The organism is Parabacteroides sp. TM07-1AC (assembly GCF_003480915.1).
Lineage (GTDB): Bacteria > Bacteroidota > Bacteroidia > Bacteroidales > Tannerellaceae > Parabacteroides > Parabacteroides chongii.
Genome location: NZ_QUKD01000009.1, coordinates 115,343 through 166,887, shown reverse-complemented (window position 1 = coordinate 166,887; position 51,545 = coordinate 115,343). Strand labels below are relative to the sequence as shown.

The 51,545-nt window shown below is 43.0% G+C and carries 36 protein-coding genes and 7 tRNA genes (1 of these 43 cut by a window edge); 23 read left to right on the top strand and 20 right to left on the bottom strand.

The window, feature by feature from the left end; genetic code table 11:
• Positions 1–558: 558 nt before the first annotated feature.
• Both DXD68_RS17570 and DXD68_RS17565 read left to right on the top strand, forming a co-directional pair.
• The gene (locus DXD68_RS17570; RefSeq protein ID WP_122362818.1) at positions 559–3,765 is read left to right on the top strand and encodes a SusC/RagA family TonB-linked outer membrane protein; all 3,207 of its coding nucleotides are present in this window, start codon (positions 559–561) and stop codon (positions 3,763–3,765) included.
• A 34-nt stretch (positions 3,766–3,799) separates the two neighbouring features.
• Positions 3,800–5,515, top strand: coding sequence for a RagB/SusD family nutrient uptake outer membrane protein (locus tag DXD68_RS17565; protein ID WP_122362817.1), 1,716 nt, complete (start codon positions 3,800–3,802; stop codon positions 5,513–5,515).
• A 97-nt stretch (positions 5,516–5,612) separates the two neighbouring features.
• Here DXD68_RS17565 and DXD68_RS17560 read toward each other — a convergent pair whose 3' ends face one another.
• The 4 genes from DXD68_RS17560 to DXD68_RS17545 all read right to left on the bottom strand — a co-directional run bounded on the left by DXD68_RS17560 (position 5,613) and on the right by DXD68_RS17545 (position 16,178).
• Positions 5,613–7,364, bottom strand: a complete 1,752-nt coding sequence (locus DXD68_RS17560) for a RagB/SusD family nutrient uptake outer membrane protein (protein ID WP_122362816.1) — start codon at positions 7,362–7,364, stop codon at positions 5,613–5,615.
• Positions 7,365–7,384: 20 nt separating this feature from the next.
• Entirely contained in the window at positions 7,385–10,705 is a 3,321-nt protein-coding gene (locus DXD68_RS17555; RefSeq protein ID WP_122362815.1) for a SusC/RagA family TonB-linked outer membrane protein, read from the bottom strand.
• Positions 10,706–11,401: 696 nt separating this feature from the next.
• Positions 11,402–13,438 carry a glycoside hydrolase family 2 protein gene (locus DXD68_RS17550; protein WP_122362921.1) on the bottom strand — a complete coding sequence of 679 codons (2,037 nt, stop codon included), beginning with the start codon at positions 13,436–13,438 and terminating at the stop codon, positions 11,402–11,404.
• A 199-nt stretch (positions 13,439–13,637) separates the two neighbouring features.
• The gene (locus tag DXD68_RS17545) at positions 13,638–16,178 is read right to left on the bottom strand and encodes a TonB-dependent receptor domain-containing protein (RefSeq protein ID WP_122362814.1); all 2,541 of its coding nucleotides are present in this window, start codon (positions 16,176–16,178) and stop codon (positions 13,638–13,640) included.
• Positions 16,179–16,379: 201 nt separating this feature from the next.
• Between DXD68_RS17545 and DXD68_RS17540 the strand changes: the two genes are divergently transcribed.
• The 3 genes from DXD68_RS17540 to DXD68_RS17530 all read left to right on the top strand — a co-directional run bounded on the left by DXD68_RS17540 (position 16,380) and on the right by DXD68_RS17530 (position 19,325).
• Positions 16,380–17,012, top strand: coding sequence for a SagB/ThcOx family dehydrogenase (locus tag DXD68_RS17540; RefSeq protein ID WP_122362813.1), 633 nt, complete (start codon positions 16,380–16,382; stop codon positions 17,010–17,012).
• Between the two features lie 84 nt (positions 17,013–17,096).
• The gene (locus DXD68_RS17535) at positions 17,097–18,188 is read left to right on the top strand and encodes a metallophosphoesterase (protein ID WP_122362812.1); all 1,092 of its coding nucleotides are present in this window, start codon (positions 17,097–17,099) and stop codon (positions 18,186–18,188) included.
• A 12-nt stretch (positions 18,189–18,200) separates the two neighbouring features.
• Positions 18,201–19,325, top strand: a complete 1,125-nt coding sequence (locus DXD68_RS17530) for a metallophosphoesterase (protein WP_122362811.1) — start codon at positions 18,201–18,203, stop codon at positions 19,323–19,325.
• A gap of 72 nt (positions 19,326–19,397) precedes the next feature.
• Here the strand turns inward: DXD68_RS17530 and DXD68_RS17525 are convergent, their stop codons facing one another.
• Both DXD68_RS17525 and DXD68_RS17520 read right to left on the bottom strand, forming a co-directional pair.
• Positions 19,398–21,152, bottom strand: coding sequence for a S41 family peptidase (locus DXD68_RS17525; RefSeq protein ID WP_122362810.1), 1,755 nt, complete (start codon positions 21,150–21,152; stop codon positions 19,398–19,400).
• Positions 21,153–21,199: 47 nt separating this feature from the next.
• Positions 21,200–22,177 carry an adenosine kinase gene (locus tag DXD68_RS17520; RefSeq protein ID WP_122362809.1) on the bottom strand — a complete coding sequence of 326 codons (978 nt, stop codon included), beginning with the start codon at positions 22,175–22,177 and terminating at the stop codon, positions 21,200–21,202.
• A gap of 106 nt (positions 22,178–22,283) precedes the next feature.
• Between DXD68_RS17520 and DXD68_RS17515 the strand changes: the two genes are divergently transcribed.
• From DXD68_RS17515 to DXD68_RS17485, 7 genes are all read left to right on the top strand, one after another.
• Positions 22,284–22,357: transfer RNA gene (locus DXD68_RS17515), tRNA-Asn, on the top strand.
• Positions 22,358–22,390: 33 nt separating this feature from the next.
• Positions 22,391–22,464, top strand: a tRNA-Asn gene (locus DXD68_RS17510).
• A gap of 33 nt (positions 22,465–22,497) precedes the next feature.
• Positions 22,498–22,571, top strand: a tRNA-Asn gene (locus DXD68_RS17505).
• A 33-nt stretch (positions 22,572–22,604) separates the two neighbouring features.
• Positions 22,605–22,678: transfer RNA gene (locus tag DXD68_RS17500), tRNA-Asn, on the top strand.
• Positions 22,679–22,711: 33 nt separating this feature from the next.
• Positions 22,712–22,785, top strand: a tRNA-Asn gene (locus DXD68_RS17495).
• A gap of 33 nt (positions 22,786–22,818) precedes the next feature.
• Positions 22,819–22,892 (top strand) — tRNA-Asn (locus DXD68_RS17490).
• A gap of 38 nt (positions 22,893–22,930) precedes the next feature.
• Positions 22,931–23,004, top strand: a tRNA-Asn gene (locus DXD68_RS17485).
• Between the two features lie 252 nt (positions 23,005–23,256).
• On the opposite strand, the gene DXD68_RS17480 is transcribed toward DXD68_RS17485, so the two are convergent.
• The 6 genes from DXD68_RS17480 to DXD68_RS24325 form a co-directional block, all read right to left on the bottom strand.
• Positions 23,257–25,896 carry a glycoside hydrolase family 78 protein gene (locus tag DXD68_RS17480; RefSeq protein ID WP_122362808.1) on the bottom strand — a complete coding sequence of 880 codons (2,640 nt, stop codon included), beginning with the start codon at positions 25,894–25,896 and terminating at the stop codon, positions 23,257–23,259.
• Positions 25,897–26,024: 128 nt separating this feature from the next.
• Positions 26,025–26,804, bottom strand: a complete 780-nt coding sequence (locus tag DXD68_RS17475) for a LytR/AlgR family response regulator transcription factor (RefSeq protein ID WP_122362807.1) — start codon at positions 26,802–26,804, stop codon at positions 26,025–26,027.
• Positions 26,797–27,834, bottom strand: a complete 1,038-nt coding sequence (locus DXD68_RS17470) for a sensor histidine kinase (RefSeq protein WP_122362806.1) — start codon at positions 27,832–27,834, stop codon at positions 26,797–26,799. The genes DXD68_RS17475 and DXD68_RS17470 overlap by 8 nt, the downstream gene beginning before the upstream one ends.
• Before the next feature lie 112 nt (positions 27,835–27,946).
• Positions 27,947–28,579, bottom strand: a complete 633-nt coding sequence (locus DXD68_RS17465; protein WP_122362805.1) for an outer membrane beta-barrel protein — start codon at positions 28,577–28,579, stop codon at positions 27,947–27,949.
• Positions 28,580–28,594: 15 nt separating this feature from the next.
• Positions 28,595–29,227 carry a DUF4136 domain-containing protein gene (locus DXD68_RS17460; RefSeq protein WP_122362804.1) on the bottom strand — a complete coding sequence of 211 codons (633 nt, stop codon included), beginning with the start codon at positions 29,225–29,227 and terminating at the stop codon, positions 28,595–28,597.
• A 69-nt stretch (positions 29,228–29,296) separates the two neighbouring features.
• On the bottom strand, positions 29,297–29,458 hold the full coding sequence (locus tag DXD68_RS24325) for a hypothetical protein (protein ID WP_199715731.1): 162 nt from the start codon (positions 29,456–29,458) through the stop codon (positions 29,297–29,299).
• Positions 29,459–29,713: 255 nt separating this feature from the next.
• On the opposite strand from DXD68_RS24325, the gene DXD68_RS17455 reads away from it, so the two are divergent.
• The 8 genes from DXD68_RS17455 (at position 29,714) to DXD68_RS17420 (ending at position 37,866) form a co-directional block, all read left to right on the top strand.
• Entirely contained in the window at positions 29,714–29,914 is a 201-nt protein-coding gene (locus tag DXD68_RS17455; RefSeq protein ID WP_122362803.1) for a hypothetical protein, read from the top strand.
• Positions 29,915–29,944: 30 nt separating this feature from the next.
• Complete coding sequence (locus DXD68_RS17450) at positions 29,945–32,314, top strand: TonB-dependent receptor (RefSeq protein ID WP_122362802.1); 2,370 nt, start codon at positions 29,945–29,947, stop codon at positions 32,312–32,314.
• Between the two features lie 63 nt (positions 32,315–32,377).
• Entirely contained in the window at positions 32,378–33,460 is a 1,083-nt protein-coding gene (locus DXD68_RS17445; RefSeq protein ID WP_122362801.1) for a sensor histidine kinase, read from the top strand.
• Complete coding sequence (locus DXD68_RS17440; RefSeq protein WP_122362800.1) at positions 33,450–34,514, top strand: sensor histidine kinase; 1,065 nt, start codon at positions 33,450–33,452, stop codon at positions 34,512–34,514. Before DXD68_RS17445 ends, DXD68_RS17440 begins: the two co-directional genes overlap by 11 nt.
• Positions 34,511–35,224 carry a LytR/AlgR family response regulator transcription factor gene (locus DXD68_RS17435; RefSeq protein ID WP_122362799.1) on the top strand — a complete coding sequence of 238 codons (714 nt, stop codon included), beginning with the start codon at positions 34,511–34,513 and terminating at the stop codon, positions 35,222–35,224. The genes DXD68_RS17440 and DXD68_RS17435 overlap by 4 nt, the downstream gene beginning before the upstream one ends.
• Before the next feature lie 99 nt (positions 35,225–35,323).
• A complete protein-coding gene (locus DXD68_RS17430) occupies positions 35,324–35,869 on the top strand; it encodes an ORF6N domain-containing protein (protein ID WP_122362798.1) in 546 nt (181 codons plus the stop codon).
• Positions 35,870–35,886: 17 nt separating this feature from the next.
• The gene (gene trmB, locus DXD68_RS17425; protein ID WP_122362797.1) at positions 35,887–36,645 is read left to right on the top strand and encodes a tRNA (guanosine(46)-N7)-methyltransferase TrmB; all 759 of its coding nucleotides are present in this window, start codon (positions 35,887–35,889) and stop codon (positions 36,643–36,645) included.
• 111 nt (positions 36,646–36,756) lie between these two features.
• Positions 36,757–37,866 (top strand): Mrp/NBP35 family ATP-binding protein, encoded by a 1,110-nt coding sequence (locus tag DXD68_RS17420; protein WP_122362796.1) that lies wholly within the window; start codon positions 36,757–36,759, stop codon positions 37,864–37,866.
• 160 nt (positions 37,867–38,026) lie between these two features.
• Here DXD68_RS17420 and DXD68_RS17415 read toward each other — a convergent pair whose 3' ends face one another.
• From DXD68_RS17415 to secDF, 4 genes are all read right to left on the bottom strand, one after another.
• Positions 38,027–39,334, bottom strand: coding sequence for an outer membrane beta-barrel protein (locus DXD68_RS17415; protein WP_122362795.1), 1,308 nt, complete (start codon positions 39,332–39,334; stop codon positions 38,027–38,029).
• Positions 39,331–39,882 (bottom strand): RNA polymerase sigma factor, encoded by a 552-nt coding sequence (locus DXD68_RS17410; protein WP_122362794.1) that lies wholly within the window; start codon positions 39,880–39,882, stop codon positions 39,331–39,333. The genes DXD68_RS17415 and DXD68_RS17410 overlap by 4 nt, the downstream gene beginning before the upstream one ends.
• Positions 39,883–40,148: 266 nt before the next feature.
• A complete protein-coding gene (gene hutI, locus DXD68_RS17405) occupies positions 40,149–41,399 on the bottom strand; it encodes an imidazolonepropionase (protein WP_122362793.1) in 1,251 nt (416 codons plus the stop codon).
• 241 nt (positions 41,400–41,640) lie between these two features.
• Positions 41,641–44,667, bottom strand: coding sequence for a protein translocase subunit SecDF (gene secDF, locus DXD68_RS17400; protein WP_122362792.1), 3,027 nt, complete (start codon positions 44,665–44,667; stop codon positions 41,641–41,643).
• Positions 44,668–44,837: 170 nt separating this feature from the next.
• Between secDF and DXD68_RS17395 the strand changes: the two genes are divergently transcribed.
• Positions 44,838–45,863 carry a DUF4468 domain-containing protein gene (locus DXD68_RS17395; protein WP_122362791.1) on the top strand — a complete coding sequence of 342 codons (1,026 nt, stop codon included), beginning with the start codon at positions 44,838–44,840 and terminating at the stop codon, positions 45,861–45,863.
• An 11-nt stretch (positions 45,864–45,874) separates the two neighbouring features.
• On the top strand, positions 45,875–46,417 hold the full coding sequence (locus DXD68_RS17390; RefSeq protein ID WP_199715729.1) for a DUF4468 domain-containing protein: 543 nt from the start codon (positions 45,875–45,877) through the stop codon (positions 46,415–46,417).
• A gap of 18 nt (positions 46,418–46,435) precedes the next feature.
• Here DXD68_RS17390 and DXD68_RS17385 read toward each other — a convergent pair whose 3' ends face one another.
• The 3 genes from DXD68_RS17385 to DXD68_RS17375 are packed head-to-tail and all read right to left on the bottom strand — an operon-like array spanning position 46,436 to position 49,117.
• A complete protein-coding gene (locus DXD68_RS17385; RefSeq protein ID WP_122362789.1) occupies positions 46,436–47,551 on the bottom strand; it encodes an endonuclease/exonuclease/phosphatase family protein in 1,116 nt (371 codons plus the stop codon).
• Positions 47,548–48,426 (bottom strand): rhomboid family intramembrane serine protease, encoded by an 879-nt coding sequence (locus DXD68_RS17380; protein WP_122362788.1) that lies wholly within the window; start codon positions 48,424–48,426, stop codon positions 47,548–47,550. Before DXD68_RS17380 ends, DXD68_RS17385 begins: the two co-directional genes overlap by 4 nt.
• Entirely contained in the window at positions 48,407–49,117 is a 711-nt protein-coding gene (locus DXD68_RS17375) for a rhomboid family intramembrane serine protease (RefSeq protein ID WP_122362920.1), read from the bottom strand. The genes DXD68_RS17380 and DXD68_RS17375 overlap by 20 nt, the downstream gene beginning before the upstream one ends.
• 183 nt (positions 49,118–49,300) lie before the next feature.
• On the opposite strand from DXD68_RS17375, the gene DXD68_RS17370 reads away from it, so the two are divergent.
• Complete coding sequence (locus DXD68_RS17370; RefSeq protein WP_122362787.1) at positions 49,301–49,573, top strand: HU family DNA-binding protein; 273 nt, start codon at positions 49,301–49,303, stop codon at positions 49,571–49,573.
• Between the two features lie 335 nt (positions 49,574–49,908).
• Here the strand turns inward: DXD68_RS17370 and DXD68_RS17365 are convergent, their stop codons facing one another.
• On the bottom strand, positions 49,909–51,545 hold the 3' portion of the coding sequence (locus DXD68_RS17365) for a fimbrial protein (protein ID WP_122362786.1). 1,516 nt of this gene lie beyond the right edge of the window; 1,637 of the gene's 3,153 nt are visible here — the last part of the coding sequence; the start codon falls outside the window, past its right edge; the stop codon is at positions 49,909–49,911.

The following is a 51,545-nucleotide window of genomic DNA, read 5'->3' as shown; positions in this document are numbered from 1 at the left end:
TCCATATGTCTACTTGATATCAAGTAGAAGCATAGTTCGTATAGAACTAATGCCAAAACACTGCAAATATAAATGTTAATTATTTCAATATATGTACAATTTTATCCATTCATGGTGCACTAATTGTCCAATTATTATTCGTTAAAAACACATACACTTAATTTACACTGAGTTGTAGTTCCATAGCAAAACAAGGTTTTGACAATTTTAAACACATCATTCATTATCTATTCCATATCATAAGAAGCATTTATCAATGCCACAGCAGCAATAGGAAGGATCTTTATCCCTCAAAAATAGGTTTTCATAAGTATTATCTTTCAGTTTATCCTACTGTTAAGTTACTCATTTATTCAATATTATCTCCCATGGTTTTTAAAACGTCAAGCACACTTTAAAATTCAAGTTTTCTCTGTTCGCCAACCAGCATAAACCATAGTTCTATACGAACTATGCTTCTACTTGATATCAAGTAGACATATGGAATATAGAAAACGAAAAATGACAATTACAAATGAGAAAACTATTATCTAATTATTAACTAAATCTGGTGTTATTATGACTAAAGATTTTACTCACTTTCACGTATCGAAGGCGCTGTTTTTGGGAACAACCATGTTCCTTACATCCGTAAGCGAGATGTCGGCGAATCCTTCTGTTGAATTATTGAGGCCCACAGGACCTAGTACAGCAGTAACATCGCCACAACAGGCGAAACAAACCATCAAAGGAGTGGTACAGGATGCATTCGGCCCGATTGCCGGAGCAAATGTTATCGAAAAGGGAACTACAAATGGTACAATTACCGACATGGATGGTAATTTCACACTGGATGTAGCCCCCAACTCTATTCTGGTTATCACATTTATCGGATATAAAGAACAACAGCTTCCGGTAAATAACCAAAAAACCTTTAATATCAAGCTTACAGAAGACTCACAAGCATTGGATGAAGTGGTTGTGGTTGGTTACGGTACACAGAAGAAAGTAAACATGTCCGGTTCCGTGACATCTGTAAATGTCAGTGAAATGGCAGAAAGCCGTCCGTTGACCAATATCTCTACAGCATTAGCGGGTACAGCACCCGGTGTTCAGATTACATCCAGCAACAACCTTCCGTCCAATAACGGCGATGCGGATATTAAGGTACGTGGCCAGGGTACATTAAACAACTCTTCGCCGCTGGTTATCATTGACGGGGTGGAAGGAACGCTAAACAGTGTAAGCCCACAGGATGTAGAAACAGTCAGCGTATTGAAAGATGCCGCCTCTTCTGCCATCTACGGTTCACGTGCTGCCAACGGTGTTATTCTGATCACGACTAAACAAGGTAAATCCGGCAAAATGAAACTGGATTATACTGGTTACGTATCATTCCAGACATTGGACCAGCCATATGAAGTCGTTTCCGATTATGCCAATTACATGGAATATCTGAATGAAGGGATGGCAAACAGCAACAAGCCCAAACCATTCTCCGATAACGTGATCAACCTCTGGCGTGAAAAGTCCAAAGACCCGAACGGCCTGAACGAATACGGGATGCCGAATTATCTAGCATATCCGAACAACAGTATTTTCGATGTGTATGAAACTGGAGTTTCCCACCAACACAATATCTCCGCATCCGGAGGTTCGGAAAAGATTACTTATTACACCTCTTTCAACTATCTGAACAACCCGGGTATCCTGGAAAACTGTGGTTTCGAACGTTTCAGTCTGCGTGCCAATGTCGACTCACAGGTAAAAGACTGGTTGAAGATCGGGGTAAACCTGAGCGGATACACCTCTAACACAACACCGGTCAGCGATAATATAGATGATATCTATACCTATGGACTGACAGGTGGTAACCCGGGAATCGCTTATCTGGATGATCAGAACCGACTGGGTATCAATGCCAATGCGGAAGATGACCCTCAGAATGCAACGAACAACCCGTATAACCGTCTGAGAAACGTTTCCGGTAATATCCAGGTTAACACGTTAAAAACCCGTCTGTATGCTGTCCTGACACCGTTGAAAGGTTTGACTATTCAGGGGTCATATACGTATGACTACTATGATAAGTTCAAAGAAAGCAAACCGAATTTCGTTCCGATGTACAACTTCCAAACCAACACTCTGTATACCGACGGTGTAGGCCAAACCAGTATCTCGAATTATAACGAAAAGACATTCAGGAATTTTATGGACGCGACAGTTCGTTACGAACGTAACTTCTTCGACAACCGCCTGAGCACAAACCTGATGGTCGGTGGTAGCCAGGAACAATACAAACGGCAGTTCTTCAGCGGCACCCGCAAAGACCTGATCGACCCGTCACTGAACGTAATCGGAGGTGCTATCGGCGAATCATCCACAACAGGAAATGTTACCGAGTGGGCCATGCGTTCATTCTTCGGTCGCCTCAACCTGGGTTGGGATGACAAATATCTGTTGGAAGTCAACCTGCGTGCAGACGGTTCTTCACGTTTCCTGGCTGACAACCGCTGGGGTTACTTCCCCTCTTTCTCCGCTGCATGGCGCATTTCGGAAGAAGGTTTCATGGAGAATACCAAGAACTGGCTGGACAACCTGAAGGTTCGTGCATCTTACGGTTCATTGGGTAATAATACATTAGGAGATAACCGCGATAATGACGGTAATTATACTTCACAATCTCTGTACGCGCAAACAAACTATGTATTGGGACGTGCCGTAGCCATGGGGCTTTCACAGACGGCGATCGCAAATGCCGCACTGACATGGGAAACGACTTATATTACCAACGTCGGTCTTGATTACAATGTATTAGGTAACCGCTTGTCAGGATCTGTCGAATTTTTTAACAAAAGAACAGAAGGCATCCTGACCGACCTTCCGGCACCGAAAGTACATGGTAATGCCACTATCCCCAAGCAGAACTCCGCACAGATCACCAACAGAGGTCTCGAATTCTCTACAAACTGGAGTGATAAGGCGGGAAAGGATTTCTCTTATAACGTCGGTTTCAACTTCACTTACATCAAGAACAACGTAGATAAATTCAAAGGAGACGACTATACGATCAAGGATGCAAGAATCTTGCAGGAAGGTCTTCCTATCTGGTCACTATATGTACGCGAAGCAGACCGTATCATCCAGACAGACGAAGACCTGGCAATCGTACAGGCTATGTTGGATAACCCCGCCGTAGAAGGCAAAGTGGTATTCCCTTACGGAACTCCCCAAAAAGGTGATATCCTCTACAAGGACCTCAACGGTGACGGACTGGTAAATGACGATGACCGTACTGTCATCGGCAACGGACAGAACCCGACATTCACTTACGGTGTGAACCTCGGTTTCAACTGGAAAGGTATCGACTTCTCCGCATTGATACAAGGACAGGCCGGTATCAAAGACGTATATCTGAGTGCCTTGTATAAAACAACCGTACGCCAGGGATATCAGTTGAATGCAGATGTTATCGACGGACGCTGGTATGAAGGACGTACAGACGCCAGCTATCCCCGTTTGCTGGATTACAGCGATACCAGAAACGAACAGTATTCCGATTTCTGGGTAACCGACAAGTCTTACCTGAAGATCCGTAACATCACATTGGGATATACGCTGCCGACAGCCTGGTCGAAAGTAGCTTATATGGATAGAGTCCGGTTCTACGGCAGTTTGGAAAACTTCTTTACATTCACGAAATGGAAAGGATACGACCCTGAAGTAAATGGTATCAAATATCCTACCATGCGCCAGGTGGTCGTTGGAGTCAATGTTACATTCTAATCATGATTGTTGAACTTATAAACGGAATTACAAAATGAAAAAATATATTATACCTTTTTTAGCAGCACTTCTGGCATTGACAAGCTGCTATGACCTGGACAGGGCACCTTACGACCAGTTAAGCTCTTCGACCTTCTGGCAGACAGAAGATCAGTGTAAGTCAGGTTTGATGGGTGTGTATGCGTCCCTGAAAAACACCGACCTCTATGGTAAAATGTTTATGATCGACGTAAACTCGGATGTAGCAGTCGGCTACGACCAGTATGAAGCTCTACAACTGGGAACTTGTACACCGCGTACCAGTTTCCTCAACGGTAAATGGCAGAACGGATACAACGGCATCCAGCGTGCCAACCTCGCCATCCGCAGTATCGGTGAAGCACCTATCGACGAAACAGCAAAGAACCAGATGCTCGGTGAAGCCCATTTCCTCCGTGCCCTCATCTATTTCCATCTGATGGATTACTTCGGAGGTCTTCCTCTCTATGACGAAACGACCAATCTGGAACAGGATTTCAACGACCTGATGAATCCGAGAAGTTCTGCCGAAGAAACACGTGCTTTCATCATTGCAGACCTGGAAAAAGCGCAGAACTCAGGACTTCCGGATACATGGGATGCAGCCAATTACGGCCGTGTAACGACTTCTGCCGTAGAAGGATTATTGGGTAAGGTATATCTGTACAGTAAAAATTATGACAAAGCGATCGAACATCTGGAAAAATCGACCAGCGGTCATGAACTGTACGAAAACTTCGCCGACTTGTTCAACCTGACAGGACACACCAGTTCGGAAATGATCTTCTCGATCATCAATCTGGGTGGTACAGGTAATGATTACGGTATGCCGCTATGCTTCTACGCCGGCACACGTAACTCATTCGGCAGTTGCTGGAATAACACCCTTCCTTCTGTCGACCTGGTCGACATGTATGAATACAAAGACGGACGTCCTTTCAACTGGGATGAATTGTTCCCGGGATATACAACCGACAATCAGGTACGTGAACGTGTATTCAGATGCACAGTGAACGATGCCGGCGACGAAATCCTCGATCAACCGGCAGAATCCGCAAAGATCCTGGAAATGTACGAACAACGTGACCCGCGTATGTCAGCTACAGTGATCGCTCCTTACAGCACTTATTTGGGATGGAACCGTAACGAAGAGCGCCTGATGACATTCATCTTTGCAAAAAACACCAAAGGAGATGTAGTAGCAGTGAACGAGAACAATGGTTTCATGCGTAATAATAAGGGAGGTTGGGAAACCTATTTCTGGAGAAAATTCGTACCGGAAGGAGACTGGAACGGTGCTATCACGAACCGCGAACATACACCTGTAAACTTCCCGATCATCCGCCTGGCTGATGTTTACCTGATGCTGGCAGAATGTTACAATGAAACCGGCAACCAGACTAAGGCGGTAGAATACATCAACAAAGTACGTGCCCGTGCGGGTATCGCATTATTGAACAGTGGTCCTTCTTATTTGGCAGCTAATTCGAAAGATGAAGTCTTCCAACGTATCTTCCGTGAAAGAGCCTATGAACTGGCTGGTGAAGGTGTTCGAGACAGCGACCTGCGCCGTTGGAAACTGTCACACACATTACTGAATCGCGAAGAATACGGTATCACCGGCAAGCGCCTGCTGACACGTGTATTCCGTGAAAACCGCGATTACTTGTGGCCTATCCCGGCAGAAGAAATAGAAATGAATGATCAGCTTGAACAGAATCCTAACTGGTAATTATTTATTTTCTGAATTATTTTGATCACCAGGTCAGGTATAAGCAGAGGGTATGCTTTTAGAAGCATACCCTCTTTTGGTTAGTCAAATACACGAACTAATCTATCCAACCATCATTCTGAGTCAGATTTTCATTCATCTGAATTTCAGTTCTCGGGATAGCCCAGTTATATAAATGATCGCCTCCCCATGAATAAGAACTTTGTACTTCTCCCCAAACCTGTTTCAGGCCGGCACCGTCGAATAATTTGCTTTTATGCCAGGTCTTCCAGCGCATTTCATCAAAGAAATTCACACCTTCACCGGCAAACTCCCAACGACGTTCATTGCGGATACGTTCACGCAAATTATCCTGACCTGTCACCTGGGTATATTGATTGCTGTTCAACAAAGCAGCACCGGCACGTTCACGAACCTTATTGATCGCATCTACCGCTTCGCTCGTTTTATTCTGCTCGTTCAGACATTCAGCCAGAGACAGAAGCACATCGGCATACCGAATAATTGGAATATCGATCGGAGAATACTCGCGATTCGGTATTTCGGAAGAACCTTCCGCCACAAACTTACGGAACAGATAGTAGAAACGGTTGTTCGTATCGGTTCTCACATCATACGGTTCAGCATTGTCATATCCTCTGTACGGCCAACGCAAAGTATATACATAATCCGTATTACTGGAAGATCCGATATATTCTGCATACGGCGTCACTATAGTCGCTGCCAAACGCGGATCACGATTTCCATAAATGGCTTTTATACGTGCTTCATTTCCTGAAGGCAAATATTTGGACATATCAGCACCGTTAGCTGTTAAGGTATTTATTTCCGTTTCAGTCAAGCCGTCACGCAGGAAATAGACAGAGCGGGCAGCCGGAGACATTTCGTTATATCCGGGTAAATAATCATTCCAGTTAAACGGTTTCCCGTCTGCACATTCATACGTGTCGACAAAATCCGTGCTTGCCAGGTATGTATTCCAGCAAGAACCATAAGAGACACGAGAACCATAACGGAACGAGAAATTATTACCATAACCGCTCAAACCAATGCACTGCAAGGAGAAAATCATCTCATCGGACTGTTCGTTCGCTTCCTTAAACAGTTGCTTATATTCTCCCTTGAACAAGCCGTAACCCAACTCTCCGACTTTACGGAAATCGGCTTCTGCGCTTGCCCAGTTTTTCATCCACATATACGCTTTTCCACGCAATGCATACGCCGCACCTTTAGTCGCACGTCCGTAATCACCTGAACCGGAAACATATTTATCCGGGAAATCGGCTGTATTGATCGCATCTGTCAGGTCTGTGATAACCTGATTCCACACGGCTTCTTCCGTATCACGCCCTTTGGTGTAGCCTTCCAGTTCCGTCGGTTCCAGATACAAAGGAACTCCTTTATACATCATATTCAGCTTATAATAGAAATAGGCACGCATGAACTTCGATTCAGCCATCAATCGATTATACTTGGACTCGGCCAACGGAGCCTTCGACAAATTGGCTATCGCATCGTTCGTACGGCTGATTCCTTCATAATGAATTTTCCAATAATCGGAAAACTGGGAATTGCTCGTTGTGGCATTACCTCTCAATAGAGCATAATTTCCGTCACGATAATCTGCAGAAACACCATAGCTGTCGAATTTATGCAAATCACCGGCAACATTGTCGGAACGTAAAACATTATAAATACCGTTTACGCCCATATCTGCCAGATTCTCTGTTGCCCACATATTACCGGAAGAGATAGAATCATACGGATTCAGATCCATCAAATCTCCCTGACATCCTGTCAACAGAACAACGGCAGCTCCTGTTAAATATATATTTTTCAAAAGTTTCATATTCTTTCTCGTTTTAATCTTTAAAATGTAACATTAACCCCGAATGCGAATTGTCTTAAAGAAGTATATTCCGGATATGCCCCCAATTCAGGATCTTGTCCCGGGTACTTTGTGATATTGAACACATTTTCAACAGAGACATACAAACGAAGATTATCCATGTATGCTTTCTTACTTATAGCAGCCGGCAATGTATAACCAACCGTCAGATTCTTCAATTTCAAGTAATTACCATTGAAAATATAAAGACTTGTCGCTTCCGTATTCTGATAGCCGCTTTCTCCATTCACCAGACGACCGTATTTTGCATTGATATTGGTACGCGGGTCAGAAGGATTTTCCGGATCATAGAAATAATGATCTTTGGCAATCTCTGTCGGTAAAGCCAGACCTACACGCGTTGTCGGTGAATTGTAACCAGTCGTAGCTCCCCAATAAAGGTTGAAACCGGCTGCACCAGCCCAGTTCATAGATATATCGATACCTTTCCACGCTGCCGACATTTGCAATCCGAAGTTATATTTCGGGTCTTTGGATATGTTCATAAACTCACGGTCGTCCGTACCGCCATAAATTCCATCACCGTTTGCATCTGCATACACATAGTCGCCATACCAAAGACGATCTTTTTTTACCGTCTGATTCGGCATAAAGGTATAGCCTGCATCGATCATCGCCTTCAACCACTCCATATCGGTTTCAGTACGGATCATACCGTCAACCGGTCCACCGCCGATTCCATCAGCAGCATAACCTTTTCCGGAGCCTTGATATGGATTACGAGTATAAAACTCACCCTTAATATGGTCTTCCACTACCGGATCGATTGCCGAAGAGCTGGATGCCACATCTCCGATATTGCTTACCCATTTACCATTTTCATCGTATCCTGCCTTCAACTTACCTTTGTAGTAGGTTACTTTATTCGGGGTGTAAGAGAAATTACCGTTTACAGAGTAACTTACTTCCCCGATTCTATCCTGCCATCCTAAGGTCAACTCGATACCTTTTTTCTTCATCTCGGCAATATTCTGGCGGGGAGCCGTCTTATTACCGACAGTGATATTGATAGAAGGTCTATACAAGATATCTTTCGTTTTGTAGTTGAAGACATCCATCGTGAAAGAAAGACGGTTATTCAAGGCATTCAAGTCAACACCGACATTCGTCATCGTTGTTGTTTCCCAGGATAACATGGAATTGGCAATAGAGGTAGATGCCAGCCCGGATGCCAGAAGGCCACCGAACGGATAACGGGCAGAGCTATAAGTAGACTGATACTCATAGTTACCTACATCAGTGCCACCGTCATTACCTACAGAGCCGTATGAAGCACGGACCTTCAGGTTATCCAGCCAGTTCTTTGTATTTACCATAAAAGCCTCTTCCGAGATACGCCAGGCTGCGGAGAAAGAAGGGAAAGTACCCCAACGATAGTCCGGATGATAACGGGAGTTTCCATCCCGTCGCAAGTTTGCTTCAAACAAATATCTGGATTTGTAGGCATAATTAATACGGCCAAAGAAAGAACGTCTGGACTTGTCGTAAGCACCACCGCCAATACTTTGCATTTCCGTTGCAGACCCCGGAGTGTGAACACTCGAATCGATCAAACCTTTTTTCTGGGCACTACGGGTATCCTGCTTGTAATAATATTCTTCATACCCCAGCATGATTCCAAAATCATGATCTTCCTTAATGGTTTTATTATAACGCAAAAGGTTCTGAATCGTGTAACTGTAGTCTGCCCGGTTATAAAAATAGGTCGACATATCAGCCGGAGTAGTAGCCGGAGACATAACGGTTCCATCACTGAATTTTACCTTCTCAAACGGATTGGTCCAATTGGCATTGTCTTCCCAGTAACGCTTGTAGTTCAAGTTAAAATCCCATGAAAGTCCTTCAATCGGAGATATACGGGAGAAAAGAGTCGTATTAAAGTTCGTCTTTTGCTTGTGTCCGTCCTGAGAAACCAGATAAGAGGCAATATTATTGGCTGTTGCACTCTCTTCCGGTGCTTCCGGATAACCGTATTGTCCGTTCCATTCTGGATAAACACCCGGAGTTGTCTGACGCAGGAAGTTATTGGCATTATCGAAATGGCCGACCTCCTTGTCCTCCTGAGTCGCGAAAGTACGCGTTCCGACAGTTAGCCATTTAGCGATATCCGCTTCTATATTGGCACGCAAAGAATATTTCCGGATACCTGTATTTTTTACCAATCCAGGATTATCTAGATAACCGGCAGTCATCAATACGCGCAGCTTTTCCGTTCCGCCGGAAACAGAAACGTTATGGTCATTAATGATACCATGTTCAAACAAAACTTTCTGCCAGTCCGTATTCGGATAAGCAATGTAATTCGGTACGCCATTCTCATTCAGCCCGTTCGGATCTGCCGATTTTTCGCGCCAGAGATCGATAGTGCTTTGTGCAAAATGCTTCGGCTGACCGATATTTTCAAACGATTCATTGATCCAGCCCATATAGTCAGCATAATTACTAACCTGATCGATCAGATTCGTCGGCTGGGCATAAGAAATACGTCCCGAATAAGAAACAGACAACTTTCCGGCTTTTCCTTTTTTGGTCGTAATCAAAATAACACCATTGGCTGCACGTGAACCATAAATAGAAGAAGATGCGGCATCTTTCAACACAGAAATACTCTCGATATCCTGCGGGTTTACCAGGTCCATGGAACCTTCCATTCCGTCAATCAATACCAGAGGGTCAGCGTTATTCAACGTACCGACACCACGGATACGAATAGTGGACCCGTCACTACCAGGATTACCGGAGCTCTGCATAACCTGTACACCTGCACTCAAACCAGCCAGTGCATTGGAAACATTCGTAATAGGTCTGGACAAAGCTTGTTCTTCAAAATTAACGGAAGAGACAGAACCGGTCAGGTTCACTTTCTTTTGTGTACCGTAACCTACTACTACTACTTCATCCAAGGCTTGTGTGTCTTCCTTCAGCTTAATAGTAAATGACGTTTGGTTTCCAACGGAGACCTGTTGCTCCGTATAACCGATGAAAGTAACGACCAAAACAGCATTAGGAGAAACATCCAGGTTAAAACTACCGTTCATATCGGTAATCGTTCCGTTTGTTGTACCTTTTTCAATAACATTGGCACCCGCGATAGGTCCCATGGCATCTTCTACTGTTCCGCTTACTTTTTTCTTTGCCTGCTGAGGTGAAGCGGCAAGTGCATCGGAAACAGGAATCTCGATTCCCTGATTGGCAGAGGCCATGCCTACGGATACCAGGAACATCGTAGCACCTATGAACATCTGCCTTGATAAATAAAAACGATTAAAATCCTTCGTCATAATAACACCAGATTTAGTTAATAAATAAATGTGTTTGCGCACACCAAATAATCCGAACTTGCTGTGCTAATAATATTAGTTTTGTCCGTTTCACATCAGAAAGGAAATAGTTCTGTATGAACTATGTACATTTATTTATTAACTAATTATTGTTTTTTCATCCGACAGAATGTTACAGAAAACCACGGAGGGCTTATAAAAGAAGAGATTATCTATTTGTCTTTCAATAGCAGAACGAATAAAAATGAGAGATCCTACCCAAACTGCCTTATGTAAATATTAATAGAAAAATGGTAAACCAAATGACTCTATTTACGGGATGAGCTATTCTGTTTCTACCCGCCTGGAAATTCGTAAGTAGGTGACAAATTGATGACAAGGAAAGTACATCCTTGATAACCAAATTATTATACTTGTGTTAATTTTTTAAGAATGGACAATAGATGCACCTATATTAGACAAAAATGCATGTTAATATATCATACAATACGTTATTTTTGCATCGTTCAGTTTCTTGCATTTTTAGGAACGTAGTCCATACAGAACTATATTCAGAATAAAAAAAAGGATAAGGTATTAGTCACTAACACCCTATCCTTTAAAGACTTTCCTATTAAAACTATTCCCAATAACCTTTATTCAGTTATCATTCTTTTTGCAAGAACTACAATTCAGTAGAAAAAACCATCTATTATATTACTTACAAGTCCAGTTTACACTATCAGATATATTGTTCTTCTTTTGTACAGCACGAGCCTCAACCGTATTTTCTCCATCCGTCAGATTTACACCTTTCCATACAAATGTAGCATACTTATCCGGTGTCTGTTTTCCTTGGCTTTTACCATTCACAAACAACTCAACCTCAGGTAGATTAGAAAATACCATCACATCAGTCACTTGCGTGGCGCGGTCGCGATGGCGACGGTTAGCGATGTAAACAAATTTATCGTCTTTGTTCCAGTTTGCTTTATAATAATAGAAAGCATCCTTCTTTACCTTACGGTCGAATGTAACCAACCCTTTATCGTTAATACCCGGACGATCCCCTTCCGTACGATGGGCAGCCCCAAAATCGAACAGGTTCCAGATGAAAGAACCCCAAACAAACGGACGTTCGGCAATAGCCTCCCAGTTACCCATATGATAGAATGTCTGGAAATTCTCCGGATGCCACCAACCGGAAGCTACACCCGGCTTAATAGAATCTTGCTGATGATAAATACTGGCACCTGCACCGTATTCACTAATGGCGATCTTATAATCCGGATGTGCTTTATGATTGGCATCCAGCCATTTTCCCATATCGGAGGGAGAACCTCCATACCAGCCGAAATACTGGTTCCAGGCAATCACATCAGTTATTTTACTGATATCGCTGTCATACGACAGGAAGCTGGCAGCCGTTGTCGGACGTGTCGGGTCTTCCTGGTGAGCCAGTTCATTCAGTTCCTTGATATATTCGATCGGATTGTCTCCATGTGTTTTCAATTCATTGAATAAGCCCCAAAAACAGATGGACGGGTGATTGTAATGCTGACGAATCAACTCTTTCAGTTGTTCTTTGCCGTTCTCACGGAAAGAGGGCAGATCGTTAAAACCTCTGTCCTGGTAACCGCCCGGTCCGATAAAGGGAATCTCCGCCCAGGTCACCATACCGTATTTATCCATTAAATCATAGAAATAAGTAGCCTGCGGATAATGTGCCAGACGGATGGCATTTGTACCCATCTCTGCAATAATGGCTGCATCTTCTTCATGGTGCTCTTTATATAGGGCATTCCCCCGTTCCGCACGGTCCTGGTGACGGCATACGCCATGCAGTTTCAGATGTTCGCCATTCAGGAAGAAACCTTTCTCTGCGTCAACATGATAGAAACGCAATCCCAACGGCTGTTCCACTTTATCTATTTCTTTTCCGCCAGCGAGCAAAGTAACCTCCGCACGATACATGAACGGATCTTTCCTGCCGTTCCACAGATGCGGGTTCTTTATGGTAAATTCCAAACCGGCTGTATGTACTTGCTGAGCATCTACAGTCAGATTCAGATCCTGTTGCTGTACAATTTTATCTGCATCCCATATCTTTACATTCACCTGCACCGGTACCTTCTCCGACGAACTATTCGATACAAGTACCTTAGCCTTTACATCAGCCTGTTCTTTCGTTACCTTTTGCTGTATCAGATAAACGCCGGGAGATGCATAATCGGTCAATGAAATATGTACCGGATCCGTAATGATCAGGTTGACATCCCGATAAATGCCGCCATAGAAATTGAAATCGCCGACCAACGGCATAATATCCAGTTGCAGGGCGTTATTCACCTTTACCAGTATCTTATTTTCGACACCATATTCTACTTTATCTGTTATTTCAAAAACGAAAGCGCCATAACCACCACGGTGTTCTCCCAGACAAACGGAATTTACAAAAACTGTAGCGATCGTATTAACTCCTTCAAAGCGCAGGAATAAACGTTTACCTTTCCACTCCGGTTTCACGAACAATGTTTTCTCATAATTTCCCATTCCACGATAATAATCCTGTTTTCCGGAAAGGGCATCACCGCTATTCCAGGTATGTGGAAGGTTGACGCGCTGCTCGCTATTCTTCTGCACCTGATGCGAAAAACGGAACATCCAGTCATTATTTAAAAGTATCTCCTTACGGGAGGCATAAGTTAATGTACTGCACAACACCAGCAGTAAACCGATAAGAATGTGTTTCATGTTATTTATTTCTTTATTCCGATAGCAAAGATAAAACGAACCTTTCAGGAAGAAAGGCACTTTTTGTCTAAGATAAGGTACTTTTTTGTCCAAATATGGCTTTTTCACGATTGATGGTTATCAAAAGAATCGGATCGCATAGGCAAAAAAAATCCGGATATTTCTATCCGGACCTTTACCTAGTATTTATGAATTATAATTACATGGCCTGTTCTCCGCCACCCTGGTTATTTTCTCCGCCGCCTTTCGAGTCATCATTACTGATACCACGACGTACTTTCTTGATCTGTCCCTTCATCGTACCGAAACGGTAGGATATACTGAAACGGAATTCACGGGCACTGCGCCAGTTGGTCGATACATCATGGAAACCGTCTCCCTTGGTGGTCGTTTCCATCTTCATGGTTTTCCAGAACGGATTATTTGCTCCCAAAGAAACAGACAATTTCTTTTTCAGGAAATCCTTGCTGACATTCAAACCGGCAAAATAGAACGGAGACATTTCACTTTGTAATTGAATCCACGGACTGAAATATCCACCGTTCAGGTTGATACGGAAATCTTTCGGCAGCGTAAACTGCGTACCGGCAAAGATTCGTCCGCTGACACCGTCTTTTTCCTTATTCAGAGTAGGAGCTTTCATGCTTACATAATCCAAACCTCCGTTCATATAAATACGGAACCAGGTAGTCGGAGACCAGTTACCATACAAAAACATACCAACCTGCTGCTTCTTACCTACGTTATCGTAGGTACTCCACATAGCACCATTATACTGTGAACGAGGATCGCTTTCCGGGAAATTGGCAGTAAATGTGTGACGTTCGATCGGATTATTAACGAATGTATAGCTCAAACTGGCATTGATACTGAACTTCTGAGTAAACTTACTGAAGTTTAAGTTGACATTATTACTCTTTTCAGAATCCAGGTTCGGATTACCCTGAGAGATATTCTGAGGATTGACATCATTGATATAAGGATTCAGATACCAGATACCCGGACGCTGGATTCTCATATTATATCCTAAACGAATCTGGGTAGACATATCCAATTGATAAGTTAATGTAGCATTCGGAACCACATCAAAATAATTAGAATTGAAATCCATATCCGGTTTCAAAGCAAACTTGGCATCCAGGCTTGTTCCTTCTCCACGAACACCTGCTTTGATTCCGAATTTATCCAGACGAACCAAATAACCCAGATAAGCTGAATAAATATGCTGTGTATGATGGAATTGGCTATTGTCTCTCTTTTGGTCTACCCAAATACCTGTTTCATCATCATAAACTTGTTCCAACGTATTACTCTTATTCTGACGGTTGATGTATTTTACACCAGCCTCAAGCGTCTGTTTATTAAAAAGAGGTGTAGTATAGTCAACCTGTCCGGTATGTTCGATAGTGGAAGCATCATTGATATTCCATTTCGGATAATCTTTTTCCATATAATAAGTGACCACATCAGACAACTCTGTTTTGCTTTCATTATCATTAGGAGACTGGCTGAAACGATAAGAGATTGTCAGCAATTCATCTTTTTTAGAGGTAGAGTGTTGATAGTCTACATTTAAGTCAGTCGATCCAAAAGTACTTTCAGAGTTACTATTACGATGATACCGATAAATTGGAGCAGTCTGTTCATTGATTCCAACATTCATAGGATTCAATACAGCATCCAATTCGGAAAGATTCTCTGATTTTCCACGAAAGAGATTAGCCCCCACGCTTATCAGGTTAAGCGTATCGATTTCGTAACTGGCTTCCAGATAACCGTACTGGAACGGTCCTTTATACTTGCTGCGTCCGTCCTCTATTAATTTAGTCGGTCCGTCTTCAGCCAAGCGATCCTTATCCGTTTCACGTTCACTATGAGAATCATTCCAGGGAGAATTTCTTTTATTATACCCATAGTTAGCAGTAAGCCCCAGGCTTCCGACCTTCAACGAGACATAACCGCCACCGCCAAAGCTACCCAGTGAACTGGCATTGGCACGAACTGTTCCTGTATATCCCTGCATGGCGTTTTTAGTCGTGATAATATTGATAATACCACCGACGCCTTCCGCATCATATTTTGATCCCGGATCGGTAATGACTTCGATATTCTTGATAGAACTGGCAGGCATACTTTTCAATACATCTGAAGCATTTTCACCGCTCAACAGGTTTGAAGGTTTGCCATTCATATAAATCTTATAGTTTGAAGATCCCTTCAACTGTATCTTGTCTTCACCGTCGACAGTCACCATCGGCACTTTACGGAACATTTCCAAGGCATTGCTGGTCTTAGCTTCCGGGTCATCATCCAGGCTATACGTAATTTTATCCACTTCCACCGTTACCAATGGCTTTTGGGCAACAACGGTTACTTCATTCAATTGCTGGGTGTCGTCATTCATATACAACTTACCCAAATCCAGGCTTTTCTTGTTTTCAGACAAGGTGAAATACTTTACAGCCGGAACTTTTCCCAGCGACTGCATGGATATGATGTACTTTCCGGGTTGTTTCAGGGTAGTGGTAAACTTACCGTCATCATCACAAGCCAACAATTTAACCGCTTTCTGAGGGGCACTAGCCAAAGCGATGTTCAACGTTGCATAAGGTACTGTTTCATTAGACAAGGAATCAACAACTTGTCCCTTGATCGTGTAATCAGCGGCATTCTGGCTTTGTGCATATAAAGGCACAACCATCATCAACACCAACACTAAGTAGAGCAGTTTTTCTTTCATCAAATTTAAAGAATTTAGAGGTTATCGATTGATTTATTATTCAAATACTATTTAATTCAAGTGTGAACCCGATGCAAATGTAGAAGTTTCTACGAAACGTTCGTATTTATCAGAATTAAAGAATCGTAAAAGATGTATTTTGCTGTTTGCTTAGATGAATTTCTTTTAAATTTGTCAGACTTACTATTAATAAATATAGATATGAGAAAGATTTCATTCCTTTTAACCGCTTTATTAGTCATTTCCGTTATGAATGCACAGGATCTCAAAGTTATTAAACTCAATGCTCCGGATAAGACACGCGGAGCCGCCGTCATGAAAGCCTTTTCCGACCGTCACTCCGACCGTGAATATGCTTCCAAAGAATTAACTGCTCAGGATCTTTCCGATTTGTTATGGGCAGCCAACGGTATTAATCGTACAGATGGAAAACGTACGGCTCCTTCGGCTTTAAACAAGCAGGACATCGACGTTTATGTGATCATGAAGGATGGTGCTTATCTGTATGATGCCAAAGCACATGCATTAACACCGATAGCCGAAGGCGATCACCGTGGGGCTGTAGGTGCCGGACAGGATTTTGTAAAAGAGGCACCGGTTTCTCTTGTTCTGGTATCTGACCTGTCCCGTTTTGGAAATGTAGGAGAGCATACCAAGCTGATGGCAGCCATGGATGCAGGTATTGTATCGCAGAATATCAATTTGTGTTGTGCCGGAATCGGATTATCGACTGTTCCCAGAGCCACCATGGACCAAGCTGCTTTGAAAAAGATACTCAAATTATCAGACAATCAGGTATTGATGATGAATAATCCGGTGGGGTATCCGAAATAAGAACGGATACCGGTCGAATAGCCAAAACCTTTTTTCACAAATGAATTGAAGATTATTATGTACATTTGCCGAAAATTTGACAAAATGCCTACAATTTTCATAGCCCTCTTTTGCGCTTATCTAGCAGGGAATATCTATATATTCACCAGGGGGGCACAAGCTCTCGTGGCTCAACCTTTTGGTGTGAAAGTGCTTCTGACAGTTCTATTTTGGAGTTGTGGACTTTCATTCGCCGTCAGTATGCTGACTAGAAATGTAAAATATCCGGATATATTGGCATATACGGTCCATGAAGTGGGGACAGGCTGGCTGGTATTTACCTTATATATGGTATTATTCCTGGTAGCATTCGATATATTCAAACTTTTCAACGGGGGTTTTAAATATGGGTTCTACATCTCTTTACTACTGACTTTAAGCCTGTTAAGCTATGGATATTATCATTATCAACATCCGAAGACAGAAGTTATCAACATAGTTATCAACAAGGTTGTCAACAACGATTCCTCCCCGATGAAAGTGGTTGCCATAAGCGATATTCACCTGGGTTACGGAACAAACAAGGCACAACTGAAGAAATATGTAAACATGATCAATGCCGAAAAGCCGGATTTGATTCTGATCGGCGGCGATTTGATAGATAATAGCGTAACGCCCCTTTATACGGAGAATATGCAGGAAGAGCTATCACAATTGAAAGCACCGCAGGGTATTTATATGGTTCCCGGAAATCATGAATACATCAGCGGAATAAAGAAAAGTGCTGAATTTATCCGGTCGACACCGATTCAACTCTTACGTGATACGGTAATCACGCTTCCCAACGGAGTGCAGATTGCCGGACGCGACGACCGTCACAATCCGTCACGCTTGTCTCTCCGGACATTATCACAAAACATTAACCCGGCCCAGCCTGTTATCCTTTTGGATCATCAACCATACGACCTGCAGAATACCGAAAAAGCCGGTATAGACTTACAGTTCAGCGGACATACGCATCGCGGACAGATCTGGCCGATGAGTCTGCTGACCGACTACCTATTCCAGCAAAGTCACGGATACAGGCAATGGGGAAACAGTCATGTTTATGTATCTTCGGGCTTATCGCTTTGGGGACCTCCTTTCCGGATCGGCACAAACAGTGAAATGGTGGTATTCAATATTGCATTCAAGTAAGGCAAGCAAGATATGAAAGTCTTTATTCAATCGATCGTAGCACAACTGTTGTTGAATCCCTACATCTTTTGGCGGGGTTACCAGGCACTACCAGCTAAAAAAAGCTGGCGTATTCCGTATACACTGTTCTTCGTGCTTGAGCTGGCTCTTTATTTTTTCGGCTTTATTTTCCGTAAAGAGTTGCCGGATACGCTCATGACAACCATCCAATATATCTGCAACACCTGGTATATCGCATCCATTTATATCACTCTTTCCTTGTTGACTCTGGAAGTGATCCGGTTGTCGAACCGTTTCTTCCATTGGTTTCCGGGGTGGATCACCCGTCATTGGAAACAAACGAAACTGACATTGTTTTTCGTGATCATTGCCGGTGTTTCCGGACTGATGGTCAAAGCGTACCGGACTGTCGCCTACCCGACCGTCAAAGAAGTATATGTCACGCTACCGAAAGGCAGCAGCGAGCGAGATAGCCTTACCGTGGTGATGATGAGCGATCTCCATATAGGAGAAGTGATAGGAAAGAAAATGGTACAACGATATGTGGCTTTAAGCAATGCACAGCATCCGGATATGGTCGTATTGGTCGGTGACATTATGGATTATGAATCGCGTTTTGCTGAAATGGAGCATATCGAGGATGATCTCCAACAATTAAAAGCACCTTTGGGTGTATATGTCGTGAATGGTAATCATGAATACCGCGCCAACCGTTTCGCAAAATATCGTTGGCTGGCAAAAACCGGTGCCACACTGTTGGTCGATTCGGTCGTACAGCCGGATTCTTCGTTTTATCTGATCGGTAGGGATGATTATATCAATAAAAAGCGAAATGCTTTACATACTTTAATGGCTGACATCGATACCACTAAACCGATTATCGTACTGGATCATCAACCCTGGTCGTTTGCCGAAATGGCGATGAACGGTGTCGATCTCGGTCTTCATGGTCATACTCATAACGGTCAACTCTGGCCCTATCCTTTATTAATGAAGCTGATCTACGAATGCCCGTACGGCTATCATAAAAAAGGGCCGACCCAATTTTATGTTTCATCAGGTATCGGAATAGCCGGTCCGCCTTACCGGGTTGGAACAGTTTCTGAACTGGTTGTACTGCATATTAAATTTAAGTAAGAAAGTTTCTACCCCAACAAAAAAGGGAGTAAACCTTTTTGCTTACTCCCTTTCCATATTCAGTTAAGACTATTATCCTATAGTTTGATCGAACACATATGCAATATTTCCACCATTGGATGCTTTGGGTTTATCTTCAGTCGGGACAGTTCCTTCCTCTGGAGTGCTCAATGTCTTATTATATAGCTCCTGATCGCCCAAAACTTCGATGGCTTTCTCCAGCACTTCGTCCTCTTTCAGGCTTTCCTGTAACTCACCTTTCTGATAATAATAACGCTTCACTATTTCTGAAGCCATAAGTTTCTTGATCTGATCTTTGTAATGATTAAAGTCACGTTCCAAATCCGGTGTTAAACGATTTTCCAGTTCTTTAAAAATGGTAGAATCGTTATCCATATATCCTTCAAACTTGGCAACCTCCTTCAAATTTTTCAGAACCTTCTCACTCTGACGATCGTATGTAAAATTCTTTTCCTTTGCATAGTTTTTGAATGCTTCAAAATCTTCGTCAGAAACAGTAAACTCTTCTACCGGGGGAATAGTCTTATGCTTCTGTGCCCAGTCCGTAACGAAATCCATCAAAATAAAATCAGTTGCCAAATAATACATCATTGTCGGCATCTCTTCCTCTTCTATCTCAAACTCAGGACGTACTCCACCACCGTCACGAACCGGACGCCCCTTGGATGTATAGAATACAGAAGTCAAGCTATCCGGTATGGCATCCACACTGCCGTCTGCCTTCCGATGCGAATAGTCCATCTGTTGAATACAACGTCCGCTGGGGATATAGTATTTACTCATAGTCACTTTCAAACGTCCTTCATAAGGCAGCTCACGAGTAGACTGTACCAAACCTTTGCCATACGACCGCTGTCCTACCAATACAGCACGATCCATATCCTGCAAAGCACCGGACACGATCTCAGCTGCTGAGGCAGAGTTCCCATTGATCAGTACCACCATCGGCATAACTGTATCGATCGGCTCAGTCGAAGTACGATACGTACGGTCCCATTGACTGATCTTTCCCTTGGTCGATACTACTTCTTTCCCTTTCGGAACAAACATTCCGACTATCTGTGCAGCACTTTCCAGCAAACCACCAGGATTATTCCGCAAATCTAGCACCAACGATTTGATCTGATGGTTCTTCTTCAAATCTTCCAAAGCTGCTTTTACCTCCTGCGCACTCTTGTCTGTAAAACTTTTCAGATAAATATATCCGACACCATCACCCCGTACACCATAATACGTAACCTGATCTACCAGGATCTGCTTACGTATCAGTTCCACTTCGCGAGGTTTCTTTTCATTCGGACGCTGTATCTTCAAAACCATTTTGGTATTGGGTACGCCTTTCAGCAACTCGCTTACTTCACTGGATGTTTTATTGCTCGTATCCACCGTATCGATAGCCAGGATACGGTCTCCCGCTTTCAGACCGGCTAACGCAGCAGGCATTCCTTCGAAAGGCTCGGTCACATACACTCCGCCCTCTTTACGTTCACGGATATAAGAACCGATACCGCCATACTCACCCGTCGTCATTATCTTCAGTTCATCCATATCCTGTTCCGGATAATAGACCGTATAAGGATCCAGACCGCCCAACATGGCGTTGATTCCTCTGCGAACTGTCTTCTCTACATCGACCGAGTCCACATAAAACATTTCAACTTCTTTCACCAGGGCATTGAAAATGTCCAGGTTCTTACTTACTTCAAAGCGATTATCTTTCTGAGCTTGTGCAGGTATAACGCTCCCAGCCAGGAGCAGTAAACAAAACAAACCTATCAATCTTTCTCGTCGTATCTGCTTAAACATAGAATATTTAGTTAATTAACGATGTAAATGTATACATAAAACCCTTTTCAGGATACTATCGCATCTACTTTTAACTTTATTTGTTCCCATTTATCATCCGGTATCTGCGCCCCGATCACGTCTATGATATACCCAGCCAAAAGGGAGCCGATGTGGGCAGATTGCTCCAAAGAGGCACCTACAGATTGTCCGTACAGGAACCCGGCAGCGAAATGATCGCCAGCTCCTGTCGTATCGACAGGCTTGCCGCCCTCAGCCGGGACTGCAATAATCTGTCCGTTACTACCGACCAACGCTCCTTCCTTTCCTAAGGTAACCAAAGAAACCCCAACCATTCCGGAAAGTACTTTAACAGCCTCCTGAGCCTTCAATCCGGTAAAAGCTTCCGCTTCACTCTCATTGGAAAACAGAATGTCCACATATTTAGGAATAATATCATCCAGCAAGCCTTTAAAAGCATTGACGATATTAAAGTTTGATAAATCGAGAGCTACTTTCAAACCCAGCTTTTTAGCTTTTTGCATGGTGGTACGGACCAGTTCCTCGTTTACCAGCAAATAACCTTCTATATATATACAATTGTATAGGCTTAAAATCTCTTCTTTGATCTCCTCCGGAGTAATTGTCGGAGCCGGTCCCAGGAATGTTCCCATAGATCGTTCGCCGTCCTTAGAGATCAGGACCGTACAACTGCCGGATATCCCCTCCGTCTTTATAAAATAAGGAGTCACATTCACATCCTTCAATGCTTTTTCATAATACTCACCCACAGAATCCGTTCCTATCTTTCCGATAAAACCGGTATTTGCCCCCAGGCAAGCCATGGCGCGCATCGTGTTACAAACCGAGCCGCCCGGAGCCTGGCTTCTCTCAAGGCGTTCCTGTGTTTTACGGATAGCGATCATCTGTTCCTGGTTGATCATATCCATTGCACCTTTCTTTATACCGACTTTTGTAAGTACATCATCACTATCCAACTGTAGTAAAACGTCCACTAAAGCGTTTCCTAAGCCTATTGTATTCATTTTTTCAATTTTTTTCTGCAAAGATATTGCATATTTCAAAAAGAACCTCTACTTTTGCAGTGCAATTTCAGAAAGGGATGCAACAAGTCCCTGAATGGTTGAAAATTCTTCCTTAGCTCAGTTGGTTAGAGCATCTGACTGTTAATCAGAGGGTCCTTGGTTCAAGTCCAAGAGGAAGAGCAAAAAGACATCGGGAAAGACTGAAAAACATATTCTTCCTTAGCTCAGTTGGTTAGAGCATCTGACTGTTAATCAGAGGGTCCTTGGTTCAAGTCCAAGAGGAAGAGCAAAAAGACATCGGGAAAGACTGAAAAACATATTCTTCCTTAGCTCAGTTGGTTAGAGCATCTGACTGTTAATCAGAGGGTCCTTGGTTCAAGTCCAAGAGGAAGAGCAAAAAGACATCGGGAAAGACTGAAAAACATATTCTTCCTTAGCTCAGTTGGTTAGAGCATCTGACTGTTAATCAGAGGGTCCTTGGTTCAAGTCCAAGAGGAAGAGCAAAAAGACATCGGGAAAGACTGAAAAACATATTCTTCCTTAGCTCAGTTGGTTAGAGCATCTGACTGTTAATCAGAGGGTCCTTGGTTCAAGTCCAAGAGGAAGAGCAAAAAGACATCGGGAAAGACTGAAAAACATATTCTTCCTTAGCTCAGTTGGTTAGAGCATCTGACTGTTAATCAGAGGGTCCTTGGTTCAAGTCCAAGAGGAAGAGCTGAAAAAGACATCGGGAAAGACTGAAAAGACATATTTTCTTCCTTAGCTCAGTTGGTTAGAGCATCTGACTGTTAATCAGAGGGTCCTTGGTTCAAGTCCAAGAGGAAGAGCAAAAAAAGAGATATCTCACTGAGGTATCTCTTTTTTTATGTAGTTTCCTTTCTGTTCCCTCAGCAGGAAACCACAGTTCCCTCCTAAGGAAACGCCAGTTCCCTGCCGAGGAAATTGCAGTTTCCTGCGCAGGGAACTAGAGTTTCCAAAGCAAGGAACTACGAAGAAACTGTAATAAGCTGCAAGTTAGATGGTAAGCCATAAAACAAGAAATAGGAACAATACTTTCCTAAAAGCGCTTACTTTATAGGTCATTTCGATACTGTTAAAACCAGATTATGCCTTCCTGACTCCAGTTCGATGACTTTGTCTCCTTTTATATAATCCGGCAGATAAAGAGTTGCCGTGCTGTTGGCAGGTACAGTTACTTCATATTTGATCTTCTTCTTGTTCCACTCCCATTTCGAAATAATCCGTCCGTAAGGAGAATTATGTTGTGCCTCAAAATGCTTCAACTCTTTTACAAAGTTGGGACGCAGTAATATATGTTTGAAACCCGGCTGTTCCGGATCGGGGAAAATACCTCCTAACCCTTTATAGAACCATCCGCCGATCTCCCCGAACATCATATGATTATCCGAAATATCGCGTTCGGCTTTCAAGTCCCAGTTCTCCAATAAGGTTGTTGCCCCGTTGACAATCCACCAACCCCACGACGGATAAGTATCTTGCGCCGCAACTTTATAGGCAACTTCCGGATATCCGTTTTCACTCAACGCATTCAGGATCGCTTTGGCTCCCAATACACCGACGTCCAGATGAAATCCTGCCTCTTCCACTTTCTTTGCCAGATTTTGTGCAACTTTAGCTATCATATTGTCGGGAACTATTTTCCATTGCAAAGGAACACTTAATTCCGTCTGGCTACCATTCGCATAGATACCAGTTCCCTTATTCAGGTATTTATCATTTACCGCATTTTTGATTTTCTCGGCTAATGCTGTATAATAGGCATAATCATCCTTTTTATTAAACAACTTAGCGGCATTCGCCAGTATCCTGGCATCCACGTAAAAATAGATAGAAGAGGTAAGTTCCTTATTGGACTGGGATTTGACCGGAACCCAATCTCCACGCCCCCAGGTAGTCAGATGGTTAGGACTTGTACGGTCTACATAATCGACATATCGCTTAATGCTCTCATAACAATCGGAGAGTGGTTTGCTATCGCCATAAAACATATATAAGTTCCAGGGGATAATGGCAATTGTACTTGTCCAGTCCAACCCGTTGTCGGTACCGTAGCCCCATCCGCCTGTCGGGATAATATCGGGGAGTACTCCGTTGGGTTGCTGTTCGTCGCGATGGTCGGCCAACCATTTCTCATAGACGGTAATTCCATCAAAATTATACAAAGCCGTTTCAATGGCAAAATGTCCGTCTCCGGTCCATCCGTTCTTTTCACGCTGCGGACAGTCGGTCGGATAGCCCATCAAATTCGACAGGTAGGCGTTATTGGTTGCCCACCACAACTTATTGACAAGTTCGCTCGAAGTACTGATCTGTCCCACCGTAGGAACATCACTATGCATAAAGTAAGCTGTCAGGCTGTTTTGGTCAAGCGCCAACGGCTTATCGCTGGTGACTTCCACATAACGGAATCCTTTGTAGTTGAACTTCGCCATAAATTCATCATTACCACCGCTAAGGATCAGGATATCTGTCTGGAAAGGATCTTTTTCCTTGTCTCCCCGATAATAAACATCAATGTTGGACATATCGATACGCCCATTATCAAAAAGCCGCTCTCCATGTTTAATCCTTACTTCCGTTCCCCTTTCTCCAGATACTTTTATCCGGGTAACTCCCGACATATTCTGACCAAAATCAAAAACGTACGTCTTTTCATCTATTTTGTTGACAGATTTCGCCGGAAGAGTCAATACATTCCGGATCGGACGGGCTTGTTGTGCCGTAACATTTTGGGAAGGGACGCCTCTATATCCTACTCCATTCCATTTAGAATCATCAAAGTCCGGAGTATTCCAACCAGTCTGTTCGAGACGTGCATCGTAATGTTCCCCGGTATAGATACTGTTGAAAACTAATGCACCCGAAGATGTTTTCCAACTAAGATCGGTAGGAATAGTTTCGATACTACCATCATTATAAATGATACGAAGATCCATACAGAAAGCAGGTCTGTTACGCCAGGGAGCCCGGTCGAAATCCCAAACGGCTTTCGATTGATGATTATACCATCCATTACCCAAAAGTACACCTATGGCATTATCCCCATTCTGAAGCTGCCCGGTCACATCGTAAGTTACATACAAGTTACGTCGGTCGAAACGGGTATACAGCGGATCAAGACGATGATCTCCTATTTTCTCTCCATTGATATATAACTCATATAATCCGGCAGCAGCAATATAGGCACGTGCCGATTTTATTGTTTTACCGGCTGCAAACTTCTTACGGAAATAAGGGGCAGGTTGATAGTCCACATCTTTTCCATCGCCTATCCAGGCTCCCTGCCAGTTCCTTATATTCATCATCCCCATTTCAAAAGAGCTGACAGGTGAAGCTATTTCTTTATTTTCCAGATCGCCACCTATCACCTTCCAGTAATATTTAATAAAAGGTTCAAGCTGTTTACCCGCATAAGTAATCAACATATCTCCGGAATTTATTTTTCCGGTATCCCATATATCGGCATTTCCGTTTACAACTTTCATCGAGTCTTTATCCACCAACACACGATAAGATGTTTGTTTTGCCCCTTGCCGGCTGTCTTCCATTTTCCACGAAAGACGAGGAGCCGGATTATCAATACCTATCGGAGTTTCAAGATGGTCACTCTGCAAGTCGGTCAAACGGACAGACTGCCCGTTAGCCCCGGAATAACTAAAGAAAGTAGTAACAGTAATAAATAATATAAGCTTTTTCATTCGTTTGTCATTTTATAGTAATACCGCAAATTAATAAATAAAAATACTATTTACCGGTTTACTTTTTGACAAATTTGTGTCATTTATGCGCTTTTTTAATCAAAGCTCTAAGAGCCGACAGTTATAGATTAATAATTCAGCCATGATTTGAACGCACTGATCTTCTCGCGGCTTACAATGATCTTATCTTTAAAAGGCGGGATCACCTTTACAACCACTTTACCGAGGAAATAACTTTCTATTTTCTGGATAGATTGCACACTTACTACCGTTTGTCGGTTAGTCCGGAAAAAACGGTCGGGATCGAGTTGTTCGCACAGTTTATCCAAAGACATATCTATAATGTATTCTTTATTCTGATGGGTAACGGCAAAAGTGATCTTATTCTCCGTGTAGAAATAAGCGATGTCATCCACTTGCAAAGTAAACAACTTGTCCTCTCCCGAAATAAGGAATCGCGTCCTGTATTTCTTTGCCGGGCTGGTTATATTTTGAAGTATCTGTAAAATATCCCCCTGTTTGCCGAAGTCCCTGTAATATTTAGAGACTAGTTTTTCAAACTTCTCCAATGCCTCGTTCAACCGTTCCTTATCGATAGGCTTCAACAAATAATCTATGCTGTTCACTTTGAAGGCACGGATCGCATATTCATCGTAAGCCGTTGTAAATACGATCATACATTCGGGATTCGCCTGTTCGATAAAAGAAAAAGAAACACCGTCTGTCAACTGGATATCCAGGAACAGAATATCCGGATGCGGATTGTTGTTAAACCATTTCACAGCACCTTCCACATTTCCAGGCAATAACAGTATCTCCCATTCGGGACGCAACTCCGTCAACATCTTGTTCAGCAGACGGGCTGCCGGAATTTCGTCTTCAATAATAGCAGCTCTTATCTTATTCATTCAGTAATGGTATTTTAACGGTAAAACAATTCGAATCATTTTCCACGATAATATCCTGATTACTCATCAGTTTATACCGGGAAGAGAGATTCCTGAGCCCGGTTCCCGACTTTACGACATTTTGTTTAAGCCTTATCTGATTACTTACTACCAACATTTTCCCGTCTTCCGTAGTACTCAGATGAATGGTCATCGGTTTATCCGAATTAATTATATTGTGCTTGATCACATTCTCGGTCAATAACTGTAAAGTAAAAGACGGTATTTTCTTTTCCAATAGAGCAGGATCGATCCTGTTATCTACGAAAAGACAATCCCCTAACCGTACTTGATGCAGGAATATGAACGATTTCAAAAAGGTTATCTCCGAACGCAAAGTAACCAGTCCCTCCTGCTGGCTTTGTAAAATATACCGGTAAACATCCGACAACCGCCGGGTAAATACCACGGCATTCTCCGGATTATATTCTATTTCCGAGATCAGCGTATTCAGGTTATTAAAGAGAAAATGCGGATTTACCTGGTTTTGCAAAGCAACATACTGTGCTTTTATCGCACTCTCCTCCAGTTTGTTCGCCTTTTCATGAAGAACGATCAGTTGCCTGTAAAAATTAGCAACCATCGTCAGGCTGACAATCACCATCTCCACCAGCCACACCACAAAGATCATCCGTACACCTGCTCCCCTCAACGCAAACGGCGAAGGAATCTCCAATAAAACCTTGACAATAGAAAACAACAGATAATTCAGCAGAAACAAAAGCCCGGCCATCAAAATACAATTAATCAACAATTGATGTTTCCCTCTTACCAGAAACTGATAGCTTCTCTTCTGCCATTCATTGATCAGCATTATACTGAACCCTAACGCATTAAAAACAAATACGACTAGCAGGAAAGCCCAGAAAGAGATCAAAAGATTCTGATGCTGCGGAGAAATATCCGAATAAAGCACCATGAAAAAGTAAGAGAAACAGGCTAACCCTGAAAAAAGGAAGAAATTAAAATAATGATTGTATTTGTTCTGCATAATTTGATGATCTATTGTAAACACAAATGTAAGGCTTTCAAAGAAATAAAGAGGCTATCTGATATCAATTTTCAGATACCCCCTTTATAAGAAAACATATATCACGAACCTATCAGAAACAAATACCGACACGGAATCCCAGATTGTTTTGTCCGTTCATCGAATAAGTCAGTAAATCCGTCTGGTTTGTGGCGTAACTGTAATACAAGGCCACATGAAAACCGAAACGCTTGTCCGGCACAGGATAAATATTCATTCCCAGTTCAGGCGATACATAGAAACCCCACGGATTCGAATAATAACGAACTGTCGTCATATAACTGGAATTTTCCGCATACATGGCACCCAATTTCACACCCACATACGGTTTCAGATAATCATTCTGCCCGAAGCGGTAGGAAGTCGTCAGACCAAAAGGCAATTGAAAGGCCGATAACTGCTGGTCGGTCGTTAACGATTCGGTCGGCGATAATTGCAAGGTCTGACGGTCTACATATTTATGATTCGTATGAAAACTCAGGAATGCTCCCAATGACCAGGAAGGCGTTACATAGTATCCTGCTTCAAAATTCATTCCCCAACCGCTGATCTTATCTGCAAAATCCGTATGGATCGGAGCATTCATCTGCCAGTCTACATTAAAATGCAGCTTATCTTCTATCTGTGCCTGTCCTTTCAAGCAGAAAACAGACAGTATCATCAATAATATGAATTGTTTCTTAAAAATGTATCTCATCGTTTTCATAATCTTCCGGTTTTATTATTTATTGATATAAGAGGATTGGGCAAAGGCCTGTTCGACAGCACGCAGTGTCAGTTGCATATCGATGCGCGAATTATTATACATCAAGCCCGAAGCATAAGCATGCCAGATAACCGGCAGATCGACCTTCTTATTCCCATCGGTCGGTTTATCCGTTAAGTCGACCATTTCTGCAACAAATGTGCCGGTGTCATAACTATAGGAAACAGGATACGGATAATACCAGTCATTCCAGAACGGTCCCCAGAAACCGGCTCCCCACCAGCCGTAACCATAGCCATATCCCGGAGAGATGATCTGCGTAGTACTTTGGGCATAGGATAACTGTAAACCGATGTCGGCCTTTTCCTTGTCATCGATCCGGGTATATCCACGGGCATCCATCTCAGTCACTACCTCATTAATGATCTTTTGGGCATTCTCGTCTTTCCAATATTGGGCCTTCAAGCCACTACCGGCTACCAGAATGCTATCAGGAAGATAATAAGAATTGAATTTGTTGAACTGAACATTGCTATCATAATTCGTATAGACAGCATAATCACTGGACAGCTTATTCAGATCCGGGTCTTTCTCGCAGGAAGAAAATAAGGCTGTCACAGCCAAAGCAAATAAAAACAACTTCTTCATACGTCTTTTAATTTTTAAGTAACAGAATTAAATCTAAACACACAACGAATGTCTCTGAAATTCGTTCGATCATCTATTAACAACCAGTCCGTTCTCTTCGAACATAGGCTTATCCAAAACCTCCGGATTTACTTTTTCTTCTTCCGTGACCGGTTTACTTTCTGTCGGCACCGACCTATAATCGGCACACGTAAATGCAGCTAATAACCCCAACAATAATGTGTTTGCCATTTTTCTCAACAATTTTAATCATCCAATCATTCATTTCGATGCAAACTTATTATATAGATGTATTGTAAACTTACTTTATTTTGCCGAAACGAAACAGGAATTTTCCGAAACGTATTTTTCCGCTGCTGAAACGAAACAAGACCTTGTCGACTGTAAGAAGAATTCTATATACGAAAAAAGCACTTCCGTCTACAAACCCCAAAGCACTTTCCTTACAGGACTATCTTCGCTGCATAATCATAAAACAAAAGAGTTATGAACAAAAGAGAAGTCATTTCAGCAGTAGCAAGCCGTTCGGGAGTAGATCCGGAAGATTGCATCAAAGTATTCGATACGTTCGAAGATGTTTTCAGTGAAGAAATAACCCGAAGCAAATGGAAAGGCACGGTATTCGAATACGTCTACGATATCCTGACACGTATCAAAAACAAGAAAGACAGCGGAAGTAATTCGTAATCCCCAGTATCACCCAATTCAATAATCAATATGTATCGTACAATCACTTTTTTATTCCTGCTTATCTGGTCTGTATCCGTAACCGGTGGCTATGCCCAACCAACCGCAAACAACCAACCCGCACAAACTCTACGCGGAACCGTCATCGACAAAGCCTCCGGTCACCCGATGCCGGATGTGACAATTATGCTTTCGGATATGCCCGGAACAGGAACCACCACGGATGAAAAGGGGCAGTTTGTATTATCCGGCATTCCAATAGGAAGACATAATGTACAGGCTACTTATTTAGGTTACGAACTCGGTATATTCAGGGAAGTCCTTGTCACTTCCGCCAAGGAGGTCTATCTGGATATCTCACTGAAAGAGAATGTTCAGGAATTAAGCGAAGTCGTTATCCGCCCGCAGATAAACAAAGAACAGCCTCTCAATAAGATGGCTGTCACCGGAGCCCGTATGCTCAGTGTGGAAGAAGCCAGCCGTTATGCCGGCGGACTGGATGATCCGGCACGCCTGGTCAGTTCGTTTGCCGGTGTAGCTGCCAACCTTTCCAGTAATGGGATATCCATCCACGGGAATGCTCCCCATCTATTACAATGGAGAATGGAAGATGTGGAAATACCTAATCCGAATCATTTTGCCGATATTTCGATATTGGGAGGCGGTATCCTTTCTTCACTCAGCAGCCAGGTTCTGGGTAATTCCGACTTTTTCACCGGCGCATTTCCTGCGGAATACGGGAACGCGGTATCCGGGGTATTCGACATGAAACTGCGGAACGGAAATAACCGGAAAATGGAAAATACGATCCAGGCAGGCGTATTAGGTCTGGATATAGCGTCCGAAGGCCCTTTAAGCAAAAAGCATCAGGCCTCCTATATATTCAACTACCGGTATTCCACGACTGGGTTATTGAACCGTATCTATCCGGGATTAGACATGGGTGGTACGCTCGATTACCAGGATCTGAATCTCAAATTCAACTTCCCGACACGTAAAGCAGGAACCTTTTCTGTTTGGGGAACCAGCCTGATCGATAAATATGAAGGTGACTTCGAAGAGAATCCGCAGGAATGGGAACATACCCGCGACAACTTCAAATCAACAGCCAAACAATATATGGCAGCCGGAGGAATCAGCCACCGCTATTTCTTTCCGAACGATGCGATGCTGAAGACGACTTTGGCCGCCACTTATTCCGAAATGAACGCAACCGAAGATTCCTATGCCGCCGATCATACCTTCACTCCGTTCACCTACCAAAAGAACAAGAACACAAACCTGACTCTAACCTCGTCTTATAACCGGAAATTCAGCGCACGCCATACCAACCAGACAGGTTTCACCTATACCCGGATGTTCTATGATATGAGAATGAACCTGGCTCCGTTTGAAACAGCCCCGTTAAACACCCTGTCCAAAGGGAAAGGACAAACCGACCTGATCTCCGTTTATACCAGTTCCGCTTTCGGGATAACCAACCAACTGTCTATAAACGCCGGTTTGAACAGCCAGATACTGACGCTCAACAATAGCTGGACGCTGGAACCACGTCTGGGAATGAAATGGACACCCACCGCCCGTACCTCACTTGCCCTGGCTTACGGCTTACATAGCCGCATGGAAAAGATGGATGTCTATTTCGTCAACTCCAAAAGTTCCGGCGAGGAATCGGTTAATAAGGATCTCGATTTCACGAAAGCCCATCACCTGATGTTGACACTCGGTTATAAGTTATCCGACAATTTACTTCTCAAAGTCGAGCCTTATGTCCAGTTCCTGTACGATGTTCCGGTCATTGCCGACAGTTCCTATTCCGTCCTCAACCGGAGAGAGTTTTATGTGGAAGAAGCACTGGTAAACAAGGGAAAAGGACGTAACATCGGAGTAGACATCACACTGGAGAAGTATCTGAGCAGAGGATTATATTATCTGATCACAGCATCTGTTTTTGATTCTAAATACAAAGGTGGAGACGGTGTCTGGCATAATACCCGCTTCAACCGCCGGTATATACTCAACACCTTGATCGGAAAAGAGTGGATGCTGGGTAAAAACAAACAGAATATCCTGAGTGCCAATGCAAAATTCACCCTGCAGGGAGGAGAACGTTATTCTCCCCTCGATACGGAAGCCAGTCTGTCTCATCCGGATAAGGAAGCGCAATATGACGAAACACGCGCCTATTCACAACAATATCCGGTCATGTTCATCGCCAACTTCACCGTCAGCTATAAAATAAATAAAAAGAAAGTAGCGCATGAATTTGCTATCAAAGCACTGAATGTAACGGGGACTAAAGAATATTACGGCTATCATTATAACCTGAAATCCGGTGTGATGGAGCGGAACGGGCAAAGTATTCCTATCAGTAATATAAGTTATAAACTAGAATTTTAATCGTTTTACCGACTGGTAACAAATAAAATAGTAATTTCGGACACTTAAAGAGGATGCCGCTATATGACAGACAACCCTATTAATAAACAAACTTTCCTGTATCAGTTTCTAGTCAGTTCCAGATACAGAATAGCGCGTCATATCCTGTTGCTCGTGGCAGTAGCGGCAGTATCACTCAACCAAAACATCTATACATACGGAGCAAGAGTTGAGTTGTTGGATAATTATGTTTACCTGGCAGGTTTCAGTACTCTGATTTCCTATGTTATAGTCGGTTATCTCCATCTCTATCTGCTCGTACCCAGATTATTGCTAAAAAAGAGGTATCTGACTTATATCATTTATTCCGCCAGTTCCATCTTACTGCTTATATTGATACGGTATGTGCAGGAATACTGGATATTTACTTTATCCGGTATTCCTCCGATCAGGAGTTCTTATTTCAATATGGTCAGTATCCTGGATAGTTTATCGGACTTCATGCTGAACATAATCTGTATCACCGGTATCTCCATGACCGTATTACTAAGACATTCGATGATAGAGAACCAACGGGTAAACCTACTGGAGAAGAAACAGATACAGTCGGAAGTGGATAACCTGAAAGAACAGGTGAATCCATCGTTACTATTCAATACATTAAACCGGACTGCCGTGTTATCGAAAAGCGAACCGGAGAAAGCGGCGGATATGGTGTTACGGTTAAGCCAGTTACTACGTTACCAACTGTATGACGGGGCACGCGATAAGGCATTATTAAATTCTGAAATCACTTTTCTGAATAACTACCTGGCACTGGAGAAGTTCTATTCCGATTCATTCGATTATCGGATTGTATCGGAAACGGAGCTGACGGGAGTGCTTATTCCTCCGCTCCTGCTTGTACCGATCATCCAATATGCTTTGAAAAGAACCGGGAAGCAAACAAGCCGTCCATCTATACTCTTGCAGGCAAGCCGGGAAGGGCAGCAGATTTCTATTATCTACCGGTTCGACGAAACCGATACACCGGCTATCCAAGAGTTGGATGGCCTCAAAGCACGTCTCAACCTTCTTTATCCGGGCAATTATTCATTATCCGTTACACAGGACAAAGATCAGGGAACAGGCACTATTCTATTAAAATTGAATACACATGGCAAATAATATAGATTATATAGTATCTGATTTCCTGTTAAGTCCGCGGAAAAGGATTTACAGGCATCTCCTGTTGCAACTGGTCGTTTTTCTTATCACGATCAACGTATTTTGGGATACACCGGACGAACTGATCATTACTCCGGCACGTATCCGTTCATGGATCGGTTATTTCCTGCTCATCGACATACTCATTTATGTAAATGCTTATGTATTGGTACCACGGTTTCTGCTCAAAGGGCGTCTGCTTCTTTACCTGATCACGGTATTTACATTGATTCTTGTATCGATTGTGACATTAGGGTCTCTCCAAACTCTTTTCGAAGATACACGGTTTGAGGAGCTGCCATCCAGCCAGTCGGTAATCTGGTTAAATATCCTGTCTTCAACAATATCCACAGGCTTGTTGGTTGCCGGTTCTTCTGCTATGATGCTCTTTAAACATTGGATCAGCAACAATCAGCGTGTCAGCGAACTGGAAGCCGCCACCCTGCAATCGGAGTTGAAATTCCTGAAAAGCCAGATCAATCCTCACTTCCTGTTTAATATGCTGAACAATGTATATGTACTGATCAGGAAAGGACGTGACGAAGCAGCAGATGTATTGTTCAAATTGGAAGACCTGTTGCGTTACCAGTTCAACGACAGTGCCCAGGACAGGATACAACTCAGTTCTGACATCCGTTTTATGAGTGATTTCTTGAACCTGGAGAAGATACGCCGGGATAAGTTTAATTATACCATTTCCAAAGAGGGCGATATCAACAGTGTATGGCTCCCCCCCCTGTTGTTCATCCCTTTTGTAGAAAATGCAGTCAAACACAATACGGACGGGGAGAATGCTTCGTTTGTATATCTTTCTTTCAATGTGCAGGATAACCGGTTGACCTTCCGGTGTGAAAACTCGAAGCCTGCCGAAGAGGAAGAAAAAGACAACCGTATCGGCGGACTGGGCCTGAAGAACATCAGGCGACGATTGGATTTACTGTATCCCGGCCGCCATTCGCTAGAAATCATAGAAGATAAACATAGTTACATCGTTAATTTACACCTGGACTTATGAACTGTATCATCGTAGACGACGAACCTCTGGCCCGTGAAGCGGTAGAGATGCTGATAAATGAAACCGGAGGACTGACACTGGCCGGTAGTTTCAACAATGCCACTTCGGCTGCCCGGTTTATCGAAGAGCATCCGGTCGACCTGATATTTTTGGATATCCGCATGCCCAAAGTGACCGGACTGGAGTTCGCCCGTACCATTCCTAAAAGCACTCTCGTGATATTCACTACTGCTTATGCCGAATATGCAATCGACAGTTACGAGGTGGATGCCGTCGATTACCTGGTGAAACCGATTGTCTCCGAGAGATTCCAAAAAGCGGTTGAGAAAGCCAAATCATATCATGCACTTCTGTTGACGGAAGAAAAGGAAAATATCGAAAACGTGGAGAGCGAATTCATATTTGTCAAGTCCGAACGTCGTTTCTTCAAAGTCAATTTTAAGGATATATTGTTCATCGAGGGCTTAAAAGATTATGTAATCATTCAACTTCCCGACCAGCGCATCATCACCAAAACCAGCATGAAAGCAATACACGAACTACTTCCTAAAGTATTCCTGCGGGTAAACCGTTCTTACATCGTCAACACCCAACAAATAGCCTCTTTCGACAATAACGATATCTACATCGACAAATACGAAATAGCCATCGGCAACAATTACCGCGATATCTTCTTTGATGAATTTGTTGCAAAAATGGGAAGGCTGTAATCCACATCCTACTTTTAATAAAAAGAATAATAAGGGCATCCCTTGTTTATTGAAAGATTTATTTACATTTGTAGATTACAAATTAAAACAATCTTAGCTATGGAATTACAACTGATACAACAAAAGATTTTTGAGATCAGAGGGTATAGGGTGATGATGGATTATGATCTGGCAAAACTCTACGAAGTAGAAACAAAAGAATTAAAACGAGCTGTAAAGCGAAATATTACTCGTTTTCCTTCCGATTTTATGTTCGAACTTTCTGAGAAAGAGTATGAAGCTTTGAGGTACCAATTTGGCACCTCAAACTCCACAGACCATTTGAGGTCACAAATTGTGACCTCAAAAAGAGGAGGTAACAGATATCTACCTTTTGCTTTTACAGAGCAAGGAGTTGCTATGCTATCCGGTATTCTCAGAAGTCCCAAAGCTATTGAAATCAACATTGCCATCATGCGTGCTTTCGTCTTGCTACGCGAATTGACAACCGGTTATACAGAAATAAAAAAACAGTTAGATCAGTTTATGCTTGATACAAACCTGCAAATTGCTGATATTTATGATATACTGAATGAAATGGCTTTAAAACAAAAACAGCAGGATAAGCCACGCAACCCGGTTGGATATGTCATCCCGAAAAAATAAAGTATTATCTTTGCACCATGGGAAAAAATAAGTTAGCAAAGTTTGACGATATGGCGGAATATCCGCATGTTTTCCAGTATCCGTTTGCCGTTCTGCAAGAGAAAGGATTTGAGTTGAAAGGACACTGGCACAAGGAGTTTTTCAAGAATGACAATCCGATCGTGCTTGAATTGGGTTGCGGTAAAGGTGAATATACAGTGGGACTGGCACGGTTGTTTCCCGATAAGAACTTTATCGGCGTAGACATCAAAGGTGCACGCATGTGGACCGGAGCCAAAGACTCTTACGAATCGGGAATGACCAACGTTGCTTTCCTCCGGACCAGCATCGAACTGATCTCTCATTTTTTTGCAGCCGGTGAGGTTGCCGAAATATGGCTTACCTTCCCCGACCCACAGATGAAAAAGGTCAACAAGCGCCTGACATCCACCCGCTTCATGAAGATGTACCGCGAAATACTGTCCGGCGACGGCATTATCCACCTCAAGACCGACAGCAATTTCATGTACACATACACCTGCGAAATGGCGAAAGCCAACAACTACCCCGTCTTGTTCAGCAACAACGACCTGTATCATTCAGGACTGGTAGACGACATCCTGTCTATCAAAACCTATTACGAACAGCAATGGCTCGACCGCGGACTGAACATCAAATACATCAAGTTTGTTTGTGAGGAAAGAGATGAACTGATCGAACCGGATGTAGAGATCGAACTCGATCCTTACCGCAGTTTCAATCGGAGCAAGCGCAGCGCATTGGCTTCCGGCAAATGAAAGCAATTGACAATTACTAGTGATAATAAATACAATTCAATAACTTAAAGGGCAATTGATAAGGGACAATCTTAATTGTCAATTTTCAATTGTCAATTTTCAATTAAACTCATGGCTATATATCCTAAACTAATCATGGACGCACTAGCCAAAGTGCGTTACCCGGGGACAGGGAAAGACCTTGTCGAAATGGGCATGGTGGAAGACAACATACGGATCGACGGCAATAAGGTAAGTTTCTCACTCCTTTTCGAGAAACCTAACGATCCGTTTATCAAATCAGTCGTAAAGGCTGCCGAAACAGCCATCCTTACCTATGTAGGTGAAGAGGTCGACATCAAAGGAAACATCGAAGTGCTGGCACGTCAGGCAGCACGTCCCGAACCGGACAAACTGCTTCCGCAGGTAAAAAATATCATTGCCGTATCTTCCGGAAAGGGAGGTGTAGGTAAAAGTACGGTTGCAGCCAACCTGGCTGTGGCACTGGCCGGTCTCGGTTATAAAGTAGGTTTGCTGGATGCTGATATTTTCGGTCCTTCGCAACCCAAAATGTTCAATGTAGAGGACGCCCGTCCTTATATGGAAGAGGTTGACGGACGCGATTTGATCCAGCCGGCAGAAAACTACGGAGTCAAACTGCTGTCGATCGGTTTCTTTGTGAATAAAGAAGATGCCGTTCTATGGCGCGGTGCTATGGCAAGCAATGCCTTGAAGCAGTTGATCGGCGATGCCAACTGGGGCGACCTCGATTATTTCCTGATCGACCTGCCACCGGGAACAAGTGATATTCATCTGACAATGGTACAGACACTGGCTATCACCGGTGCTATCGTTGTCAGCACACCGCAGGAAGTTGCCCTGGCCGATGCCCGCAAAGGTATCAGCATGTTTACCGGCGAAAAGATCAATGTCCCGGTACTGGGACTGGTCGAAAATATGGCCTGGTTCACTCCAGCCGAACTCCCGGAAAACAAATATTACCTGTTCGGTAAAGAAGGAGCCAAACGTCTGGCAGAAGAACTGAATGTTCCCTTGTTAGGACAAATACCTATTGTACAAAGTATCTGTGAGGGAGGCGACAACGGTACACCTGTTGCCCTAAACCCCGATACGATCACCGGAGCCGCTTTCCGCGATCTGGCAGAGAACGTAGTCGAACAGATCAATTACCGCAATGCAAACATAGCTCCTACACAACGGGTTAATGTCAGTAAAAGTTGACAGTGGACAGTTTGAGTCCGATTTATAGACAAATCGGCTGAAAGCCGAATAACTGTCAACTGTCACTTGTCAACTGTCAACTGAAAAAGAAAGAGCAGGGTTCCCCGTCGGAAGCCCTGCTCATCTTTTTTCCTGTACAGGAAATCATCATCACATCTCATCAAAATGAAAGTCTAACCCCGAACTGCACCGATGCACAGAGTGGCTGCTCTTTCCGGATCGTCTCAACCACACTCTTATCATCAAAATAATAGGCGATACCGGGTTCGGCATAGATACTAACGGGTTTTGCTATATCATATTGTACCCCGAGCGATGCCAGGGCAGAGAACTGCACTTTATCCACATCGAGGTCAGTCTTACTTTTACGCTGACGGGCGTTATTCAGATAATAATCCGTATTCAAACTTCCGTCCACACACATCTCCGCCATCGCCCCCGCAGAAGCATAGAGAGATAAACGGTCTTTCTTCCAGATGGTATAATTCACTTTCACAGGTATTCCCAGATAGTGTAACCGCTGTTCCTGCTTGTAATAATCCCCTTCGCCGGCTGTCAGTTCCGAAGAAAGGAAGGTATAAACCAGTCCGCTCTCCAGCGAGAACCGGTCGCTGATCTGTTTCTTCACCGTAACACCCGCAGAAAGAGGGAAACGGTGTTTCATCTTAGTCCCCGTCGGGCGCTGGTAATTTTCGGCAGCGATCTTCTCAAACATCGTAAAATCAGCTGTTTCCCGGAAGTAAGGAGCATTCGACGCCACATGATTCATATAGTCGTCGAATGTCCCTGAACCCGGGTTATTATTCACACTTACATCCGAACGGGTTGCCGGCATGCTGAACATCTGCAAACCTCCTGTGGCAGAGGTATTGCCGTTAAACATATTTCCGGCATATAAACCGAATGTCCACCCTTTCGGGGAAGAAGCAGCTTTCACTGGAACCGGCTCGTAACTCTTCTCCGGAACATATTCATACCGTCCGCTTTCCACTACCGAACGATTGTTGTACGAATTGTTTTCCGCAACATTCTCTTCTGTTATCTCTCCATGAAAATAGGCTGAGATAGACATGTACACTTCCGACACCACCTGCGACAAGTCCGGCAATTCAGCTTCAACCTTTTTTACCTTGGCTACCAGCGTTTTTGTGATCGGTTGCGACGCTATCGGCTCAACCGGCACGACCGGAACAGGTGTAACAGACGAAGTCTCACCTTGTGGAACAGGAAGAACGATGTCCGACAAGACCGGTTCTATCTCCTTATCTATCCCCATAAAGTAAAGAGCAGACCCCAAAACTGCCAAGAAAGACACTGCTGCCGCCAACCAACGATAAGGGAAGCGACGAACTTCAGGAGCCGGAGCGAACGCAGCTTCCAGCCTCTCCCAGCCATCCTCCGGCAACGGCAGACGGTATTCAACCGACCGATTCCGGTATTCCTCAATTAATTTATCTTCCATCTTCATCTTCTGGCTTCTTTCTGAATGTAATCGTTTACTTTCTTTATCAGCATTGCTTTCGCCCGGCACAACTGCGACGACGATGATCGTTCGTTTATGTGTAAAAGCTCGGCAATTTCTTTATGACTTCGTTCTTCAAACGTATATAAGTTAAACACGGTGCGATAGCCCGTCGGTAACTCCTGGACGAATTGCATCAGGACCGACGTCGGGATCTGTTCGATCTCCTCCGGAGGCTCTTCTTCTGTCTCAGCAATACTGTCAAGGGGGACTACTTGTTTGAGGACATCCTTTTTCCGAAGGTACTCCAATGCCGTATTTACAAATATACGGCTCATCCACGCTTTCAAACTCCCTTCTCCACGGTACGAAAAACTTGAGAAGGAGGCGAATACTTTCAAAAATCCGTCATGCAACAGATCGTAAGCTACGTCCATACCTCCTGTGTACCGGAAGCAGATGCTCAACATCTGTTCCGCATAAGTATCGTAGAGTTCTTTACGGGCTGCATTCACACCCCGCATACACTGCTTTATCAGTTCTGCTTCACCCATCAACGCCGCGCGTGTTTATTATATAAATGTAATGACTGCGGGAATACTGCATGCGATTTCTAAAATTTTCAGCCAAAGTAGTAAAATAATACGGATATCCTGCAGGAAAACTTCATCCAGTACTGAAACAATCATTTTGCCACCCTATTGGCAGACTTCTGCCATACTAATGGCAAGGTACTGCCAATACGATGGCAGAGCCTTGCCATTAGCATGACAAAACCTTGTCACCGTCATGACAAAGGCAATACAGACTCATAAGGACATCAAATCATATACAGAATACCATCCTTAATCACCGTATCCACAATGTTCATTCCTATATTATAAGGCAGGAACTTATAAGACGGATGTTTCAACAGTATCAGATCCGCTTTCTTACCGACATCGATACTTCCGGTCTTCCCTGCCAATCCCAAGGCTGCAGCACCGTTTATAGTCAGAGCGGTCACCGCTTCTTCGGGTGTCAGTTTCATCTGAATACATGCCAGGGCAAATAACATCGGAATGGAACAGGAATAACAATTTCCCGGATTATAATCGGAAGCCAAAGCAACCGCACAACCGGCATCTATCATTTCACGCCCACGAGGATACGGTTTGTTTTGTGAAAAAGAACTGAACGGAAGTAAAGTAGCCACAACCCCGCTACGTGCCAAACGCTTAATACCCTCGTCTGAAACATGCAGCAAATGATCAGCACTGACTGTTTTCAGCCGGGCAGCCAATTCCGCCCCGTCAAAAGACGCCATTGAATCCGTATGCATTTTCAGTTTGAAACGCTGGCTGCGGGCTGCACGAAGCAAACGTTCTGCCTGCCGCAAAGAAAACAAGCCCTGGTCACAATACACATCACAGAAAGAAACCGACCTTTCCAAACGTAGCTCCGGTAAAATCGTTTCTATCATATAAGTGATATAATCGTCTGTCTGATGCATATATTCGGATGGAGTAACATGTCCTCCGAAATAGGTAGATACAACATCTATCGGATGCTCTTCATTCAGATCGGACATTACACGAAGTTGTTTCAGTTCCGTCTCCAGATCCAATCCATAACCACTCTTTCCCTCTACGGTCGTCACTCCCATGTTGAACATTTCATCCAGACGCTCATAACCCGTTTCCCACAGTTGTTCAAAATCACATGAACGAGTAGTACCGACAGTCCCCAAAACATCTTCACGATATTCTCCGGCAGACAAGGAGCCATTTCCCTTTAAACGTTCGGAAAAGATCGTTTCCCGGTAACCTCCGAAAAGGAAATGCGTATGGCTGTCTACAAAGCCGGGAAGTAACGTTCGTCCCGTTGCATCGATTTCCAGATAATCATCCGCATCGACTGTACGTAAAATCTCACTGGTCGGACCGACATGTGTGATTATACCGCCGGAAATGACGACGGCACCATCGTCTATAATATGAAGGTTAGACATTTCCGCACCTCTTTTGGCTGCAAAACCGGAGCAGGTAATAACTTGCGAGGCGTTCCTTATTAGTAATTTATCTCCTTCCATTTTCTCATTTCATTATTCAGGCCCAAACACATGTCAAATCTTTCTCCGACAATAGCCTACCCGAATGTAGTCTAATTGATGACGTTTTAATTCTTACCCACAATTCGTTAAAGTGGGCTACAAGGTAATTATTTAGATGTAGCCGGACAATCCCGTTTTATATGTTTAGAAGCATATCACAAAAAGAAAAGGCCACCCCAATACGAGGTGGCCTTTTCTGTAATTCTATGATTTCTGCTTCTTACTTGGCAATTTCAGCTGCAGCTTTCTTGTTTATTTTCTTCTTCTGCAATTCGTATGCAATCGGAGTTGCAACAAACAGAGTAGAATAAGTACCGATGATAATACCCAACAGGATAGCGAACGTAAAGCTACGGATTGTGCTACCACCCAGGATAAAGATACACAGTACAACAACCAATGTAGTCAATGAGGTATTGAATGTACGGGATAATGTAGAGTTCAATGCGTCATTAATTACCTGGTAACGGTCACGTTTCGGATACAGACCGATCGTTTCACGGATACGGTCGAATACAACCACGGTATCATTGATAGAGTAACCGATAATCGTCAGGATAGCCGCGATAAATGTCTGGTCGACCTCCATAGAGAACGGCAACACTTTCCATAATAATGTATAGAAAGAAATGATACACAATGTTGTTACTGCAACAGATGCAAATGCACCGATTGAGAACGATACATCACGGAAACGAAGCAGGATATAAGCAGCCATACAGAACATCGCGAAGATAACCGCCATGATAGCGCTGTTCTTGATGTCGTCAGCCATACTCGGTCCAACTTTCTGAGAACTCTGGATATAAGTCGTTGTGAACTGATCCAATGTCGTACCTTCCGGAAGCAACGGCTTAACACCTTCGAACAACAGATTTTCGATTTCCTGGTCTACTGCAGGATCAGCATCGTCGATCTTGAAGTTGGTAGATACACGAACCTGGTCCGGAGTACCGATCGTGATAACACTTACAGCACCATCCAACTTTTCGTCCAGCATATTACGAACTTCATCCGTCTTCACGTCCTGATCAAAACGAACGATATAGTTACGTCCACCTGTGAAGTCGATACCATTATTCAAACCGATTGTCATCATGGAGATAGCTCCCAGAACGATAATACCGGCAGGAATCAGATAACCGATCTTACGGGCACCCAGGAAGTTGATCTTCGGATTAGTCAACAGGTCTTTTGTGATAGATGTTACGAACGTTACATTCTTCAGTTTATCTTTAGCCAGCAATGCTTCGTAAACGATACGAGTCAAGAAGACTGCTGTAAGGAAAGATGCGAACAGACCGATGATCATCGTAGTTGCGAAACCACGGATAGGACCTGTACCGAAGTAGAACAATACAACACCCGTAATGATAGATGTCAAGTTGGAGTCGAAGATAGCAGAAAATGCATTGCTGTAACCGTCGGCAATAGCTTTACCTAACGACTTGCCTGCACGAAGCTCTTCTTTTGTACGTTCATAGATCAATACGTTCGCATCGACTGCCATACCCAGCGTCAACACCATACCGGCAATACCCGGCAAAGTAAGTACAGCCTGGAAAGAAGCAAGGATACCCATTGTAAAGAAGATATTCAATACCAAAGCACCGTCGGCAATCAGCCCCGGGATAATTCCGTAGAATGCACACATATAGATCATCAACAGGATCAATGCCAGTGCAAATGAGATAACACCTGAACTGATAGCTTCCTGACCCAGTGACGGACCGACTACGTCTTCCTGTACGATATGTACAGAAGCAGCCATCTTACCTGATTTCAATACGTTGGCTAAGTCCTTCGCTTCTTCCGGAGTGAAGTGACCTGTAATCTGAGAACGACCGCCGGTAATTTCATCGTTTACGTTCGGAGCAGAATAAACCATGTCATCCAAAACGATAGCGATTGCTTTACCGATATTTTCTTTTGTCAGACGAGCCCATGCTTTAGCTCCTTCTGCGTTCATAGCCATACTAACCTGCTGTTCTGAACGGCCAGCCTGCTGAACGAAGTCAGCGTTAGCATCCGTTACAACGTCACCACCCAAAGCGGGTGTACCGTCACGGTTAGTCACCTTGATAGCATATAATTCGAAGAACTGTTCTTTTTCGTCGATAGCTTTCACACCCCATTTCAAAGACAGGTTGCGAGGCAATACGTCCTTTACCTGCTTCATAGCCAGATATTCGTTGATCTTAGGAATGTCTCTTACGTTAGCCACACCAACAGATGCACCACGTCCTAACTGACCATTATACTGGTTGATCTGCAATAAAGCAAACAACGGATGCTGTTTTGCAAATTCTTCCATCGACTGGTTAGCCTGAGTTTCAGGTTTGTCCTGAGCGATCTGCTGTAGCAAAGAATCAGCTTCGCTTGTAGCAGCGGCATTGTCAGTAACGGCTTCTGTCGCTGTTGTTTCAGCACCGTCAGCAGCAACAGTTTCTGTTTCAGTAACAGTTGCTTCGTCTTGGTGTTCAGCCAAAACAGTTGCCAGTATATTATCGGCAGCAACCAACTGCTGGTAAACTTCCGGTAACTGATAAGTTTCCCAAAATTCCAAGTTAGCACTGCCCTGTAACAATTTACGTACACGTTCAGGTTCTTTTACACCCGGAAGTTCCACCAGGATACGTCCTGCTGTTTCCAAGCGCTGGATGTTAGGAGATACCACACCGAAACGGTCGATACGGGTACGCAATACGTTGAATGAATTATCAATAGCACTTTTCAACTCATCTTTCAATACTGCAACAACCTGAGCATCTGTGCTCTGAGGAGTAATTTTATCTTTCAATTCGAAAGTACTGAAAACGGCAGACAGGCGTGCTCCATTGTCCAGGTTCTTGTATTCTTCTGCAAACAAGTCAATAAAGTCCTTTTGACTGGTTGCCTGGCGTGCATAGGCCAAATCCAATGCTTTGTTGAAGTTCTCATCCTGGTTGTTATTTGAAAGTGAGCGGATCACATCAGCCACATTCAACTCCAGAACGACGTTCATACCGCCCTTCAGGTCAAGTCCTAAACTAATTTCCATTTCACGGCACTGCTTGAGCGTATAGCCCAGCCACACCTTCTGAGTAGATAATGAGTCTAAATAAAGACTCTCTTTTGACGGATCCCCGCCTGCATACTCAGCGGCTTTATTGTTGTAATATCTTGTTACAAATGAGAACGATAGATAGAACAAACATACAAGCGTAAGTAACACCGCGAAGACCTTTACAAATCCTTTGTTTTGCATTTGAATCTTGAGTTTATGTTATTACATTATTTATTTTCGTTTTTTCACAGGGTGCAAATATAGGCTTTTTTTCTTTGTCAAGTAGTAATTAGATTAATTATTTGTCACTCTCATAGTTAATTTCAAACACAAATATATATCTTTGCCTGTAAAAAAACACAGAATTCACCATGAAACAGTTATTTTTATTCCTTTTATTCATTCCTTCCCTGTTGATTGCGCAGGAAGATCAGAAGTATTTAGCCGGAGCCGTACCTGAAGACGGCGGCAAAGTTATCTTTACCAAAGAGATAAGCATGCCCTCCCTCTCAAAGGATCAGATGTATGACATTATGTATAACTGGGCCGAAAAGTTCTTCAGCGAAGAAGGCCGCCGGCTGGTTTATTCAGATAAAGACAAAGGCGATATCGCTGCAGTAGGCGAAGAATACCTGGTATTTCAGAGTACGGCACTCTCATTAGACCGCACGATGATGAACTATCGCGTAACGATTGAATGTGAAAACAATGCAGCCACTATCAAACTGGCCGGTATCCGTTACGAATATAATGTTTCTTATCAGCGCGAACCGGAGAAATATACCGCAGAAGAATGGATTACGGACAAATATGCCTTGAACAAGAAAAAAGACAAGCTGAATCGTGGCAACGGTAAGTTCCGTCGTAAGACAGTCGACTTCGCAGAGGCAATGTTCCAAAGCGCCGATGCGGCATTCGGCATACAGCCGGCCGGCGTAATCGTTCCTGCTTATGCAGTTGTTCCTGCACAACAACAGCAAGTGGCACAGGCAGCAGCACCTGCCCAAAATATCACTCAGGCTCCGGTCGGTAACAATACTGAAGTATGCCAAGGTCTAACCGCCTTCGAACCGGGAAAGGTTCCGGCTACCTTATTGAATATGTTACCGGAAAGTAAAATGGAAATAACTCCGGCTGAGAAGGATAATCTGGTGGAACATTACGCCACCTGGAAAGAAATGGGCAAAATGTTCGGAAAGAACATCGCATCCATCTCTATCAGTCCGGAAAGCGAAGTCTATAAAGCGATCAGAGATAACGACATCTATACTATTTCTTTCAAGAAACAAGATGATCCTGAAACCTGGTTCATGATCCAGTGCATCAAGCAGGGCGAATCCAGCGAAGGTCCGCAGAAAATAGTTATTGGTGAAATACTTAACGTATGGATCAGATAAACAGAAGGATTATGAAGAAATTAACAATCCTGCTCTTGCTGATATGCCCCATGCTGATTATGGCACAGGGGCATAAAGGCAATGTCGAGTCATGCGCTCCCATGAAAGAGGGAAAAGTATGTTACAGCGACGAAGTAGATGTCGAAGGCATGAAGAAGGGCGAACTGTTCAATGCGATCGACAAATGGGCCAAAAAGAACTATGGAAAAGATGTTTTCCTGTCAAGCGTCACTTCCAGCAAGTCGAAAGGGACTGTATTCATCAACTCCAAAGTGGAGCTACTCCTGAATGAAACAGATAAAACCATCATCAAATATAAAATGAGGATTTATTGTTTCGATGAGAAGTACACCATCGAACTGACTGATATCACCTATCAGTATGATCCGAATAATGAAAAGAAATACAAGACTTATCCGGCAGAAAACGTGATTGCGAATAACGGGAAAAGTAATACGATTGCTTTGATCAAAGACCCGTTGCTTTTCTGCAATGCAACTTTCTTTTTTGCAGAGAACCTGTTCGGAGATGTATTCGATGCAGTAGAAGATTAATAAACAATGGAGGAATATTTATTCCTCCATACTCAAATAGCACCATAACGGATAATGATCCGAATAACGTATCTTGTCAATCGTACAATTCATTGACTTCATATTCTTTGAATGCAGGATATTATCAATGCGGAACCAGAACATATTCTGATTATAAGTTACTCCCATACCCAGCCCCGACTCAGCGAATGAATCGACCAAAGGTCCCTGTATTGTACGATGTGCATAAGAGATGGGAGTATCGTTAAAGTCTCCGCAAACCAAGACATAGTCACCTTTTGCCCTGGCAACCTCAGCAGCTACAGCTTCAGCCTGTTTAGCACGTATTTTAAAAGCCGGTCCTAGCTTTTGCTCCAAAGCCCCTTTAATTCCGTCAAAAGTATCCGTACTAATATTCTTAATAAAAGCCGTATAGCGGCTCCGGTCTTCCATCGTCAACTTAAATGATTCAAGATGATTGTTGATAAGGGTCAGTTTCTTTCCTTTCACATTCAGTTCATGAACAGAAGAGCCGTTGAACTCACTTTCATATTTTATTCGCCGGGAGTTTGAGATAGGATATTTGGAAAAAACGGCAATACCGACATTCAGGTACCCCGATGAATTAATAGGAATAACAGAACGATACGGATACATATCCAACGCCTGATAAACCTTCTTGGGAGTAAGAAAACGATCCAGTTTACCTACCGCATATTCCTGCAGACAGACAATGTCTGCTCCCGAATTAGCGATATATTCAATAATCTTATTAGGAGATTCTTTTGTATGGTCTTTATAGGCAAATCCCATCACATTATACGTAAGTACCTTCAGTACATTTTCCTGTGGAATGTCTTTTACCCGGCTATGGTAGGGAAAATACTTTTTTACAGGCCCCCAACAGATCAGAAAAGAACACAGTCCGATCAACAGGAAACGCCACTCCCATAAAAACAACCAGTAAAGCACAAAACAAAGATTCAGGACACATAAAATAGGAAAGGCCAGTCCCAAATATGAAAAACCCAGCATTGTATCCGGAGAGACACGGTCTGAATATGCTGAAGCAATCAACAGCACAACGATCAAAACATTGGCAAGAACAAACAATGATTTGAACAACAGCTTCAGTGTCTTCAATCCCTCACTCATTTTTTACTGGCATCGAATAGTTGTCTCTTTTCATCGGCAGAAAGACTTTCGTACCCGGAACGCTTCAGTTTATCCAGGATAGCATCGATATCAGCCGACTCTCTATGTTTACGGGCGTTATATTCATAATCTGTTTCTGCCCGTTTATAAGTTACTTTCATTTTAGGCTTTCTCTTTCCTAAATTAACGACCCGATCAAGCAGGCGATTCATAGGCCCCGTCAAATCCTTTCCTTCTTTTATCCGCACAGCAAACCAGATTCCGAACAAAGCGCCGCCAATATGTGCAATATGCCCACCCGCATTATCGGATGTTATGGCCAGCAGATCGATTACAAATGTGAACAGAGCCAAATAGATCAGTTTTATCCGCCCGATCAGGAACAAATTAATTTCCAAATCCTTCCGGTAGAATGATACGGCAAAAACAATAGCCATCACAGAAGCAGATGCGCCCATCAAGTAACTGGAAGAAGCTACTGTCTGGAAATACGGGAAGATATTATAGGCAAGCATAAACAGCACTGCCCCGGCAATACCGCCTAACAAATACAGGCCGCCCAACTGTCGTTCGCTGAAAAATGTAAGGAACAATCCGCCGAACCAGTACAACCAAAGCATATTAAAAAGAATATGCAGGAAGTCAAAATGGGTAAACATATAAGTAATAACCGTCCATGGCCGGTACATCAGCAATTCCGGTGACGAAGGCATCTGCAAATATTGCAGGAAAGGTATACCCGGAATATTGAAAAGCAAAAACAACACTCCCAGCAATCGGATCAGGATAAAAAGCCCTACATTAATATATATAAGCTTAACCAATATACTTCCTGCCCGAAACGTATTCTTCAGATTAGTAAAAATACTTTCCATTGCCTGCATCTTTCTTTTTCCAGTAGCGAACCATAAAAAAGCCGAACAACATACCGCCTAGATGGGCGAAGTGTGCGACCGTGTCTCCACCAAAACTGGAAACACCCATAAATAGTTCAGCCAAGCCGTAAAACACGACAAAATATTTAGCTTTAATAGGGATCGGAATAAACATAAGGAACAAAGGGACATTCGGAAACAGCATGGCAAACGCCAGCAGGATACCGAACACGGAACCCGAAGCGCCTATCGTAATCATCATATTCAGCGACGGATCCATCCGAACCAATTGGAAAAGCGTCAACCCATTGGCACTCGCAAAAGACTGAAGGGAATATGCCCATACCAGTTCCTGTATGATACCGGCACCGATACCCGTCACGAGATAGAAGGTAAGGAAACGCTTCGGTCCCCACACATTTTCAAGAACACGCCCGAACATATACACCCCGAACATATTGAAAAAGACATGTGCAAAGGAATGCGTATCGTGCATGAACATATAAGTAACGAACTGAAACGGGTAAAAATCTTTCACACCCGGAAAGTGCAATCCCAATAGTTGCACCAAATCTATCCCTACTTTCGGTAAGACCAGACTGGCCACCCAGAAAAGCAGGTTGATAATGATAAGGTTTTTTGTAACGGGCGGTATACTATTCAAGAACCCGGAGCCATTTTGATTCATCATATACATATCAATTTACGGCAAAGGTAAATATATTTTGATTGTTTTTTCTTCAAATAGTACTAAAACATAGTAAATCAATAAAAAAAACTATCTTTTTCTTTGCAGAATATTAAATAAAAACTACATTTGGATCGACTTTTAGGCTATCACAGATTTGTTTAATATATTAATTATCAATCCATCATGAACAAAACAGAATTTATCACAGCTGTTGCAGAAAAAGCTGGTTTAAGCAAGGCTGACGCAAAGAAGGCAGTGGATGCTTTCGTTGAAACAGTATCCGACGAAATGAAGGCTGGAGGAAAAATCGCTCTTTTAGGTTTCGGTTCTTTCTCAGTAACAGAAAAAGCAGCCCGTAAAGGCGTTAACCCGAAGACAAAACAACCCATCGAAATCGCAGCCCGCAAAGCAGTTAAATTTAAAGCTGGTGCAGAGCTGAACAACAAGATAAAATAAGAACTGATAAAAAAATAATTCCAGAGAACATCACTGCCCCCTGGAACCCACACTAGTATTAATATTAAACTTACCTGATTTACAGGTCAGTATTTTAGTTCGAATTAATGATGACGGGGAATAATCTTTCCCGTCATTTATTTTATACAAAGATGCTGCTTTTCAATCTATTATCCTCAACTTTATGGTTCTGATACCGCACTTGATCCATCGCAAGCCCCACCTTATAAACAACACTTCACACAAGTGTTTCATTTTTCGAAACTTCAGGAAAATCATCGAAACACATCTATCAGATAAAACAACTCTCAGTCAAAACAGTGTGAATTTCGTAATTAATTTACAGATTTCACACAACGTGCTACGACCCAATTAGTCTTAACATTATCTTTTCCTGTAGGAGATATATAGAAACCATAGTGATCTTTATTACCACTTACTCCCGGTCCTATCATATAAACTTCATTATTGCTATTTGTTGTCGCTGTCCAAATAGCCATGTTGATTTTTGTAAAACTATCAGGCCAGACTAAAGATGTAGTGCCATTATTTGTCCCGGAAACCAAACTTTCATCCATCGTTGATCCGTTTAGACCGAAAATCAAATATGCTTCACTGAGAGTAGGTAGTCTCCAACCACCACCATTGTCAATTTTTGATGCACATGCAGAGTTAGCTTCATTCCAAGTACCACTGGCTGTATTTTCATTTGCCACCAGGAGTTTCGGTGCCACTTTATTATCTACGACAGTCGTAGAAAGTACTGATGAATTTACCCCTAAATTTCCGTCCCGGGAAGTAATAAGCATTCCCGCATTACCATAAGTCTGAATATTTGGATATTTCGTTCCTGAAGAAGTTTCAGGATATACACATCTGACAAGGTTATAATCATCCGTGGTCATATAATTGGGTATATCGAATGGCGCTACAATATATTTATTATCCATAGATCTTTGTGTTGTTGTCCAATAATTGTATTGATGATACCAACCTTCAAAATTTGTATTTCTATTGGAGTCATAAATCAAACCACCTAACGCATCGCGATAAACTAAAGATGTCATCATTTCCCCCAAGGTCGGAAGACGCCACCCGGAACCCATATTGTCACATATAGCCTGAGCTTGACTTAATGCCAAATAGTCAAAAGTTCTATTAGAACCCAGAATTCGCAAAGGATTCACATGAAAAAGAGGAGCTTCACTCGTTTCACTTGTATAATATTTCGTCTCCGAGTTTACATATAAATCAAGAGTCCGGTAAAATGGAAACTTGACATCTTCACCTGCTGATGTTTTGGTATGCATCTCATTTTTAAAAGTAATTCTGACCGTACCATTTTTATTGGCTGCCCACGAAGCTGTTTCAAATCGTAAGAGGAAAGTCTGATTAGTCCCAACGATATCCTGCTTAGCAGCATCACCACCAGATAAATATCCTGTGTTATCCTGATTTTTATATACATCCCCATAGTCAGCAACAATTTCACTATCCGAGCTACTGCTTATGACTTCAATCTTTTCAATTTTCCAATTGACATTGACTTTAAGCGGTAAATAATGTGTCATTCCTAAAGGTATTTTATAAGTAGACGAAGTACTTCCAACCGGATAATCTTCTAAAAAAAACAGTAAATTTCCCTGATTGATCGGACAAGTCACTTCCCCCAACTCACGGTTAGAGACATCATACAACCTAAATTTCAGATGTTCCTGACGCCAGGCATCTGTACCAGCCTGGGGTAACAATGTAATCGCCTGAACTCCATTGAATAACTCATAGGGGGTACCTTCTGTTATAGTACCTGAAGCTGGAGGAGCCCCTATACCCGGAACTATCGTTGCATACTGCAGAGCTGCAGTAGTACCGGATGCCGTACGGTCCCGGCTCACTGTCACACCGGCAGAAGTCCACATTGCATAGACTGTCTGCGCAACAAGGTCACCATGCGTATTATCCATCGGGAAGA

Excerpts from the sequence above, each read along its gene's own strand:
- DXD68_RS17570 (WP_122362818.1), top strand. The coding sequence starts at position 559 with ATGACTAAAGATTTTACTCACTTTCACGTATCGAAGGCGCTGTTTTTG.
- DXD68_RS17565 (WP_122362817.1), top strand. The coding sequence starts at position 3,800 with ATGAAAAAATATATTATACCTTTTTTAGCAGCACTTCTGGCATTGACA.
- DXD68_RS17560 (WP_122362816.1), bottom strand. The coding sequence starts at position 7,364 with ATGAAACTTTTGAAAAATATATATTTAACAGGAGCTGCCGTTGTTCTG.
- DXD68_RS17555 (WP_122362815.1), bottom strand. The coding sequence starts at position 10,705 with ATGACGAAGGATTTTAATCGTTTTTATTTATCAAGGCAGATGTTCATA.
- DXD68_RS17550 (WP_122362921.1), bottom strand. The coding sequence starts at position 13,438 with ATGAAACACATTCTTATCGGTTTACTGCTGGTGTTGTGCAGTACATTA.
- DXD68_RS17545 (WP_122362814.1), bottom strand. The coding sequence starts at position 16,178 with ATGAAAGAAAAACTGCTCTACTTAGTGTTGGTGTTGATGATGGTTGTG.
- DXD68_RS17540 (WP_122362813.1), top strand. The coding sequence starts at position 16,380 with ATGAGAAAGATTTCATTCCTTTTAACCGCTTTATTAGTCATTTCCGTT.
- DXD68_RS17535 (WP_122362812.1), top strand. The coding sequence starts at position 17,097 with ATGCCTACAATTTTCATAGCCCTCTTTTGCGCTTATCTAGCAGGGAAT.
- DXD68_RS17530 (WP_122362811.1), top strand. The coding sequence starts at position 18,201 with ATGAAAGTCTTTATTCAATCGATCGTAGCACAACTGTTGTTGAATCCC.
- DXD68_RS17525 (WP_122362810.1), bottom strand. The coding sequence starts at position 21,152 with ATGTTTAAGCAGATACGACGAGAAAGATTGATAGGTTTGTTTTGTTTA.
- DXD68_RS17520 (WP_122362809.1), bottom strand. The coding sequence starts at position 22,177 with ATGAATACAATAGGCTTAGGAAACGCTTTAGTGGACGTTTTACTACAG.
- DXD68_RS17480 (WP_122362808.1), bottom strand. The coding sequence starts at position 25,896 with ATGAAAAAGCTTATATTATTTATTACTGTTACTACTTTCTTTAGTTAT.
- DXD68_RS17475 (WP_122362807.1), bottom strand. The coding sequence starts at position 26,804 with ATGAATAAGATAAGAGCTGCTATTATTGAAGACGAAATTCCGGCAGCC.
- DXD68_RS17470 (WP_122362806.1), bottom strand. The coding sequence starts at position 27,834 with ATGCAGAACAAATACAATCATTATTTTAATTTCTTCCTTTTTTCAGGG.
- DXD68_RS17465 (WP_122362805.1), bottom strand. The coding sequence starts at position 28,579 with ATGAAAACGATGAGATACATTTTTAAGAAACAATTCATATTATTGATG.
- DXD68_RS17460 (WP_122362804.1), bottom strand. The coding sequence starts at position 29,227 with ATGAAGAAGTTGTTTTTATTTGCTTTGGCTGTGACAGCCTTATTTTCT.
- DXD68_RS24325 (WP_199715731.1), bottom strand. The coding sequence starts at position 29,458 with ATGGCAAACACATTATTGTTGGGGTTATTAGCTGCATTTACGTGTGCC.
- DXD68_RS17455 (WP_122362803.1), top strand. The coding sequence starts at position 29,714 with ATGAACAAAAGAGAAGTCATTTCAGCAGTAGCAAGCCGTTCGGGAGTA.
- DXD68_RS17450 (WP_122362802.1), top strand. The coding sequence starts at position 29,945 with ATGTATCGTACAATCACTTTTTTATTCCTGCTTATCTGGTCTGTATCC.
- DXD68_RS17445 (WP_122362801.1), top strand. The coding sequence starts at position 32,378 with ATGACAGACAACCCTATTAATAAACAAACTTTCCTGTATCAGTTTCTA.
- DXD68_RS17440 (WP_122362800.1), top strand. The coding sequence starts at position 33,450 with ATGGCAAATAATATAGATTATATAGTATCTGATTTCCTGTTAAGTCCG.
- DXD68_RS17435 (WP_122362799.1), top strand. The coding sequence starts at position 34,511 with ATGAACTGTATCATCGTAGACGACGAACCTCTGGCCCGTGAAGCGGTA.
- DXD68_RS17430 (WP_122362798.1), top strand. The coding sequence starts at position 35,324 with ATGGAATTACAACTGATACAACAAAAGATTTTTGAGATCAGAGGGTAT.
- trmB (WP_122362797.1), top strand. The coding sequence starts at position 35,887 with ATGGGAAAAAATAAGTTAGCAAAGTTTGACGATATGGCGGAATATCCG.
- DXD68_RS17420 (WP_122362796.1), top strand. The coding sequence starts at position 36,757 with ATGGCTATATATCCTAAACTAATCATGGACGCACTAGCCAAAGTGCGT.
- DXD68_RS17415 (WP_122362795.1), bottom strand. The coding sequence starts at position 39,334 with ATGAAGATGGAAGATAAATTAATTGAGGAATACCGGAATCGGTCGGTT.
- DXD68_RS17410 (WP_122362794.1), bottom strand. The coding sequence starts at position 39,882 with ATGGGTGAAGCAGAACTGATAAAGCAGTGTATGCGGGGTGTGAATGCA.
- hutI (WP_122362793.1), bottom strand. The coding sequence starts at position 41,399 with ATGGAAGGAGATAAATTACTAATAAGGAACGCCTCGCAAGTTATTACC.
- secDF (WP_122362792.1), bottom strand. The coding sequence starts at position 44,667 with ATGCAAAACAAAGGATTTGTAAAGGTCTTCGCGGTGTTACTTACGCTT.
- DXD68_RS17395 (WP_122362791.1), top strand. The coding sequence starts at position 44,838 with ATGAAACAGTTATTTTTATTCCTTTTATTCATTCCTTCCCTGTTGATT.
- DXD68_RS17390 (WP_199715729.1), top strand. The coding sequence starts at position 45,875 with ATGAAGAAATTAACAATCCTGCTCTTGCTGATATGCCCCATGCTGATT.
- DXD68_RS17385 (WP_122362789.1), bottom strand. The coding sequence starts at position 47,551 with ATGAGTGAGGGATTGAAGACACTGAAGCTGTTGTTCAAATCATTGTTT.
- DXD68_RS17380 (WP_122362788.1), bottom strand. The coding sequence starts at position 48,426 with ATGGAAAGTATTTTTACTAATCTGAAGAATACGTTTCGGGCAGGAAGT.
- DXD68_RS17375 (WP_122362920.1), bottom strand. The coding sequence starts at position 49,117 with ATGATGAATCAAAATGGCTCCGGGTTCTTGAATAGTATACCGCCCGTT.
- DXD68_RS17370 (WP_122362787.1), top strand. The coding sequence starts at position 49,301 with ATGAACAAAACAGAATTTATCACAGCTGTTGCAGAAAAAGCTGGTTTA.